The sequence below is a fragment of the Aerosakkonema sp. BLCC-F183 genome (assembly GCF_041929145.1).
GTDB lineage: Bacteria > Cyanobacteriota > Cyanobacteriia > Cyanobacteriales > Aerosakkonemataceae > Aerosakkonema.
The window spans coordinates 1-55,614 of record NZ_JBHFNU010000085.1 but is presented as its reverse complement, the minus strand read 5'-3'; the positions used below and the strand labels follow the sequence as shown (position 1 = coordinate 55,614).

Genomic DNA, 55,614 nt, shown 5'->3' with positions numbered 1-55,614 from the left:
CCACCGATTCACCAGCAAGTGACCGATCGTTAAGCTGAGGGAATGCTCCTAAACTTTCTCGATTATCGTTGGAATTTTTTTCGGAATTGATTGACGGTATTTGCTGCTTTACAGCACTATCTGGGCTAACAAGCTTTTTCCTGTAGCAATCCAAATCTCTTGTTATATCATCAGTTTTTTCCCGCTCATTCGCGGATTGTTCGCCAACCGAATTTGACGTAATTAAACCGTTACTCATCCCCACACAACAAGCATCTTTTAAGTAAACTGAACTCTGAGTGTTTTGTCCGTCCCATCTCTTAGCGCGATCGCTTTAGAACTTTTTGGTTTGGTTTTTCCTCAGACCTTTTACATTATCTTCTATTCTGAATAATGTCAACTAACTAGGGGCAGATTTTACGTTTTCTTAATCTTTATTTTAAATAAAAAAAAGCAAATTTTAAGCACGAACAAGTTACTGCAAAAACTTTATTTTGCAGTAACTTTTCCAAAAAAATATTAGATGATTTTCTCCAACTATAAATTACATAAAGGTTGTTTATTCCTCCGAAAATTTGACACGAACATAGCCTCAAGAGGGTGAGGCGATCGACTGCGATCGGTTAGGGTACCGCAGCCGAGAAACTAAACGAAACTATCTCGCGCTACAGCTATTGCTTTTTCATCATCGCCTCCTCGCGCAACACGGTTTTCAAAATCTTTCCCGTTGCATTCTTAGGCAAAGAATCTACCAACTCGATCTTGTGGGGAACCTTATAATTAGCCATTCGTTCCCGACAAAAAGCCATCAATTCAGCTTCCGTAATCGATTCTCCCGCAAGTAACCGCACGTTCGCATAAATAACCTCCCCTTTTATTCCATCAGCAACACCATAAACTGCCGCTTCCGCCACAGCCGGATGCTGATAGAAAATCCTTTCCACCTCGCTGGGATAAACCTTAAAACCGGACACATTAATCATGTCTTTCAAACGGTCAACCAGATAGAAATCGCCATCCTCATCCATCCGACCGATATCACCCGTATAAAGCCAACCATTTTTAATGACTTTGGCGGTTTCTTCAGGGCGATTCCAATAACCCAACATCACGTTTGGCCCGCGAATGATAATTTCGCCCAATTCGCCAACGGGAACTTCTTCGCCTTTCTCATCTACCACCTTCATTTCCACATTGTCGATCGGCATTCCAATCGACCCAGTTTTATACTTCCAAGGATGGTTATAACTAGCGCATGGTGAAGTTTCTGTTAACCCGTAACCTTGATAAATCGGACGTCCGAATTTCTCTTCCCAACGCCGCACGATTTCCACAGGTAAATTTGCCGCCGCACTGAAATAATAACGAACAGAATGCCAATTGAATTCATCCAAATTCTCTTCCAAAAGCTTGGCAAAAACAGTGGGAACACCGAAAAACATGGTCGCTCCTTCTTGCGCGATCGCCTGCACGACTCGCTCCAGTTTGAAGCGCCTTTGCAAGATAATAGTTGCGCCGGCATTTAATCCGCTATTCAAAATTGCATTCTGTCCAAAACAGTGGAATAAAGGCAAATAAAGCAACAACTTGTCATTTGGTGTAATTCCGCAACTGTAACGCTGGGAGTGCATATTCGACACTACATTACCGTGCGAAAGTACTGCACCCTTGGGAAATCCAGTCGTTCCAGAAGTGTAAACAATTGTCGCTGGGTCTTTCGGTTCCATCTCTACACATTGAAAGATGGGGGAAGAAATTGCCATTAGTTCTTCTAGTTTTAAACCAGTTGCATTGGGACTGTCGGTCAGCAACACTCGCCGCAAATCAACTAAATCGCGATCGGGTACATTTTCCCGCAACTTTTCAGTTGTAATAATCGCCTTCGACCCCGAATCATTAAGGATATACCAGATTTCATCTCGCTTCAGCATTACATTAATGGAAACCAACACAGCCCCCAGTTTTTGAATGCCGAAATAAGCAAAGATAAATTCCGGAATATTGGGCAAATACAAAGCTACGCGATCGCCTTTTTTGATACCCAAATTTTGCAATCCATTCGCGACTCGATTTGCCCTTTCATCGAGTTCTTCGTAACTGAAACATTGACCTTCAAAAATCAGAGCGGTTTTTCGAGGAAAAATGCGCCTCCCCCGCTCAATGTTTTGAGCGATATTCATAGTTTTAGTTAGTAGTCAGTAGTCAGTAGTCAGCGGTCATTAGTCATTAATAGCTAATCCGTGCAAAATCTCCTTGACAGCTTCGACAATTACCCCGCCAGCTTGAATATCAGCGGTAATTGCTGCCAAATGTTCGTCTAAAAATTGGTCGCGATCGTTCCAAATATAAGGTTGTTTCGCAGAAGGCGGTTTTCCAACTACTTGTCGCACCGCTTCGTACAAAGGTTTAGTGCGTTTCGACAAACACTTTAGTCCATCGTAATGACCCGCCACTTTGAAAGTTCGCAAGTCTACCGCTTGCACCCCAAACATCAAAGCAACCGCCATATATTGCTGAGCGAGTTCTATCGAATTACGGGTTAAATTCGCTGCCGCGAAGCCTTGAGAATTGATATTTTGGTTGAATTGTTCTGCATGAGTGGGAAAGCGATCGGCGATGGAATTACCGTAAAATGTCAACATCGGCATAATGGAATTTCCCGTAATTTGCACCGCCTTCAATCCCATGTTGACCGAACCGTCGGTATTCCCCACTAAAGAAGGAGATAAGCCATTATTAAACTCCGGTGCAGCTAACAGCGCAACTTGCACATCCAAATGCTTTGCTAACAATCCTAAAAGATAGCGCAACCGATCCATTCCCACGCTAATATACTGCCCCAAAAAGTTCCCGCCGTGATAGCTAGCTTGATGATTCACATCAATAACGGGATTATCGGTAACCGAGTTGATTTCTACTTCAATTTGGCGCTCGATTTCTTTCATCCCATCGACGATCGGCCCCATATACTGCGGCAAACACCGCAACGAATAACGGTCTTGAATTAAACTTTCTCCATTAAAATGATTCGCGCCGTTTAATTCATTGAAACTCAAATGCGACCCGGCTAGCAACTTCACCATTTCCGCCGCCGTCCACACTTGTCCGAAATGCGGTTTGAGTCGGTGGATGAAGGGATGAAATGATTGATTTGTCCCGCCTAATCCTTGTATCATTAAGGCATGAGAACCCATTGCCAAAGCGAGTAAAACTTTAGCATCGTAGGTGCAAAGAGCTGCAATTCCAGTCATCACAGAAGTGCCATTCATCATGGCTAAACCTTCTTTGGGTAACAAATCGATCGGAGGCATTCCCAACCTTTCTAAGGCTTCTAAGCATGACATTTCTACGCCTTTAAAGTCCACTGTAAATCGTTTGTCTAAGCCAATAATCGAACCTGTGATGTAGGCTAGAGGTGTCAAATCGCCAGAAGCGCCGATCGAACCGAGTTCGGGGACGTGGGGAGTAACGTTGTTGTTTAAAAAGGTTTTCATCCGTTCGATTAATTTTAACCGAATTCCCGATGCACCTTGCAAGTGGGAGTTCATTCTTAAGAGCATGGCAGCTCTTATTTCGGGAATTGGCAGTTTTTTTCCGGCTCCGGCTTTATGATACCAAACTAAGTTATTTTGCAATTCGGAGGCATCGTCTGGTGCAATTTCTGTATTGGCCATGCCACCAAATTTTGTGGTTACTCCGTAAATCGGTTTGCCGGAATCGACAGCTTGACTTATATAATCGCAAGCAGCCTTAATCCGTTTGAGAATATGGCTGTTGGTTGTCAATTTTACCTGCGCTGCGGACCTCGCTACCTTCACAACTTCTTCGATAGTTAGAAGCCTATCTCCTATCCCCACTTCCGGATTTTTTTTCACTTTGGATAGTTGTAGCAAAGGCAATGTTTGTGCAGTCGGTGCAGTTAAGTTTTCGAGCATTGTTACCAAAATCTCCTGTTGAATATTTAGTTATTTGTCAAAATCAGTCATGATGGAGCGAGCCAGCTAAAGCCAGACATAATTATGTCTGTATACTGCAAATATTTGGCAGGCAACTATTCACCAGTTGCTTGGCAAACATTTCGATAGCTGGAATTTAATTTCGGGTTACATTTTTGTGCAGAATATCTGCATAATTAATCAGGGCAAGGATTTTTTTGATGCCGTTTCCCTAATTCTGCCAAGATTTTTTTCGTTTTGATGCGTAACGCTAAATAATGCGAGCGAAACAAAATTAGCTTGATGAGTGCTTTTGCAAATAATTTAAATATTTCCGATCTGGGCTCGCTATATTTTTAGCCCAACGTTCGGTGATTAAAATCAGTTTCGTGAATTTTTTCATCATCTTTACAAGAATTCCCTGAATCGAGGTAGCTCACTCAAACAAAATACAGTTTTTTCCTCACATCACAAAAACTGAAAGCGAGCGCATCCTCTATTTAATACTTTTTTGTGCTGGCTTTGAGATTTTTATGATTTTTGGGCAAACCAATGGCTTTTTTTGTCAGATTTTTACTATATAACGTTTCTTTTTGAATAGCAAGCTACTTTTTTGTTAGTTTTATGATTTTTTTATTAAATTCCCTCTGGAATAATTTTGAATTAAAAACTTACTTTTTTAAAAAAATAACAATATCAACCAGCATTTTTGCTGGCTTGTGTGATTAAAAACAATTGCTTTGTTCGGCAAAGTTATCTATTAGGAAATCCCCTAACTTTTATGATGTCATTTACTTTTTCCTCCCCATATAAAACTGCATCGGAGCGCAAAAGGCTGCTTCCGATCGTTATGCGAGGAGATGCGATCGAAATCACAGCACCTCACTTTTTTACCGTGTTATCTTGCTTACACCCTCTAAAAGTGCTGCTTTCGTTTACACGGCCCAGCTTTGTATAGCTTTTAATTAGCCTACGAGTTAATTATCATAACAGTAAATACAGTTATCGGTTAAGAGCTATACAAAACTTCATAATAATTTCGTGACGAGGTAACAAATATTGCTGAAACCGTTGCACAAGCGCAGCTACTGCTGCCGATCGCCATACGAGGCGATGCGATCGAAATCACACTTACCCTATTTTTTGTTGTGTTATCTTGCTTACGCTGTCTAAAAATGCTGCTTTAGCCTATACGGTTTAGCTTCGCTCGGCTGTTGATTAGCCTAAAAGTTAATCAAGATAACAGTCAATACATTTATCGCTTAAGAGCTATACAAAACTTAAAATGATTTCAGAAATTTTTCGAGAAACCTTAGAACATTACGGGATCACTGGCAAGCAAATCTCCCAGATATCTGGGGTAAGTGAAAATCACATCTCCGAGTTCCGTCGCGGCAAGAGCAAAACTGGTGTTTCTACGGATGTGCTGTGGAAATTACTGGAGGCAATGGAGGAAATTAGGCCAGGGTCTTGTACGTACTTCTGTTCCCAGTTAGCAAAAGCTGGGGGAACTCAAGGAAGTATTATATCAGAGCTTCCGAAACAGTTGGAGTCGCTGTTAGAGATGCAAAATTTCGTCGATGGGCTATCGGACGATCGACTAGCGCTACTCTTGATGGTAGTTGCTGGGCGGATTAAGAATGGGGTGCCTCGCTCCAGCGAACATAGTAGGAATAAACCTTAACGGTATCAGTCGGGGAACTGGGGAGTGTTGGGGCGCGATCGCACAGACCATCGCAAAATTAAAAGAGTTTAAAATAAAGGTGCGATCCCCTCTTGACCGACTTCCCTTTTTTGGTGTATTATTTTTATAATGGAAATATATTCAAATTTTAATATAAATCGATAGTTCTTCCTCATCAAGATTATAGTATCATAAAAAAATAAAGTCTGTCAAGAGCACCTTTCCCTAAAAAGAAAAAAAAGGAGAAGATTAGTTATCTTCGGTTGGTTGGGAAACAACAATAGGCTGGGCAAATTGCCGGAACGCAATCAGGCTAACTCCCCAACCAATGCCACCCAACATCAGAAATAGGGTACTCAAGGGCAACATTTGCACGAGGGATTGTACGCCTGCGCCTCCCAGCGTCATACCACCGTCGAATCCAGCCAAGAAGATACTGTACACGCGACCCCGCACCGCAGTCGGAGCTGCCAAAGAAACGATCGCAGATAGCACCGGGAACAACGAACCAAAACCCAATCCATATACAAGCGACCAAACAATCAGGAGATTTGGTGCGATCGATAATCCAATTAAAGCAGTACCCGAACAAAAAATCGCCATGCTGACAACCCACTGCTGCGAGACCCGATTCCCCCATCGTCCCAAACCAAATCTAACCAGCACAGCAACTAAAGCATTCAGACTATAAAACAAAGCCGAGTTGGAAACAAATAAAGGCAAAAAAGTAACAACCCCACCGTGTAAAAAAGAGCCGATCGAAAACAACAGCGTCGCATCCCGCACCGGAAACCGCACAATTACGTTCCAAGGAAAAGAATTTTCAGTTTGCTTTTCGATCGATTGCTTCGATCGCGATATCTTCAGCCACGGCAAAGGTAAACTCAGAGCAAAACTTACAACGATCGATCCTGCCAACAGAAACACAACCGCAATAAAACCAGCTTGAGCAAACACCAATGACCCCAGCAATGGCCCCAAAGAATAGCCGATCGTATTACACATTGCCAAATACCCCAACATCGCGGTGCGACGCAAAGCAGGTACTAAATCGATCAACATCGTTTGAGATGCTGTCGCGAATGCCGCCTGACTGATGCCATGCAAGACGCGCACGCCCATCAACCAAAAGGGATTAGGCGACCAAAGATACAGCGGTAAGATCGCCAGCATAATTCCTAAGCCCATCAACAACACGGGTTTTCGTCCCCAGCGATCGATTAACCAACCGATCGGCGGTCGAAAAAACAACAGCCCTGCTGCCAATGCACTCACAACAAATCCCACTGGCGCATTGTGCCAGCGTTGCGTCACGTATAGCGGTAGAACTGGAAACAGTGCCGTAACTTGGGTGAAGTACACCAGCATTCCCGCACAGATGCAGAACAGCCACAGGCGGTGCGATCGATTGGAATTGTTTGAGAATGAGTCAGAAATAGGATTACTTGAAGGTTGCATGATGAAGTGAGAGATGGATGCAGAGTAAAGATGGCTGTTTTACCATACCCATATTGAGCCCATTTCCCTCACTTTATGAACACTTCCAACGCAGCCGATCTGATTCGCTTACGGTATGGCACAGATACATTCAATCTAGATAGCCTCTGGAATGAAACGTTGACAACTATGCTATCCCACCGTTCAATTCGTGCCTATTTACCTGACTTATTACCGCCACAAACTTTAGAACTTTTAATCGCTGCCGCCCAGTCTGCTGCTACATCCTCCAATCTGCAAACCTGGAGTGTAGTAGCAGTGGAAGATCCTGCCAGAAAAGAAATTTTGGCTCAATTGGCAGGAAATCAAGCTCATATTCGCCAATGTCCGTTATTTTTAGTTTGGTTGGCAGATTTGGCACGACTGCATCATCTTGCTATACAACGAGGATTACCTGCTCAAGGTTTAGATTATTTAGAAATGTTTGTGACAGCAACAATTGATGCAGCATTGGCAGCGCAAAACGCGACGATCGCAGCCGAATCATTAGGTTTGGGTACAGTTTATATTGGTGGAATGCGAAATCATCCCGAAAAAGTTGCCGAAACCCTCCAATTACCGCCGCATTTGTTTGCCGTTTTCGGTTTGTGTGTCGGTTATCCCGATCCGGAGAAACCTGCGGCAGTGAAACCTCGTTTACCCCAAGCTGCCGTTCTCCATCGCGAAACATATCATCTCAGTCAACAGGAACAGGCGATCTCAGAGTATAACGAGATTATCCAAAAATTTTACGAATTTCAGCAAATGAACGTAGCAGGAGATTGGGTTGAGCATTCATTAAAACGAGTGGCAACAGCACAAGCATTAAATGGACGCGATCGATTGAAACAAATCTTGCAAAATCTTGGATTTCCACTGCTTTAATTAGCGGTAATATAAACTCATCTAATCGTAGGGTGGGTTAGGCACCGACGATAATTTCAACACTTTCAACCAATTTAATTCCCGTGCTTTAACCCACCAATTGCACTCAACTCTAACATTAGCGAACATTTTTCCTCATCCATCCGAAAGAGCGATAAAAATTATTCATCCGTAACTTTTCCGCGCAATGTCTTGATTTGCGATCGCTTAGTTTTGCTATCCAAACGTTTCCGTTGAGAACTGCGAGTAGGTTTGCTCTTTTTCCGAGGTTTGGGAACTGCGATCGCACTTTTAATCAAATCTTGCAATCGTTGCAAAGCTTCTGACCGATTCTGCTCTTGAGTGCGATGTTCTTGCGCCTTAATCACAATCACACCTTCTTTGGTAAGGCGCTGGTCGTTGAGTTTCAACAGTCGTTCTTTGTAGCGATCGGGTAATGAAGAAGCGATAATATCAAAGCGCAGATGAATCGCCGTCGCCACCTTATTCACATTTTGTCCGCCGGCTCCCTGAGAGCGAACCGCACTCATCTCGATTTCATCTTCTGGAATGGCGACTGTGTTGGAAATTTGCAACATTATTCAAACTAAATTGAAACAAGAGCGAATACATCCATACTAAACGTTAAAATTGAGGATAGCGCGTTGCGATCGAACTATGGCAAAACAGGAAGAACCACTCACGGGAGAAGCACTCATTAAAGAAGTCTGTCGGCGAATTCGGGTAGCTCGCAGTTATTGGGATGCTCACAATAATGCTGCCTGTCGGGGAGAACGAGAGCGAGCATTAGCCCTTTACAACACGCTGACCAAAGAACAAAAAGACGAAATTCCGCAACAGTTGCGAGTATGGTTGCGCTACCGCAGTGAAAAATACTTTGGCGCACACCGAACGCCGCCCAAGTCGAAAAGAAAGTCGAAATAGTATTTTCCTGGCATGGACTTTATCGGGTTACTCGATTAACCTATACGCTAGAAGCACTGCCAGGGATTATTGCCATATCAAAGATTGGTTGAGGATCTGATAGTTTAGGAGAATATATTGCTCGATAAATTACTATGTTCAATTTGTTGAAAAAATGTCTTGAATTAATTTTAATTATTAACTCATAACCCTCAGATCTGCACTCTTCGTCAATCCCATATTCGCTGACATCAAAAAGCAAAATTTGACACTAAATAGAGTGCGTCAGAGCGATAAAATGAATGATTATCGCAAAAATTCTGCCTTCCGATCCATTCTACAGACTCAAAATTTTAGAAAGGAGAAACTCAGGTGACTGTTGCCCAACTTAATGTCGGCAGGGGTCGCCCGTTATACCCGATAGGGTTAACGGGTGGGGAATGACGACCAGTATAAAACTGAGCGGGAGCGAATCCTTATTCTGGAGTAGCCTGCTGCTCAACATATTTTTTGAGTTGTTCAACCGTTACCCCTCCGCAACTAGCAACAAAATAAGAGCCAGTCCAGAACACTGGCTTTCGGTAGACTTGACTGAGGTAATCACCGAATTCTTTGCGGATTAAACGACTAGAAACGGTTTTAAGGTTGGCAATAAACTTGCTTAGTTCTACTTGAGGATGATAGCGCACCAGTAAGTGTACATGGTCATCCTCTCCGTTGAACTCTAGCAGCGTTGTCTCCCACTTTGAGCAAGCTTCATCAAAGATGGTAGCTAGTCGCTCATGGATAACTTTATCGATCACTTTCTTGCGGTACTTGGTCACGAATACGATGTGAGCGGTAAGCGAGTATACAGACCTAAAACCTTTGTCATAAGCACTTGTCATAGTTGGCGATAAACTATATAATGATAATTATGATTCTAACTTACTGCTACCGAATTGTGCCCAGTAACGAACAAGAGGCAACCATGCTCTATACATTAGAGCTGCTTCGCCGTCACTGGAATTATTGTTTGGGACAAAGGTTAGATTGGCTGCGACGAACCCGTTGTCAGATTGACCGCTGTAGTATTGTTTCTGAGCCAATAGGCGAAATACCTACAACGGTTAACTATTACACCCAGCAATCAGACCTGAAACAAACCAAGGTGCTGTTTCCTGACTATAAAAACATTTGGTCAGAATCACAACAGGTTAACCTGCAACGGTTAAACAAAGCTTGGGAACGCTGGCTATTTCCCGATAAATCGGGCAAGCGAGGTGGCAGGCCAAAGTTCAAAAAAGTTGGTGAGTTGCGGTCATTTGTTTACCCACGAGTAAATTGTCCAAAAGCAGGAGCGCACCTGAATAATGGTGTATTGAAGCTGTCAAAAATAGGAGAGATGCCAGTCATCTTGCATCGTCCTATTCCTGATGGATTTACCCTAAAAACTTGCACCATTGTTCACAAAGCTGATGGGTGGTACTGTTCTATTTCTGTACAGGATGAAACCGTGCCTGAACCCATGCCATTAGATGAGGTGAAAACGGCTGTTGGTATTGATGTAGGACTCAAGGAATTTCTGACTACCTCTGAAGGTGAGACAGTTCCCATTCAACAAACCTACCGCAAAACCCAGTCGCACTTGGCTCGTCAACAACGTAAGTTAGCAAGGTCAAAGAAGGGGTCAAACCGCTCTAACAAGCAGAAAAACAAGATAGCCAGAATTCATCAACGTATTGGTCGAATCAGGGAAAATTTTCACTACAATACCGCTCACAATCTGGTCAAAAAGTATGACTTGATTGCGGTGGAAGATTTAAACATCAAAGGGCTTGCTCGTACAAGGTTGAGTAAATCAATTTTGGATGCAGCATGGGGGAGGTTCATTACCATACTGGACGCAGTGGCAGTCAGATGCGGTGTTCGAGTGGTAAAGGTAAGTCCTTATGGAACATCTCAAAACTGCTCAAACTGTGGAGCGAAAGTACCGAAAACTCTCTCTCTGCGCCTGCATGAATGTCATAGATGCGGACTGGGAATGGATAGAGACGAGAATGCCGCTCGGAATATATTAGACCGAGCGTTAAACGAGGTGGGGCTCATCTTGTCTGCGCGTGGAGGCTTAGGGGATACCCAGCCCGCGAAGCGCGAAGCTTTTTCAGGCTGGGATGGTATACAGCTATCTCTATTCTGAATTAGAAGCTCCCGTTATAGCGCAAGCTCGGGCGGGAGAGAACGTCACGTTAGAACTAAAAAAGGCAAAAAAAAGACCGATGCTCAGAATTTATGGTTTTTACATTGGTTAATGGCCGCCTGCTTTCTCGTGCTATTTGCTACGGGCGCTTACATGACCGATTTGCCAGAAGAAGTAACGTATGGGGAGTCTTTATACGGATTCCACAAGACGCTTGGGGTAGTGGTGATGAGTATACTGCTGGCCAGAATTTTTGTACTGCTGCGCGTTATTCAACACAAGTATAGGCGGCGTCAGCCGAATTTGACGGGGGAATGGCTGAAAACGTTCGCTTTTCATACAGTTCTGTACATTTTTATGCTGTTCGTTCCCCTGAGCGGCTATTTTTGTTCCAACTCTCATGGCTACGATGTAGTTATATTCGGCACTGGTATTGCTTTGCCAGACTTATTTCCAGAAAACAAAGCACTGGCGGACTTTAGCACCAGCCTGCATTTTTGGCTGTCTTACACATTTTTGGCGACGATCGCAGTCCATGCGATCGACCAATGGAAATATTTGCGAGCCCAAACGCGACGTTTGTACAAAGCGTTGATAAGTCAAAAGTCAAAAAAGGGGCTAGGGCGTCGGGATTAGGGGCTAGGGAAGAAGGAAGAGGAAAAAGGGAAAAGGGAAGAAGGAAGAAAAGGAATTTTGACTTTTGACTTTTGACTTTTGACTTTTAGCTCCCCCGCTCCCTCTTAACAAATCGGTCGATTTCCGGGCTTTACCGCATGGATATACTCGCTGCCGGAAGTCGGCCATCCCCGCTTGTAAACAGCTTCCTCCGGTTTTCCCCATCCCAGCTGCAAGATAATTTCTAGGAAATCGGACTTTTCAAAGTTGCACAAACCGGCCCATTCGGTGCGCTGAGAAATTCTGCCCACATCCGCAGGAGAGATCGATCGAAAATCTTTGCCGTTATTGACACTCAAGTATAAATCCATTCCCGCTGTGACCTCATACCAGAATGCTAATATTGAAGGCTTAGCAACTTTAAGCGTTTCGATATCGCTCTTGAGAGCAATCAACTGGGCATCTACTTCGGGCATTTGCAGAGTTTTCCCGTTCACCGTGACTTGTCGCCAGACAATACCGGAAACCTCATGTTCCCTTTGATAGCGGTGAATTGTCTCTTTAAAATCTTGATAAGCGGCAAACTTTTGCGCTCCCTCGGATTTGAGAAACTTATCAATTAAAGGATTACCAGAAGCTTTCGCAGTTAAGTTAAGGCGCTGACCCATGAGGCAGGCTTGGCGCTCTTGGGCCAAAATTTCGATTAGTTCCTTGGTGGTGTAGATGTTGTTGGACATGGAAACACCATCTGGGACGGTTAGGTGGATATTATGTTCTAGGATTTTTTTGCATTTTGTTTAATATGGCACAGGTGAAGATGAATTGTAGGTTGGGTAGAGTGCCAGCGAAACCCAACAAATATTCTTACTTCCTTCCGCTCGTAAAGTTATCGATCGCAAGTTACTGTTGTTCTTTTCTCCCCCACTCCCCCGCTCCATAAGCTCCCCCCTAATGCAACACATATTCTTTGAGCGGGAAAGGACTGAGGTGGTTGGGTTTCGTCACCTCAACCCAACCTACAGCTTATTCGGCGAGTTCCGTACTGAACTCATTCACCAATCGCGGTTTCAATTCTACAGATTGCGATCGAGGTTGCAAGTCAAACAGCTCGCGGAAAACATCGTCTACCCGCTCAAACGGTACTTGTCCCTTCTCGTTAAGAACTTCCTTACCCGATCGATCCAGTAAGACAACTTGAGGTACAAAACCTTTGTAGTAATACCCAGGTTCCGTAGGTTCGTAGGTAGATTTGGCGGGGATACTATCCACGCTAACGGGGATAAAATCTGCCGCCCGACCGTAAAATGCTTGCAGTCGGGAAACCACAACAGCATATTGCTTGCAATCCTTGCTGTCATCTACATAGAACACCAACAAAGTCGGCTTATCTCCCTGCAACGATTGTGCCAAAGTCACTTTTGGCGGCACTAAGGAACCATTCCCGCCATAAAGGACAAACACATTGCCGTCAAAGTTATCGTCGTTGATACCCGCTAAAGCAGGTGGCGTCCCGATAAGTAACACACAACTCAGCACTGCTACCAGCGTCAGCAGCCAGCTGGCAAAAAGCCTTCGCCAGTAATTCAGAAAAACCGATCTCACTCTACGTACCTGCTCTGAAAAACTTACCTAAACCTTTAATCTAGTACAGCAAAGCAGAAATAACCCAGCAGTTTCATTCTTTCTCCTCTGCCCCCCTGCCCCCCTGCCCCCCTGCCCCCCTGCTCCCCTGCCCCCCTGCCCCCCTGCCCCCCTGCCCCCCTGCCCCCCTGCTCCCCTGCACCTCTGCCCCCCTGCTCCCCTGCTGATTTATCAAGGTGAGTGTCAATTCAGCGCATCCGCACTTCTCGCTTCACGTCAATCAGTACCTTACCATTACGGATCAGGCGATATTCTCCTCGCCAAACACCCGGCGATAACGGTTGATTGGCGGATGCCTTTTTGCCAACATAGCTCAACCAAGCTCGACTGGGCTGAGCGAGGTCTTGTTTGCGGACGGCGAAAGGTTTACCGTCGGGTGCGGTGAGTTGGAATTCTTGTCGATCGCCTTGAAGCACTCCATAAGCTTGCACCCAAAAAACAAGCGCCGGACTGTTGTGAGAAAGTTCTGTTTCCGAAAAGCGTCCTTCCCAGATAGCGTTCATAGTCGGTGCTTCGGTGGCAAAACCCGATCGCACCAGACCTGTGGGAACGTAACCCAGAGGCTGTTCCCATAAAGGTTTGCGATCGACTCGACAACCGGGCCCAGCATTGGCACCGACAAAGGGGTCTACAACTTTATTTTGGTAGCGAACGGTCAAATGAACGTGAGGGAAGGAAGCTAAACCGGATTCTCCTACCATACCCAACACCGTACCTGCGGCAACTGCGGTATCGGGTTTGACAACAACGCTGCCGTTGCGGAGGTGACAGTACTGTGTCTGCCAACCGTTACCGTGGTCGATGACAACGCCGTTACCGCATTCTCTACCTTCAACGTTAGCTTTATCGGTTTCATCGGCGACTCTGCGATCGGGCACTCCATCCCTAACTCGGAGGACTTTACCTGCGGCGGCTGCTTTGACGGCTACGCCTGCTGCCATCGCTCGTTCGTCTGGAATAGCAAAGTCTGTACCAGTATGATCGTTGTAAGTTTGGCGACCGCAGCCAAAATCGACTGCTGCTGGGCTGGGGTCGCGGTCTACGTAGTGCATGATAAAGCAGTTTTGACCGAGCGTGCAGTCGATCGGCAGCGTCAGTTTGAAGGCAGTGGCGGCGTCAGAGGTGTTTTCTTTCCCGAAGCACGCCGGAAGGAGTGCCAGGAAGAAAACAAGTAGTGCGGTGGCGAAAAAAGATTTTTTCATGGCAGGAATAGTTAAAAAGGCGAATGGCATTTCAGCTGCTGCGACTGAAGTAAATTGCCGCGAGGATAATCAAACCCAGAAGTGCTAAGGGCACCCACAGATCGATCGGATCTGACATATTAGTTCCTTTTTTGTTGGCAATAACATCTAAAAATTAATATTCTTGATTATATATCTTTAAAATGTAAAGTGAAGCTTATAGGAGCGCCAACGATGACAGCAAGCGACGCGGTAATCTGGCTAAAAGAACGAACAGCTCTAAGCGTGCTGTCGGATGAGGTATTGGAAGATCTCGCGCCACTTTTGACGGAAAAAGTCGTACCGAATCAAACTCGCCTGGTGCTGGAAGACACGCCACCGGAAGGTCTTTATATTCTCAAACAAGGACGGCTGGAAGGCGATCGCATCAATCAAACCGGTTCGGTTTGGGGTATCAGTTTACTCCCAGGTGCGATCGTTCACGCACAAGAGCTACTATTTGGGCAGTTGGCGCAAAGAACTGTCAAAGCGCTGAGCGAATGTCAGGTATGGTTTATTCCTGCTGACAAATTTCGGGAATTAGTCGCCAAATACCCGGAAATTACCCAGACTTTTTCCCAGCAACTGGCGATGGAATTAGCCCAGATATCTTCTCAGTTAACTTATGAGCAAGAACGCCAAACTATTTTACGTCCCTACTTAGTAACTAAGGCGAAACGAGGAATTGTAGGTAAAAGTCGTTACGCTGTGCGTTTGCGACAGCAAATTAAACAAGCAACTGAAGATCGCCGTTCGGTGTTAATTTTTGGAGAACCGGGACTGGAAAAAGATAACATTGCCGCTCTTATCCATTTTAGTTCGTTGCAGCGGCGACAACCGATGATTAAAATTGATTGCAGTAAGTTGCAAGCAAACGGTGTAGAACTTTTTGGTCGTGCTGGTGGCAAATCTGGATTAATTGAATGGTTAGGAGAAGGAACTTTACTTCTCAATAATATTCAAGAACTGCCCCCAGAATTGATGCCAAAAATAGCTGAATTGGTAAAAACAGGTACTTATAGTCAAGCAACAAGCAAAACATCTGAATCGTCGCTAAAATTTAAATGTCAAGCACGCATTTTGATGATTTCCGAGAAAACCTTACCTGCGATCGATCGCCTCGTCGGTCATGCAGTCAAAGTTCCGCCGCTGCGAGTGCGAAAAGCGGATATTGCCGACCAAGTAGAATACTACTTTAGATTGTTTTGTAAAGCTAAAGGTATAGCCAAACCTGAGATAACATCAGAAGCTTTGCGATGGTTGCAAGCCTACGATTTTCCCGGCAATCTCAGAGAATTGCAAAGTTTGGTGGAAAGAGCGATCGTCCAATCTCCTGGTGCTAAAGAGCTAACCGAAGCTGTTTTTTGGTCAGCCCAAACTAAGAAAAAACAATTTCGCTTCAATCTCCTAAATGCCTATCCAAGTTTGCGGCGATTTTTACGCAGTCCCTGGTGGCCGGATAGAATTAATTATGGCTTCACATTAAGCTTTTTTGCAATTGTTATAGGGCTCTTATTTTTTGGCCCTCAGCATCGCCATCAAAATGTGGCTTTAAATTTATTTTGGGCTTGGTGGTGGCCATTAGTTTTGATTGGTTTTCCCTTTGTAGGACGCCTGTGGTGTGCTGTTTGTCCCTTCATGATATATGGAGAAGTTACACAGAAACTTTCCCTATGGCTTTGGCCGCGTCAGCTAAAGCGCTGGCCGCGACAGTCAGCCGAAAAGTGGGGAGGATGGTTTTTGTTTGGCTTATTTGTGTTAATTTATCTGTGGGAAGAACTTTGGCATTTAGAAGATACGGCTTACCTTTCTGCTTGTTTGCTGCTGTTAATTACTGCCGGAGCGATGATTTTTTCTGCTATTTTTGAGCGGCGATTTTGGTGCAGGTATCTGTGTCCGATCGGTGGAATGAATGGCTTATTTGCCAAATTATCGATGACCGAATTAAGAGCGCAGCAAGGAACTTGTTCGGCAGAATGCACCACTTATCAATGTTACAAAGGTGGGCCTCAAAAAGGCGAGGGCTTGGAGACTGATGGCTGTCCTTTATATTCTCATCCAACCCATTTGGAAGATAACAAAGATTGTGTACTTTGTATGACTTGTCTCAAAGCTTGTCCGCATCGATCGGTAGAGTTAAATTTACGTCCGCCAGGGATTGAGTTATGGACTACTCATGTGCCTCATACCTATGAAGTAGCGCTGCTAATGTTGTTGTTGGGGGGTATATATCTTCATCGTCTACCGGAATTGCAATCTTGGTTGGGATTGAATTTCAATTTAGATTTGTTTTGGCCTCATTTGGGATTTTCTCTGGCAGCTTTGATTGTACCTGGATTAGTTACGTTGTTGGCATATGGCTCGATCCAGTTATTTAATCGTTCCCTGAAACCTCGCTCGTTTGTGGAGTTTGCTTACGGTTATTTACCGTTGGTTTTGGGGGGGAACTTGGCGCACTATTTGCAGATGGGATTGGGCGAAGCTGGACGAATTCTTCCATTAACTTTGGCTACTTTTGGGTTCAGCGGTGAAGGTTTACCCGTGTTGGTAGCGCATCCAGCCACGATCGCATTTTTGCAAGGAACAACCCTGATTTTTTCTGTGCTTTTGTCAATAGTCTTAACGCAAAAAATTGCTCGTCAACCGCTGCGATTTTTGCTGCCGCAACATTTGGCAACGATAGTTTTGGCAGCAAGTCTGTGGGCCATTACGATCGCAAGCTAGTTACTGCTTGACTTGAATAACGTTTATCGTATCGCCAGATAAAGTTTCTTTAGCTGATATGAGGTTGAGACATTCTAATTTTTTTTGCTTGGCGAGACTCCCATAGTTACGCAAGTCGGCAAAGCGCCAGCCATCGATCACTTTGTCGAAATGTGCAACAGCTGCTGTGCAATCAGCGTTTCGGTATGCTTCGTATCCGATGGTGTAGTTGTTAGCGTCTATCAAAAATCGACCGACTGTATATCCAGAAGCAGCAACGTAAAGAAGAAGTGCCACAAGCTCAATTGGAAGTTTGAAAAGGTGTTTGGCGTTTCGGGATGAGTGTGTGGAAAACATAGCTAATCCTCAAGTATCAGGAGTGTCAATCTGGCTTGGATATAACTAAGCCTTGAATTTTGACCTGATATCGGGTGTGCCTGACCCAATGGCATTTATGCAGCCTGACATCATAAGTTATATATACAAACTGACGAGCTGTGATTCCGGATGGCGATCGCAAATACAACCCTTTTCTGACTGAGTTTAAATCAATCAAAATAGGTTATCGAAACAATATAATTTACTTATGATTTGGCTGGTTTGGGGCAGTTGGGTCATTGTTGGCTGGGGAAATCATCAAACACACTTACTACAGGGGCAAAATCAAACTCACACTATGCAGCTATTCACCATAGGTCACTCAAATCTCAGTATTGAAGCTTTTATTTCGTTGCTGCAACAGCATGGAATTACGGCGGTGGCGGATGTGCGATCGCATCCCTACAGCCGTCGCCTACCCCATTTCAATCAATCCGCCTTAAAAGCATCATTACAAAACATTGGTATTCGCTACGTTTTTCTGGGTCGAGAACTAGGTGCAAGACCGGAAGATTTAAGCTGTTACGATGCTACTGGCAAAGCACTTTACGCAAGAATTGCTGCCACTAACCTATTTGCCGAAGGAATTCAACGCCTAATTAAAGGTGCAGAAACATACAAAATTGCGATGATGTGTGCGGAAAAAGATCCGCTTACTTGTCATCGCACTATTTTAGTTTGTCGGCAACTACGAAAATTGGATGTGCAGATAAATCATATTTTATCAGATGGCAGTTTGGAAACGCAAGAGGAATTAGAAAAAAGGCTCTTAAAGAAATTTAATAAAGATAGCGATCGGCCCATCCAATTAAGCCTATTCGATCCGTCACCTTTAAAAGATGAAGTCGATCTAGAAGAAGCTTATAATCGACAAGGTAACGAAATTGCATATGTCAAAGAAGATTAGAGAAAATTAGATCCCCGACTTCTTCAAGAAGTCGGGGATCTAGAGAAGATTATATCTCCGACTTCTTCAAGAAGTCGGAGATATAGACAGCAAGTTTTACTTATTCTAGAGGTATTCAACCATGAATAAAGACATTAACTTATATACGATCGGCTTTACCCAAAAAAGCGCCGAACAATTTTTCGAGACATTGCTGAAAGCAGGAGTAAAGCGAGTCATAGACACTCGGTTAAATAACGTTTCCCAATTAGCAGGATTTGCCAAACGCAAAGACTTAGAATATTTTCTCCGTAAAGTTGGCAATATCGAATACGTTCACATTTTAGACTTAGCACCCACTCAAGATATCTTAGATGATTATAAAAAGAAGAAAGGTGATTGGGAAACTTACGAGAAAAAATTTGTCGATTTAATCGCCAAACGCAAAATAGAGGAGAAAGTTTCACCCGATATTTTAGATGGAGGATGTCTGCTATGTAGCGAAGCAAAACCACATCACTGTCATCGCCGTTTAGTTGCCGAATATTTAAATAATAAGTGGGGAAACGTGAAAATATGCCATCTATGACACGGATAATTTGCCTTGCGAATTCCTGGAAGCGAGGCGAAAGGTGCATCGCCGGAATTACCCCAATGAAAGGACAGTGGATTCGTGCTGTTTCCGATTTACCAGATGGTAAAGTTACCAAGGAAATGCGACTGATTGGGGGAACAGAACCGGCATTATTAGATATTTTAGAAATTCCCTTAGCCAAAACTGGGCCTGATTATGGTTTTGAAAGCGAAAACCTTTCCATATTGCCGGGAAAATGGATGCGTTCCGGACAAGTTCCCGCAGCTTACCTCCGACAATATTGTAGCAAAGAAGAATATATTCTGCACAACGATTTGAGATATGTGGAAGTGCCTTATTTGCAATCGTTACCACTATCTCAGCGTCGCACCTTGGAACTGGTAAAAGCAGTAAAAATATCAGTTAATCCTCTTGGCGTGAAATATGAAGGCAGTCAAAAATGGTCTGGTACAATTGTCACTGCAAATAATCAAACATTGACAACAACTATCACCGATCCGGTATTTGTAAGGAAATTAGATTTAGGATATCGTCCCAAAAATCATTGTTTGGTAACAGTTAGTTTGAGTATGCCTTGGCGACCTCCCGACTGGGAAGGTGGCGATCCTTGCTGGAAATTGATTGCTGGTGTAATCGAGTTACCCGATTCTGGTAAAAAGAAAGTAGAAGTGAAAAGCGATGAATATAACGATCTGCCGTTTTGAATTTACGATGGTATAATGAGCATAAGTAGTCGCAACAAAGGAAGTGAAATTATGGCATCAGAAATTTATTCTTTGAGTGCCACCCAAACAAATGATTTACCCAGTTTATCACTGCCGGAATCATTTTATAAAGAGCATCCACAATGGATTAATGCCAGCGTTAAAATTGAGGTATTATCTGATAAAACTCTCCTGGTGAAGTTAGTACCTGAAGATGAGGATGATGAACAAGAGGAAGACCCCAAAATGTTGAAACTATTCCTAGATGCGCTGATGGCAGATGCGATAAAAGATCCATCTATTCTTGTGCCTTATACAGAGGAGATGAAAGCGGAAGCAGATGCACTTTTAGAAGGAGTCATAGTAGAAGAATGAGTTATCTTATTTTCAACGGGTGGAAGATCCGTTTCCACCCTTTATTCCGACAGCAATGGAATGATTTATTGAGCGATGCTACGAAGCTAAAAAACCGATTATCATCGACAGAATATCGCTCTCATCCAAGGGTCAAGTTATTTGCGGCAGTGAAGCTGGGAATTGAAGAAAAAATTCCCTCAGATCCTTTTTCTCTTCGTTTTTCCCTCAAGGATGACCTGCGGGGATACAGTCGTCTGAAAGGGATGGGTCTACCAAACAGGTATCGCCTGTTTTTTAGAGCATCCCAACTGGAAGATCAGAAAGAGGCAGATAGAATTAATCAGACGCTCGATGATGTAATTATTGTGGCATTTACCCCCTAGTCATCCTTGTGAATGTAGTTCCGATTGTTAGGATGCCAAGTTCCGATGTTTACAGTTGCAGGCAGCCCTGGGTGAAGTTCCAACAGGTAGATATGGAAGAGTTTAATAGGGAGGACTTCATTGACGATGAACACACCGTAATCATCCATCGGGTAATTGTCTAGGAAGAGTCTGACTAGAGGCTTCTGCATCACTTGTGCGTATAAACCTATCCAATCTTCATCTTCTGGCTCCACCAATGGGCAATAGCCACGGCTTCCATCCTCTTGTACATAAGCTCCTCGACCATAGTTGGAGTGCCATATCTTAAAATTTTCAGCCCCCTGCTTTCCTGTTTTCCCATCAAAACTCTTTACGTCGTAAGCGACTATTGTCAATTCATCAGAAGCTTTTTTCTGTTTTCTTTTAGTCATTTATTCACCTCTTTAGCAAGATAAAACATAATATATTATACCAAAAAAATCTGTAAAAAATTTTGATTTGTTCTTCACTGATTCTCAGTTCCATTTTATTTTTACCAACTATTGTAAAACTTGAACATGATTAAATTGCTTATTAATATCATAGCACTAAATTAAGCTAATGACACGATATACCGTTAAATAGTAAAATAATAGGGATAAATTTTTTTCTTATAAACCTAAAAAGGAAACATTGAAAGATGAACAATTTTACCTTTGACTACCCATCAAAACAAATAGGCCATTCTCTCATTTTACAAGCGGACTGTTTCGAGTGGCTAAATCGAATGCCAGAAAATAGCATTCATGCAGTTGTGACAGATCCGCCTTATGGCGTAAAAGAATACGATTTTGAGCAAATTGCCAAAAGGGAAAACGGAAATGGTGGAGTTTGGAGAATTCCACCTTCGTTTGATGGACATCAGCGATCGCCTTTGCCAAGATTTACCGCACTCACTCAAAAAGAAAGAGAAAAATTGAAATGCTTTTTCATCGAGTGGGCTAAATTAGTAGTGCGCGTAATCTTTCCTGGTGGTCATGTTTTTATTGCCAGTAATGCCTTTCTTTCTCAGTTAGTTTTTTCTGCTTTAGTTGAAGGTGGTTTAGAATTTCGCGGTGAATTAATTCGGCTGGTGAGAACGCTTCGCGGTGGCGATCGGCCCAAAAATGCCGAACAAGAATTTCCCAATGTATCATCAATGCCGCGTGGATGTTACGAACCTTGGGGTATTTTCCGCAAACCGATACCTTCAGGTATGAAAGTTAGTGATTGCTTGCGAAAATTCCAAACTGGAGGATTAAGAAGAAACCCCGATGGCAACCCATTCAATGATGTAATTTTCAGCGAACGAACACCTCAACAAGAACGGGAAATTGCCAATCATCCAAGTATCAAACCCCAGTCTTTTATGCGCCAAATAGTTTATGCTTCTCTTCCTCTTGGTGAAGGAATTATTGTTGACCCTTTTATGGGATCGGGTTCTACTGTAGCAGCAGCAGAAGCGGTGGGTGTTTCCTGTATTGGTATTGAGAGATATCCCGAATATTACGAGATGAGTTGCCTTGCTATTCCCAAACTGGCAGCATTGGATATTTCCAACCAAAAGAATGATTTAAAAAAGCCAATTGAAGAGATAGAACATCAGCAATTGACACTATGGTAAACTAGGGTCTTGATAAATCCAATTCGCGCTCATTTTCTGGTATCCAGAATTGTTAATACTAGCAGTAATAGTGCGACGACTATTTCCCGATCGCCCAGAAAAAGACCAATCATTTTTGGTCAGCATCGCCCCACAAACTTTCACAAAACGAAAAGGCTTTGGTTGAATATTCTTAACAGTATCACTAGGACGGTTGCTATCAAACACAAATACCATCAACCAAATTGCTTCGGGGTTATGACCTTGCCATCCTCTCAAATAACGAGAAGCCTTAACTTCTATACCTTCGCTAGCATATTGAACAGCATTATTAGGAAACATCCCTGTTGGAATTAGATCGGGATGTCCGTTATGATATTGATTTTTGGCAATAGTAGTACAATATTTAGGGATACTTGTAATCATAAACTCGCCCACTAAACTGCTAAAGTTAGCTGGCATTAGCATAGTCTCAAAGCGTTCTAATCCTCTTCCATATAGCTGTTGATTGATGAAACCTAAAAAATCTATAAAATCATTCATCGCCAGCCGAATATGTTCGGTGGTACAACTATAAGGTATATTCGCATTAGGATTAAATCCGTTAGGATCGACGGGGTGAGGTTGGCAGGCGATCGCATTCAAATTTACGCTCATTCATCCCTCCCTATTCTGCAATATTTCCCTAATCCTTTCCCGAAACAAACGGACAGCCGATCGCTGTCCAATACTAATACTTTGCTCGATAAATCCTGGCACTTCTGCAATAGGCAAAAATGGAAAAGCTAAACTTTTATCCGTTTGCTCGTATTTCCCTTCTACCAGTTGATAAACTTGCAGACTTTGATTACGATATCTCCACAATTCTGGCACTCCCAGAGAAGCATAAATTGTGAATTTATTCAATGAAGAACTTGTATAGTCTGATTCTATTGCTAAATCTGGTGGTGGATCGGTTTGCAAATCTATTATTTTGCTTCTGACTAGCGATTCATTTTGAATATAAAAGCAAGTATCTGGTTCGATCGCACGGCGTAAATCCTCCCGTTCGAGGAGTAATGCACCCAGTTCCATAGTTTCTATTTCTAGCTCATCTGCTATAGCTGTAACAAAATAAGCTAGCACTATCTTTGGTTGTTCGTGTTCTTGTAATGGCATCCTGATTTCTAACACTCCTTCATCATAAGCAATTCTCCACGCTCTACCGTCACCGACATCTGCCATCAATGCTTTATAAGTTTCCCATTTAATGCCATTCATCACAATACTGTTGCCAGGGGAAACTTTTTGTTTGGCAATTGTTGGCGTATTAACTGTTTGAACATTCATTTTTTATTCCTCTTGTTGGGAAACTTACTTAGAAACCCGGTTTCTCCAAGAAACCGGGTTTCTTTTCTAGACGGTTTCTCAAACCAAAATCGAGTTGCTAAATTTCCATTATACCTTATTTTTAGCAGCAGCAATAAAGTATTCAGGAATCCAAAAATTATCGATCGGCATCAAAATTGCCATAGGTATAAAGATATCAAATTCTTTTCCGCCTAAATTGGCAGGTGGGAGAAAACCAAAAAGTTGGCCATAGCCTAAAACATCAGCAACGATGTCATAGAAATCATCTTGAAATTCATCGATTCGGAGACAGCGTATTCCTCCTTCATTTTCGTAATATTCTTCTTCGCAAGGGGTGAATTGTGAAGGTTTAATCCACTCCAAGAGATAATCCAAACGCTCGAACTCATCAATGGGAACGATCGCTGCTACCTCTTCTCCTGCTTGCAGCAAAACAATGCGCGATCGATTTAACATCACTTGCGCGATCGCATCCATTAAATCATCCTTCACTTCCTCAATTGTTAAACGAATAAATCCCTCATCCTCACCCACAGAATTTTTAAGCATCTTCGATATCCAGTAGTGCAGAATAGATTAAGTAATTCCAAGACTAACGCAAATACCTATCTCAAAAACCGCCTCTATGACTCATCCCTTCCTCCAACGCCTGCACAGTCCCGATCGCCCCGTCATCGTCTTCGATGGTGCGATGGGAACTAACTTGCAAAAGCAAAATCTCACTGCCGCTGACTTCGGTGGCCCAGAATATGAAGGTTGCAACGAATACCTCGTCCATACTAAACCCGAAGCAGTCGCGATCGTACATCGCGACTTTCTCGCTGCTGGTGCAGATGTGATCGAGACTGATACCTTTGGCGGCACTTCTGTGGTGTTGGCAGAGTATGATTTGGCGGATAAAGCGTATTACCTCAACAAAACTGCGGCGGAACTCGCCAAGCGCGTCGCCAATGAATTTTCCACGCCAGAGAAACCTCGCTTTGTGGCAGGTTCGATCGGCCCCGGTACAAAACTACCTACCCTGGGACATATCGATTTTGACACGCTCAAAACTGCATTTACCGAACAAGCAGAAGGACTTTTCGATGGCGGCGTTGATTTGTTCATCGTGGAAACTTGTCAGGATGTGCTGCAAATCAAGGCGGCGCTGAATGCGATCGAAGATCTTTTCCAGAAAAAAGAACAGCGCATCCCCCTGATGGTTTCGGTAACAATGGAAACTACGGGTACAATGCTCGTCGGTTCCGATATCAGTGCAGTGCTGACCATTTTGCAACCTTATGCGATCGACATTCTCGGTCTGAACTGCGCCACCGGGCCAGATAGAATGGCCGAACACATCAAATATCTGTGCGAAAATTCCCCCTTCGTCGTTTCCTGCGTCCCCAACGCTGGTTTACCCGAAAACATCGGCGGTCACGCACATTACAAACTCACCCCGATGGAATTACGGATGGCGCTAACCAAATTCGTCGAAGATTGGGGCGTGCAAGTCATCGGCGGTTGTTGCGGTACTCGCCCCGACCATATTCAAGCATTAGCAGAAATCGGCCAAACTCTCAAACCGAAAGAACGCCATCCCAACTACGAACCATCGGCAGCATCGATTTATACCGCACAGCCCTACGAGCAAGATAACTCATTCTTGATTGTAGGCGAACGCCTCAACGCCAGCGGTTCTAAAAAGTGTCGCGACTTGCTAAACGCCGAAGATTGGGATGGATTGGTATCTTTGGCCAAAGCCCAAGTGCGGGAAGGGGCGCACGTTCTCGACGTAAACGTGGATTACGTGGGACGCGATGGCGTGCGAGACATGAGGGAATTGGCATCAAGGCTAGTAACAAATGTTACCTTACCCCTGATGCTCGACTCCACCGAATGGGAAAAAATGGAAGCGGGGCTGAAAGTTGTCGGGGGTAAGTGTATACTTAACTCGACTAACTATGAAGATGGCGAACCGCGTTTCTTAAAAGTTTTGGAGTTAGCGAAAAAATATGGTGCTGGTGTAGTAATCGGTACAATTGATGAAGATGGAATGGCAAGAACGGCAGAGAAAAAATTTCAAATTGCCCAACGCGCCTATCGCCAAGCTGTAGAATATGGTATCCCACCCGAAGAAATCTTTTTCGATACTTTAGCATTGCCAATTTCAACTGGTATTGAAGAAGATCGGGCTAACGGAAAAGCTACAATTGAATCTATCCGTCGCATCCGGCAAGAATTACCGGGATGTCATATTCTGCTGGGCGTTTCTAACGTTTCCTTCGGTTTGAATCCGGCGGCGAGAGTTGTGCTGAATTCCATGTTTTTGCATGAAGCAATGGCAGTGGGAATGGATGCAGCAATTGTCAGCGCCAGCAAGATTTTGCCCTTAGCGAAAATTGAACCGGAACATCAAGAAGTTTGTCGAAAATTAATTTATGACGAAAGGCAATTTGATGGGGATGTGTGCGTTTACGATCCTTTGGCAGAGTTAACTAGGCTATTTGAAGGGAAGACGACAAAACGCGATCGCACTGAAGACAATAACCTCCCGGTAGAAGAACGCCTCAAGCAACATATCATCGACGGCGAACGCATCGGCTTGGAAGAACAACTGAAAAAAGCACTAGAAAAATATCGTCCTCTCGATATTATCAACACCTTCTTGCTAGATGGGATGAAAGTAGTAGGCGAGTTGTTTGGATCGGGACAAATGCAATTACCTTTCGTATTGCAATCAGCCGAAACGATGAAAGCAGCCGTCGCCTACTTGGAACCTTTCATGGAAAAGCAAGAAGCGGGTAATAATGCCAAGGGAACATTCATAATTGCCACCGTCAAAGGTGATGTTCACGATATTGGTAAAAACCTGGTGGATATCATTCTTTCTAATAACGGCTACAAAGTTATTAACCTTGGAATTAAACAGCCAGTTGATAACATCATTGAAGCTTACCAACAGCATAAAGCAGATTGCATTGCGATGAGTGGATTGCTGGTAAAATCAACTGCATTTATGAAGGAAAATTTGGAGGTATTTAACGAACGGGGAATTACTGTACCAGTAATTTTAGGTGGTGCGGCGCTGACTCCCAAATTTGTCCATGATGATTGTCAGAATACCTATAAAGGTAAAGTGATTTATGGCAAAGATGCGTTTGCGGATTTGCATTTTATGGATAAATTGATGCCTGCTAAAGCTGCTGGAAATTGGGATGATTTGCAGGGATTTTTGGATGAAACCGCAGATGCACGCAGATTAACGCAGATTAAAGAGAAATCTGTGAGTGAGTCTAATGGTGATGTTGCAGTCAAGGAACCGCAAGAGATTGATACCAGGCGTTCTGAGGCTGTGGAAGTGGATATTGAACGTCCTACTCCTCCTTTCTGGGGAACGCAAGTTTTGATGCCGGAAGATATCTCTTTAGAGGAGATTTTCTGGTATTTGGATTTGCAAGCTTTGATTGCTGGGCAATGGCAATTCCGCAAACCAAAAGAACAATCAAGGGAAGAGTACGATCGGTTTTTAGCTGAGAAAGTTTATCCTGTTTTAGAACAGTGGAAGCACCGAGTTATTGAGGAAAAATTATTGCATCCTCAAGTAGTTTACGGTTATTTCCCTTGCCAGTCTGAAGGAAACTCGCTGCATATTTACGATGCAGAAGAATGGAAGAACGGGCAGAAAAAGCAAGTTGCTACCTTCAACTTCCCCCGTCAAAAGTCATTGCGCCGTTTGTGTATTGCTGATTTCTTTGCACCTGTGGAATCTGGGCAAATTGATGTGTTTCCGATGCAGGCGGTAACGGTGGGGAATATTGCGACGGAGTTTGCCCAGAAATTGTTTGCAGATAATCAATATACCGATTATTTGTATTTTCATGGTTTAGCGGTGCAAACTGCGGAAGCTGTGGCGGAATGGCTACACGCCCGTATTCGTCGCGAGTTGGGTTTTGGTAGCGAAGAACCGAATAATATTCGCGATATGCTTGCACAACGTTATCGCGGTTCTCGATATAGTTTTGGATATCCGGCTTGTCCGAATATTCAGGATCAGTATAAACAGTTGGAATTGTTGGGGGCAGATCGCATCAATCTTTATATGGATGAAAGCGAACAAATTTACCCCGAACAATCTACTACTGCGATTATCACTTATCACCCAGTCGCGAAATACTTCACCGCTTAATTAGTAGTAGGGTGGGCATTGCCCACCTTACTTTGGGTGCGAATTGGCAGCTATAATTGAAATGCAGACAACGAAATGAGGATAATATGGCAGAACTAAAGATTATTTGCGAGTATCCAGACTCGTTAAAGCAATTCATAGAGGAAGCACTGTCAAAAAGAATTGCATCGCTTAAAGATGGCATTCGACGCACGGAAGAACGGATTAAGGAATTTGAAAGTAAATATCAAATGCCTACAGAAGAGTTTCTGCTTCGGTATGAAAATGATGAAATTCAGGAGACTTTAGAAATAGATGAGTGGATTGGCGAATCTTTGATGTTGAAAGGGCTACAAGAAGATTTAACTACATTGAGAGGAATTGAATTTGTTAATTGAGGACTATTTTCAGGAAATCCGCAATATTATTGACACTTGTTCCGTAGTGCGATCGAGCAACGTCAATTACGAAACGCGAAGCAATTATAGAGGCTTCATTCGTGGTGAACTCAACTTTTCAGATGGTTCTGTTCTTTACCTGCCTGAGTTTGTGGATGTTAAAACAATGCTCGATCGGGAAATGTACTCATATCATTATGAAGATGCCTCGAAAAATTTGATTTTTCGCTATGACAATACGAGGCATCACAAAAAACTGAATCTCCCAAATTATCCGCATCATAAACATGATGGAAGCGAAGAGAATGTAATTTCCTCAAACGCGCCTATGCTGGCAGATGTATTGAATGAGATTGTGGTATTGTTGAGATAGTGTGGCATTTTTCATGGTTTATTAACCGTCCTGTATAATGAAAACACCGATAACGATCGAGAGGATAATATGGCAGAGCTTAAGATTATTTGCGAGTATCCAGACTCGTTAAAGCAATTCATAGAAGAAGCACTATCAAAAAGAATTGCATCGCTTAAAGATGGCATTCAACGCACGGAAGAACGCCTTCAAGAATTTGAAAGTAAATATCAAATGTCTACAGAAGAGTTTTTGCGACGCTTTGAAAATGATGAACTTCAACATCGATTAGATATGGAATTTGATGAGTGGGTTGGAGAATCTCGAATGCTGAAAATGCTAGACGACAAAGTAAATAAATTAAGGGTGGTTGAGTTTGTTAATTGAAAACTATTTCCAGCAACTTAGGGAGGTAATTGAATCCTGTACATTAGTGCAGTCGTTCAACCTCATACCTGAAACAAGAGGCGAGTCAGAAGGGTTTATTCGTGGCGTAATCAACTTCACAGATGGTTCAATACTTTATTTGCGTGAGTTTGTGAATGTTGAAACGACTATCAGCCGCGAAATGTATTCATATCAGTACATGGATGCCTCAAAAAATCTGATTTTTCGCTATGACAACGTGGAACATCACAAAAAATTGAATCTTCTAAATTATCCGCATCATAAACATGATGGCAACGAGGAGAATGTAATTTCCTCAAACGCGCCTATTTTGGCAGATGTATTGAATGAGATTGAGAGTTTGTTGGGATAGGGCGATCGCACCTCACCCCACTAAGATAAACATTCCCCAACCTACGCTAATTTCTATGCCGTTGCTGCCTTTTTCTCCAATTCATCTTTTGATCGATTTGTCTCAGACTGAGATATTTCTGAGTCAGCAATATCATCCTCGAAAACTTCCGGGCAGTATTTTTTCAGATTCGCTAAAAACTGCTCGGTAGTTATCTCTGCAAAATGGTTGTAAAGAATATCAGCACACTTTTTCGGATCTAGCATTATTTAATTCTTCCTTCCGTTTCTATAAAAGTCGATTCTTCTTTTGATTCATCTGTCTCAGACTGAGCTATTTCTGATTCAGCAACATCATCGAAAACTTCCGGGCAGTATTTTTTCAGATTCGCTAAAAACTGCTCAGGTGTAACCTCTGCAAAATGCTTGCTCAGAATTTCACCAAACTCTTTCGGATCTAGCATGATTGAATTTTATGTACAATTTGCGATATTATTCTTTCCCATTGGTTTCTGGACTTTGTACTTGTATATCTTGGAATATTGTAGAATCCGAAGTAGTAGGAGTTACTATCCTGAGATTAATATCAAGTATCAATTGATTTTTTTCTAGAGTTATATTGGCCTGTTTAACCAAAAGCTTCAACGATACCCCATCATTTAACTGATATTCAGAAGCTACCTGATTTTTATACCCGGCTTCTTCCAACCAGTGTGTAATATTTCTCCAGTTATCTATCTTTTCTTCGGTATTTTTGCCAAGAAGATTTTTAACGTAATTGTATATTGTTTTACTAAGATCTACTCCAACTCCCTTAATATCTTTATCCAGTTTTTCAGCAATCTCTGCCGGACTATAGCCGCAAAGTAAACCGCGTAGACGTAGTTCTTCAACAGGTGTTAAAGGTTTTCCTTTGGCAGAACTAAGGTCTTTATACAGCCTTTCTAAATTCCAGTGAATAGCTGCTTCTGAAAACGGATCGCGTGTAGGTGCCATAAAGTGAGTGTCCTAGAAAAGTTCCTAACTTAATCCTATCTTATTCCTAGCGTTAGCTGGATGGCAACCCTAGTTTTTCTAGCTTAAGATAGAGTAAAGTTTACTTTTTCTAGTTTAGGTTAGAGCAAATTTAACCCACTAAAGGAGAAAGACATGAGTCATGGTAGTGACCCCGTAATTACCGTAGCTACGATTGCCGTCGGTAGTGCAGCTGTTTGGACAGGAACTTACGCCGGAGCGCGAAACAAAGGTAAGACACACGAGCAAGCTTGTCATAGAGCAAATGAGAAACTCACAGAGGTTATTCATCATATAGGACACGAGAAAGCGCAAGAGGCTCGCTTAGGAGCTATGCGTAATCTATACACATAGCTTTCCTTAGTACCGTACCTATCCAAAAACTTACCAAAATGCTTATTGCAACTGAAAGTTACTCATGTTTTTGGATAGGTTTTTCCAACTAAATAAACACGAGCTTTTCCTCTTGTAAGTTTTGTCAATTCCTTTATTTCACACCTGTTCGGTAGAAAATTATGAAACCTAAAGCTGTTATACCTTTGATAGTGTTAGCACTGATTGTGCTTTTCATTATTGTTTTTATTAGAAGCTTCTTGGGAGCATAAGTTTATATCAGAGATTGGATAATAGATGAAGCGATCGCACTCCCCATCACCACAAAAAATGCGTTGGCTTAGCCTGCGCGTAGCGCGTATCGCACCTCCTATCAGAATTCTTCCAAATTAATTAGTGTTTTTATCAAAATTTTTGGATTATAATAGGATGTATGTATATTTAATTATAAAATAATCCCAAAAAATCCTTACTTATCTAGCCATTTTGAACTATGATCGATTCTCTCAATGTAGCTCGCTACTTCATTATAAAAGCTTACGAGGACAAATCAGATTGATGTATTTAGTCAATCCGACTGCTTGTGTAATTAAACTTGTATGGATTTATAGTCACGAACAGTTTGCCAAACGTCCTGCTGACAAAGATTTAAAGAATGTGAGCAAAGAAATATTAGATATTTAGCTATTTACATAAAGGTATGTAGTTGCGCTTTATCGCTCTTATTACACGTGTAATAAGTTCGCTAAAGCTCAGCTACGTACCAAAAATTGGATCGCACCTCCTCCTCACAACCCCTACAACTCAATCCCTCTTTCCCTCAACAACGCCTCCAAAGCTTGATAACGCTGCCTTTCCGCCTCTAACTGTCTCTCTGCTTCATCAGCACGTTGTTTTTCCTGTTCTGCACGTTGCTTTTCCTGTTCCGCACGCTGTTTTTCCTGTTCCTTCAATTGCGCTAGTTCCACAAAGGTTAGAAACTTTTCTCCTGAAGGCGTAAAAATTTCCAAATTATCAGGTGTCATTTCAAATCTTACTCCCAAACGCGGACTCACCCAACCGTTTGTTTCGTCAATTAATTCTAACTGATTTTCAGAACGCAACCAACCAATTAATTCAACATCATCTGGCTCATAAACATAATATTCTTCCACGCCATAGCGTTCATAGAATTTCAATTTATGCGCCATTGCTTTCAGACGATTACCAGGCGATAATATTTCAAACACCACTTGCGGCGCAATATTATCTTCTTCCCATTGTTTGTAAGAACCTCGATCGCCTTTTGGTCTGCCAAACACAACCATTGCATCTGGTGCTTGCCGAGTTTTGTTATCTCCTTCCACCGGATACCAAAGCAAATCACCTGCGACAAACACATTCGGGTCATCAGCAAACAATAATTCTAAATTTTCTTTAATTACCACGATCCAGCGAAATTGTTTGGTGTTGTCTGCCATTGCTTGACCGTCGCTTTCGGGGTAGATAATAGTTGGTGTGGTATCAGTTGGCAATTGTTGTACCATTCTGTTATACCTGAGTTGGTTTGAGGTTGTTGTCTTATTGTATCCTTGGCTTCTTTAGAATCTCAATTAAAAGCAAACGTTAAAACTATGAAACTTGAAAGTGATGCTTTTTCCGCCAATGGCACGATTCCAGCCAAATATACTTGCGATCGCCAAGATTTTTCGCCACCCCTGAAGTGGGATGCACCACCGACGGGAACGCAAAGTCTGGCTTTAATTGTCGATGACCCCGATGCACCGATGGGAATTTTTGTGCATTGGGTTCTTTACGATTTACCTCCTGAAATCACAAGCTTACCGGAAGCAGTTCCCAACGACGCAACGCTGGCAAGTGGGGGCACTCACGGTAAAAATGATTTTGGTAAATTGGGTTATGGTGGCCCTTGTCCGCCTAGCGGCACGCACCGTTACTTTTTCAAATTATACGCTTTAGACCGATATTTAGAATTGGCGTCGGGTGCGACTAAAGAACAATTGGAAGCTGCAATGAACGGTCATATTCTCGCAGCAGCAGAACTAATCGGACGATATTCGCGACAGCGTTAATTTTTTCTATTGCGAAATCACAAAAAAGCACCTTTTTTAAGGTGCTAAAAAGAACTACGATCGCTTCACATTTTTATTGATAAGTACGATTGTAATTGCGGGCTCCAATAGATGCACCGATCATCGACGCTACCAAACCCAATAAAGAACCGAACACAAACGACCAACCCACTCTAGCCGCATTGCCAGCAATATCGCGTGCTTGCTGTGCGCTTACGTTTGGAGCCCGATTCGGTACGTTGATTCCCCCTTGTTGAGCTTGGTTAATTACTTCTCCCGCATTGGATGCCGCAATTCCAAAAGTACCTACTACACCATTTGCTAACAGCCAAGAGCCAATAATTAAAGCAGTTGCCCAGAGAATAGCACCATTGAGAAGAGCTGTATTGCGGTTCATCGGGCCGCTGGCACGCGATGTCACCCAACCGCCAACAAATAAGCCTATTAACAAACTGATAATTGACCAAATTCCTACACCAAGACCAACATCATCTGCGTTGGATCTGGGTGCGCCAGAGCTGGCAAGGCTGCTCAAACCGATCGCAGCTCCCAAAGCACTCAAAATTAATTGAGTAGTTAACGCAACTAAAAGACCGGAAATAATCGGGCCCCACCTAACGCGATCGTGATACTCAACGATGCGATTTCCTACTACAGGATCTACTACATCTGCCGGTCGATTACCGTATGCCATATTTTATTTCCTCCTTTATTCCCCTCATCCCTTCCAGCTGAGTTATCTTAGTGCTAATCACCCTTGAGCTTAATTTAGAGTCAAATTTATGTTTGATATCTCTACCACTGGAAGGAATCGCCGGGTCTATCAAAAGATGGAGATATAATAAAAACCTGAAATTTTTGAAGATCGGGAGTAATAAATACTTAATTATTTAAGTATATCCGTAAAAATTTAAACTTTTTCAAGTGTAGATGAATCAATATTTATTTATCGATAAAAGTATTTGTTAATTAGCTGAAGGCGATCGGCTGTTAAAACTTAATTCCTCTCAGCTAACCTTAGATGAATCGCCAAAAAGACTACTTCCTTATAGTTCTACGAACGCAGTTTTACGGCGGTGCCGATCGCAGTGATCAGCAGCAAGACACCGCTTTGGTCAACGTTAATTGTGCCAGTGTCTACTTCAATACCGACGATCGCATTAGCTCCCAGACGCTGAGCTCGTTTTTCCAGTTCGGCTATAGCTTCCCGCTGTCCTTGCTCGAACACCCTCTCGTAGCTACCTGTACGTCCACCGATGACATCGCGAATACTAGCGAAGAAATCGCGCAGTACGTTAGTGCCATATACTACTTCAGCAGTCACAATACCTAAATAAGCCTGAATTTCGGCTCCCTGCACGACATCAGTTGTTGTGACAATCATTTTTTCTTGTCTTGGTTATAAAATTACACATTTAAGGTTATTATAATCAGCCAGTTCCCATATGGAATTCATCCCGATCCAATATCAAACCAATAGTAGCACTCTCGTAATGGCAGAAACACAAGGAAAATCTACCGTGCAAAAGCAAATTCTGTTCTTAACCAGTCTCCTGCTATTGGGAGGGATTGCGGTAAGTACACCGCCAATTGCCCAAGCTGATGAAGACTACGATAACGCTCCTACCTATCAGCTTCCTGAAAACGACGAGCTGAAAAGACTCCTAGACGATGCGCGATCGTTAGTAGAAGATGGAAGATTTGGGCGTGCTTTAGCAATTTATCAACAAGCAGCCAGCTTAGATAGCAAAAATGCCCGTATTTATTCTGCGATGGGATATTTACAAGCACGTCAAGGCAATTACCAGGAAGCAGCTAATGCCTATAGACAGGCTGTAGCACTCGAAGGCAACAATGCAGAATTTCATTACGCTCTCGGATACGCCCTTGCCAGCGCCGGAGACAACCAGGGAGCCGCTGCTGCCTATCGACGGGTCACGCAACTCAATCGCAATCACGTCAAAGCTTACCTGGGATTGGGAGTGGTTCTGATGCGCCAGGGAGACTATCAGGGCGCGATGCGAACTTACGAACAAGCTATCCGTCTCGATCCTAAAAGTGTAGAAATTCGGGCTTCGATGGCTACGATTCTGTTGCAACAGAAGCGCTATCAAGACGCTATTAATGTGCTACAGCGGGCTGTTACCCTAGAGCCGAACAACAGCAATTTGCAGTTTAATTTAGCTACCGCGTACCTAGCACAAGGCAACCAAAATGGCGCACTGACTGCTTTGGAACGAGCAGCTAAACTGGAACCGCGCAATGCACAGATTCATCTGCAAATTGGCAGGATTCGACGCTCTCAAAAAAATCTGGAAGCCGCTTTAGCAGCTTATCAGCGGGCTGCGGATCTAGATTCCAAATTAGCAGAAGCACACGCTGCCATCGGGGATATTTTGCTGGAGCAGGAGCAACTCCAGCAAGCAGTTGCCGCTTATCGTCGTTTCTCTAAAGTAGCTCCAGAAGAACCAACCGCACAGTTTAATTTAGGTGTAGCCTTCAGTAGATGGGGGAAAAAAGAAGAAGCGATCGAAGCTTTTAACCAAGCCATCAACCTCTATCGCCGTCAAAATAACGATCGCGGAGTACAGAAGGCAGAAGCTGCTGTGCGGGGACTGCAACAGCAGTAGGGTGGGCAATGCTCACCCTACGGTTACACCATAGATCTCTGATTCGGGCTGATCTGCATCCAAAATGCACATCAGCTTTTGAATTGCGATCGCACAAATGTGTGAGGCAATACCGTATTAATATTGATTAACATCAATAGTAGGCGTAGCTATCTCAGTTAATTCACTGAACTGACTTCAGGGCGCTCGAGCCGACAACACCAATTTATCAGTATTTGCACTTACTCGTTCGCTCGACAATCTACCCATTTTCACAAAATTCCTGTTTTCTCGTTAGGCTCGCGGAAATACGTACTTAAGCAGTTTTGCTTGCCTATTTATTACCAGAGGAGTAAATAGTTATGCGTATCGAACGTCAATACCAAGAAACGTTACCTTTTGCTTGGAAGGAAGATGGACGTGGAGAAAGCGATCGAAACTGGTTGCAAGACATTGTAGAAACTACCCCACCCTTTTCTGACCGATGGACAAAGGCGAGAATAGTACAATTAGCTCATCAGTTAGACTCTGAGGAAAAGATAGCTAATAGTTTGCGAACAGAATGCGATTTAGAGCAATATCTTTGCTTTGAAAAAACTGTGGATGAAGAATATGTAATTAATACTCTCAATGACTGGAAAAATCAAAAATTTAGGCAATCAGTCGGGCGTAATTTTGAAATTTTTATCTGCCAAGAAAATTCCAATGCTTTTTTAGTTGTGAGTCGAATAACTGCTGATGATGTTAAGTCTAATATTCCCCCATTGGAGCGATTTCGTCCTTTATTTAATGTCGATGAATTAGCTGTTATCATCAAAGATAATGACATCAAACGTTTAACCTTGCGAACTCACGGCTATGGCACTTCATCAGAGGGATTTTATGATGGCTTTTACCGAGAAGTTAACAACTTAAAAAATGTCGCAGCGAACAAACATATCTATATTGGATATAATTGGCCTAGCGAAGCACCTCTGGCTATTTTTGGCACTTGGTTTGATTGGCTGAAAAAAGTTAGTAAAACTTCCGATATTTATTTTAAGTTTGCTCTAGTGCTGAGCGTTAGCTCTATCATTATTGGCAGCTTAAGCAATGGATTATTGCAAACTTTAAAATGGTTATTTAGCTGGCAATTTTTCAGTTTACAGCCCCAATGGATTGGGTTAATTAGCTTTGTTTTTGTGTTTTGGTCATTGGCTTTCTACCTGTTGCGAGAAGTAGCTTACCAAGGCGATCGCACAAGAGCTATTTACTATGGTATACCCGATTTGGCAGAATTTTTTTCGCGTCTGGATCGGGGCCTTTACAAGTTAACTAAATCAGCGGTTTTGCAACCGCTTCAAATTAATATCATCGGTCATAGCATGGGTGGCTTTGTAGTTCTGAACGCAATCAGCCTCTTACGCTATCATTTCCGCTACGATGAAGAAAAACCCAACAAGTTTGGCGAACATTTCCAATTAGATAAGTTAATTTTGGCTTCCCCGGATGTGCCGCTGGAATTGCTGCGTCAAGGACGAAATAATTATCTTCGCACTGCGTTTAATTGCAGCGAGCAAATTTATTTAATGTCGAGCGATCGCGATATCGTATTGCGTTACCTTTCCACAGTTGGCAATTGGTTTAGCGAACCGAGTATTCCCATGTCTGGTTTGCGGTTGGGAAATGTTTACTTACCCAAACAGGGAGAAGATAAACCGGAACCTTGTATCCGTATCCTATTCAATTCCCAAAAACTTAAACAACCTAAAGCCGATTTGGAATTATTTGACAAGTTGAATTACTTGGATTGTTCGGAAATGAAAGTGGCAGATAATCGAGGCGGCGTTAATTTCATGAAGTTGCCTCTCAATAGTTACAACGGACTGGCGATCGATCTTGGCAATATTATTTTCGGCAATCTGGCTGGCGTTGACTTGCACGGTGGCTACTTCCAAAAGCACACGCCATCTTTTGCAATTCTGAATTTACTGCTGGCAACCGATTTGAATAAAAAGGGAATCGAGGCAGAAATTGAGAAAATCATTGAAAATTCCTCGATTCGCTTTTTAGCAAGTCAAGATTAAATTCAAAATCGACCTTTCTCTCTTTCCTCTTCTGCCATATATCCTATTTCCCCAACCGCTGACGCAAAATAAATTCGGCGATCGCTAAATCTACTGGCGTCGTCACCTTCAGATTCGTTTCCTCGCCTTCCACAATTAACACCGATAAATCGCACTTTTCAAACAAAGCGGCGTCATCTGTGACTTCCCATCCCAGTTGACGCCCTTTTTCGTGACATTCCTTCAACAACTGCACATCAAATCCTTGCGGAGTTTGGGCTGCCCACAAGTTGCGGCGATCGGGCGTATCTTTGATAAACTTAGCATCATCGACAATTTTGATCGTATCCTTCACCGGCACCGCCGCAATCAAACCTTGATGCTGTAAAAGCGCCGACGCACATCGATCTAGCAAATCAGGTGTCGCCAAACACCTCGCGCCATCGTGAATCAATACTCGATCGGCATCTGGCGGTAGCGCCTGCAAACCGTTGTAAACTGACTCTTGGCGCGTTGTACCCCCCTGAATGAACTGTATTGGCTTACTTAGAGACAGTTCTGCCACAATAGCTTTCAAATCTGGCAGATCCTCTGGTTGACACACGATACCAATCCAGTCGATACTAGATGATTCGACCGCCAAAAGCGTCCACGCAATTAAAGGTTTGCTTAAAAGGGTCAAGAGAAGTTTATTGCGATCGCTTCCCATACGACGCCCCATACCCGCTGCCGGAATCAATAAATGCACACCACCCTCACTTTGTTCCAAGAATTGTTGCCATTTTTTGCTTTTTTATAATAGACTAATTATAATCCGGCTAGTTACTAATTATCCTAAAATTTCAAACTCCTTTAAACTGCAAAAAATCCTATGACAAAACGCGATATACTCCTCAGTATTTTAGCTAGCCTTATTAAAAAATCCACCAAAGATGAAGAATTATTAGCACATAGCGTAACGAAAAATTTGTATTCAAAAGTCTTACCTCCATTCGGAGGTGAGATGGGATTTGAAATTCGTTCGTTTTTGGGAAGAGTAGAGCCTTGGTTACGCAATGGCTGGAAAATCATTGCCAAAAGACCTGAGTTTTACCCAAAAGACACTGCCATATACGATCGCGAGTACCTGCAAAAAGAGAGCGAAATAATCAAAAAATACAACGCAGTAAGGGTTAGCAATAGCTATTATATTAGGCAATCTGACGTTAAATAAGCCAAAGTGCTTGGTGTCTGTATCTGGTAAACCATTGCTGTATCATTTGTTCGATCGCTTCCCGCAGACAAACTTTATTACGATCGGCGATCGTCTATACGAAGTTCTGGAAAAATATTTAGACACGATCGTACCCAGCGTACCTGTAAAATTGATTCGCGCCAAGGAAAAAGGTACATTGGGTGGAGTCAAAGAAGCTTTGACTTTGTTACCGGACGACGATGTTCCATTCCTGCTAATTTGGAGCGATTTGCTATTTGAAAAAATTCCCGATATAGAAATTACCGATCGAAATGTCATCGGGTTGAGTCGCTCTTTTAAATGTCGATGGTCATACAGCGACACAAATGTTTGTCAAGAAGAACCATCATCAGAGCGAGGAATTGCCGGTTTTTTTATGTTCCAGAATAGGCGCTGTCTGGGTGACATCCCAGCGAGTGGAGAATGCGTCCGTTGGTTGGCAAAACAGCGTATGCAATTTGATGTTGTTTTTCTGGATGATGTTTATGAAATAGGAACGCTAGATGCGCTGAGTAAATATCAGCGCACTTGCAAGGCGATGACGAATTGCTGCCCGGAGTAGTGGAATTCTGGACGCAAATTTCCGATCTCGATAAAGTCGTGCTAGTGACAGCCCGCCATGAAAATCTGCGCGATCGCACCCTGGCAGTATTCAACGATCGCGGTCTGCGCTACGATGTCGCTATTTTCGGCCTGCCCGTAGGCGAACGCATTTGTATAAACGATAACAAGCTTTCCGGATTGGTAATGAGCTATGCAGTGAATTTGAGCCGAGACGAAGGTTTGGGGAAAGTCAGCGTCACCATCGACAAAAACCGATAATTTTCCACATCTACCATTTGCTTTCCATAGGACGCCTCATGATAGATGCGCGAATTAATAAATGCACAAACCTTTGTAAATTATTAGCTAATTTTGCACTATGAGTATATTCCACTAAAATGAGGAGCGGATCAGCCTATACGTAACGATTATGCGAGTAGTAGCCCTAGTTCCTGGCGGGATTGGCGACCAGATTCTGTTTTTTCCGACCCTGGACGACCTCAAGCGTAACTATCCGGAAGCCGACATTGACGTGGTTGTGGAACCTCGGTCTAGGAGCGCGTACCGGGTATGCAGGTCAGTTAGCGAAACGATTCCCTACGACTTCAAAGATCGCAACAGTTTAGCAGATTGGGGCAACATACTGGGTACGATTCGCGATCGCGAGTACGATGTAGCCCTTTGCTTGGAAAAAAGTTGGCAAGTAAGTCTATTGCTTTGGATGACGGGAATTCCCAAGCGAGTTGGCTACAGCGCCCTCGGTACAACTTTTCTCACCGACTCCGTTCCCCTCAAAACCGAGCAGTACGCTGCTTGGATGTACCACGACCTGCTGCAAGGATTGGGTATTAGTACGCCTTGTCCCGACTTAACGATCAACTTACCAAAACAAGACATTCAGTGGGCAGAAGCCGAACAAAAACGTTTGGGAATCAACGAAAGCGGCTACATCCTCATCGACGCAGGTGCCAGCCAAATGTCACAAGACAAGGGTATTGACAACATTTACCCAGTCAGAAACTGGCAGCAGATTATTCAAGAATGCCAGCAACGTCAACCGGATATGCCGATCGTCCTAATTCAAGGAGCGGAAGATATCCAGCTTGTCAGCCAGCTGTTGCAATCTTCCTCTCATCTCAAGGTAACCGCACCGGGGGATATCGGCAAATTGGCCGCAACGATCGCCGGTGCGAATTTGATGCTGTGTACCGATAGTACCGCCATGCACTTGGCTGTTGCAGTTCAAACTTATACCATTGCTTTGTTTGGCTCCACAGACCCGAAAAAATTGCTGCCCCAGAGCGATCGCGTTCTCGGCATCAAATCCCCCACAGGTAAAATGGCAGATATCTCGCCAAAAGAAGTTCTACAAAAAGTTTGGGGTGGGTGAAATCTACACCAACCTCAACATTTGTTGACAAATTGTGCGCTGGCTGAGCAATTTTAGATTTTAGATTGGGATTAGCGATCTCCCGATCGTCTCAAGTCCAAAACCAAACACCGAGAAAATCTTGAATCCCAAATCCCAAATCCCAAATCTAAAATCTGCTAAACCAGCCGTATTTCTAGATCGAGATGGCGTCCTCAATATTGAGGCAGGTTACATTCACAACGTAGAAGACCTGCATCTCATACCAGGTGTGGCTGAAGCCGTGCGTCGCTTAAACGATCGACAAATATTTTGTTGTTTGGTTTCTAACCAGTCTGGCCCAGCACGGGGCTATTACCCGATCGATCATGTAGAAGCATTGCACCGCCGCCTTTGCCAGCTGTTAGCAACTGAAGCTGGGGCAAAATTAGATGCCCTCTATTACTGCCCCTATCTCAGTCCGCCGGAAGGAGGAACGAATCGAGAATTTACCCGGTGGAGTAGCTGGCGCAAACCGAATACCGGTATGCTGGTGGCAGCTGCTTGGGAACATGACCTAGATTTAAACCAGAGTTTCGTCGTCGGCGATAAGGCAACCGATGTGGATATGGCTCACAATACTGGTTGTTGCGGGATTTTGGTGCAAACGGGATTTGGGGAAAGCGTCTTGGGCGGTAAGTACCAGCACCACACCAAACCGGATTATGTGGCGACAGACTTGGCAAGGGCGGTTGATTGGATTTTGCAGCAGATGGGTAACTTAGAAGTAGTGCGATCGTCAAAGCTAGAAAATGAACACCACCCTAAACAACCCTAAAGCCAAAATCGGGCCACAAGGCACTTGGACTATCACTGCCGCCAGAAGCTCTAATGACACACCTTATTCCGGCACTGTGCAAATCCTTCCTATGGGTAAGATTTACAGCATATCCTGGTTGACTACGTTGGGTGATTACTCAGGGTTGGCGTTTTTTGAGGACGATCGTCTTTTTGCTGCTTGTGGCCCAGATAACACCTACGGCGTTTCGCTTTACAAAATTAATGGCGACGGTACCCTAGATTGCAGGTGGATTACCCCTTCTAACAAAGGTGCGATCGACACGGAAAAAGCTGTCGGCGGCACACCTAACGAATTGGAAGGTTCTTACCAAGTCAGGGGAACTATTTCCAATCTGGGCGATTATGAAGGCACCCTGAATATTAGTAAGTTGAGCGATACTTATCAAATTTTGTGGTCAATGGGAGTTGAATATCAGGGTGTTGGCTTGCGCGTGCGTGATTGGTTGGTTGTTGGCTGGGGAGAGGGCAATGTGTACTGTCTTGATTACAAAATTCAGGGCGACTTAGCCCAAGGTCGTTGGGCCTATCTGGGTAAATCAACTTTGGGTGTGGAAACTCTACAAAGAATTTGTTGAGTTTTTTTTCTGCTTCCCTCGTTTGCGCCTGCTAATTCAGCAAGTCGAATAAGCCATCATCCAGTTCGTAGCCGAACATCTGAGCCATTGACTTTAAACGCGATCGACTTTCCACCCCATGATTTTTCATCCAATCCGTTAAGACAAATAACTTTGCCATCACGAAGATTTCTAAGGCTTCTGGATTGTACTGGATGCCATCTTTGCGATTGAACTGGTGCGGCACAAGCATTGCCGCGTAACGGGCTAGTTCGCCAGCTTTCCAATCCAGTAAAAACGGCAACCAGGGATAGCGAGCGTCCAGTCTGACAAACCACAGCCGCACTTCCGGAATTTCCGAGATCTCTCGCGGATCTGTTTCTTCGCGAGTGTAGTTAATCTCAAAGCGTAACTGCTGTTCGCTAGATGCGATCGCCCCTTCTTGCAGCAAATTTTCAATAACTCTTTGGGCAGGGGAGAGATCCAAGTTGTTGAGATGGTCGGAGTTGACAGCGATCGCAATAGTCATTGAACAATCTTTTTATTTAAGCTAAAGTGGTAATGAGTTTATTTTAATGGAGAAAAGGTTGCAAACACCAAATTTGCCAAGCCTGCAAACTTCTCCGGGGCGGTGGCCAGGAATATGTTACTGTGACGTTTGGCGATCGCGCTGGATGCCAGCAGATGCACTAAACCTAGTTCCTACCTATCCCGAATGCCCTAACCCCGAAGATAGTACCGAAGTTAAAATCTAAACATATTAGAAACTTAGCAATAGAAATCAAGAGACTTAACTATGGAAAATCAAGTGATTCGGCGAGAATCGGAGCAAGCTTCCACTCAGATTGCTACTAAGCCAATCCGTTCTTTAGAAGATGCCCTAGAAAAATGTCAAACAATGGGAATGCGCTTGAGCCGTCAGCGTCGATTTATATTAGAATTACTTTGGCAAGCGCAAGAACACTTATCTGCCCGCGAAATTTATAACCGCCTCAATTTGCTGGGTAAAAATATCGGTCATACCTCTGTTTATCAAAACTTGGAAGCTCTATCGGCACAAGGAATTATCGAGTGCGTTGAGCGCTCGGACGGTCGTCTGTACGGCAATATCAGCGATTCCCACAGCCACGTCAATTGCATGGATACAAACCAAATTTTGGATGTATACGTAGAACTTCCTGAAGATTTGCTCAAGCAAATTGAACAACAAACGGGAGTGAAAATTACCGATTACAGCATTAATTTTTACGGTTATCGCATAGGGGATGCCAAATCAAACCAGCAATAGTTATTCGCTAATGGCTAATGCCTAATAATGCCGAATGGTGATTTTTTCAGGAGGAATTAATCATTAGGCATTAGTGATTTATGGGGAATCGGCTGCCTAAAGCATAGCCGGAGTAGTTCATAGAAACATAGTCTCATCATTATTACTATCCATACCGCTTTGGTTGCTGTCGTCAGTTGCGCCTTCGCTACGCTCGATCAGAAGTAGAGTCGAGTCAGCATCATCAGTTTGATTGACTATGATGTTTTTCGCAATCGTTGGTGTTTGCCTGGTGCTGCTTTCCAGAGAAGCGAGAGCTTGCTGACAAGCTGTATACTCTTGTAAAGAAAATAGGGCACCACTTTTTTCCGCCAAATCTTTAGCAGCTTCATCCAACTGAGCTTCAAACAGACAAGCATTAGTGAGACTGACTAACTGGAGATTTGCGCCCAAGAGATTGGCACCTGTCAAATTAGCTCCTTCCAGCTTAGCGGCAGAAAGATTAGCACCGGAAAGATTAGCATCGGTAAGATTTGTCCAAGATAAGTTAGTTTCCTGAAGATTTGCGCCAGCAAAATTGACACCCGCTAAATCAGCGCCAAAGAAATTTGTCTTCCAGAAGTTAGCCCCTGGCAGCACAGCATCATTTAAACAAGTTTTAGATAAATTCAAGGAGATCAAACTGCCTCTCGATCGCTCCCAGAAAGTATCTGGCGATAAAACCGCTGTGCGACCGATTAAAGTAAGCAGTCGATCGGCATCGAATTCCTCTGGAACTTGTGCTTCCCCACAAGGAGAAAAAGGAATTTGTGCTTCTCGGTGACAAGCACACAGCAACTGAAAAAGATTGAGTCCCACAGCTGCATCAATTTGCAGGACATTGAGGGAATTGCCCAAAGATTGTAAACCAGAGCGTGCTGTGTGAGCCAACCCTTCATCTAACCATCGCCCTCGACAGTAAGCATTCCAGAAACTATTAAGCCGTTCCAACAAAACTGCAAAAGAAAACGATGTGCGATCGCGAGCTTCTTCTCGCCGCAGGCGCTCAACGATCAGTTCTTCTATTTCAGCCGAAACTATGCCGTAACCCAATAAACTATAAATATGTTGGGCGACGCGAGAAGGCGAGTCGATCGCAAAGATAACTTCCCCGTAAGCATCCGCCACTCTGCGAGCCAAAGATTTCAACTTTTCGGCTAAAGCTTCGGCGCAAAAGTATTCTCCCAACTTGGGATGAAAAAAAGAAAGTTTGGCGGAATGGGAAAGCGAGGCAGAAAAATTGCTCACCACATGACCTGCTTTGCTGCGATCCCATCTGCGAAAGTAAAAAGCAGGTAAGCCGGAAATAGCAGCACCCTCCGAAAATTCGCTCGCCAAACGGGTAGAAACGGCGCTTTCCGTGCAGCAGTTGCGACCGCTTTGCAGTAAGCTCAGAGCCGCGACCTGCATTTGTTGGCGAACTTGTTGGACAGACCGACCCTCCAGCAAAGATGCGATCGCTTCTGGAGTGCGACCGCTATTGGGCAAACCTTCTCGAACGGAAATCGACAGGCTATCGCTAGCTGAGATACCGTCCCATGTTTCACCCAACAGCCACCGGCAAAGTCGATCGTAAATTTCAAACCTGATTTGAGAACCCCGCAAGGGAAAGATCCTTTCATCCAGTCGTCCGCAGCGATACAAAATTCCCAAGATCAGAAGCGTTAGGGGTTGATGGACGAGAACCGTCAAATCCTTAACTTCCGGTAATTGGCGAAAAACCCCACTTTGCTTGAGGAAGTTAAAGTAAGATTGCGCGATCGATTTCGGTTGGAGTTTAGACCAATTCTTGAACCACTGTTTGAGTTGCTCCTGATCTAAAGGTTGGATTGCCATTACCCGGAATGAAGCTGGCAGACTGTAACCTAAGTGACTGAATAACTCGGAACGGCAAGTTATGACAATTTTGTGGCGCGGGCGTCCGGATGCCCCAGCATATCGCAGCTGAAAGTTTAGCACGCGATCGAGAAACGCAGAAAATTGTCGCTCAACACCAGGGGCGCGGGGCAATTCCTCCAGCCCGTCCAGAATTAACAAACAAGGAGGGTGTAAAGGTGACAGCCAACCATCGGCACAAGTAAATTTTGCCCCCTCCAAGGCACTATCCAGCGTTTCTTCCAGAGTTTTGCCCAAAGTCGCGTCTCGCAGCCGAATAAATACAGGCATCCAGGAAGGGTAACTTTCTTGGGCTATTTTCGTTGCCCAGATTTGGCAGAAACTGGTTTTGCCAGCTCCGGTGTCACCCGTGATGACGGCGACGCTTTCTGGAGATGACAGTTGATGGGTTGCCCATTCCATTAAATCGACTGGTGTGGTCGGGGCGGAAACGGGGAATTGGGCTGGGGAGGAGGGGAAAGTCGGAGTTCGCCATTCTACCCTTCTTCTGGTTTCTCCTTCTTCAATTGGTAATACCTTGAGAGGGACATATAAATCTTTAAGGGCAAACAATTCTCCCAATATCGGTTCGCTAAGGGCTTGCATGAGATTGGCCCGATAGTTTTCCCGGTTGAGATCGATAAGGTTAGGCGTAGCCGCAGACAGCGCCTGTTCCCAAGCTGACGCGGGAGGGGAGTTTTCGGCATCTAGCGCTACAGTATCGTCATCGCTAAGAATTTGATTGGCCAAGCTGTTGTTGCTCAAGTTACCCAGGCGAACAAATCTCTGCAATTGAGCTAACGGCAGGGCATTTTCGGCTACTACGGCTAACAAATAGCCTGGGAGGGCATGAACCAAACGCTGTACGATCGATTTGGCGGCAATTTCATCAACGCCGTTGCTGACAAACCAAGCGCTCGTCAAATTGTTCATCTGCCCGACCAGCAAAGATTCGCCGATGGAAGAAAGCGCCTGTTCAGCTTGGGTGTCGGAAAGTCTGCCCGGTCGTAGGGTTTTCAGCAGTGCTTGCAGCTGGGGGTCGGCTAGGGCGATCGATCTACTCGGATCTGCCGTGTCGTAAGTTGGTATATTAGCCCGCTCTATCCAAGCTCTTTTGAGTGCGAATTCTTGCTGTAAAACTTTTTGGAAAGACTTGACATAGGCAATTTGAAAAGCTATCCAGGTTCCTTCGTTGCGTTTGAGCGGTTTCTTGCGGCTCAAAATTCGCAGCAGTTCCACACTCAGATGGGAAACTGGCTGGATGTACTGCCATAGAACATCTAACGGCAGTTCCAAAAGTTCTGCTAACGGACTGATATCAAAAGGCGTCAGGCTCTTGACTTCCATGTCCCGAACAATGCGGAAGGCAACGCCTGCGGTTTGGGCTCCTGCTATCTGTAGCTGAGCAATTATAATATTGTGTTCCGTCAGCCACTGCCTAATGCTTAAGCTCATCTCACCTCTACAGCTACTCTGAAACGGCTCCCTATGGTCATTATCAGCCAAGTTTTTGGGTGGGAACGATCGGGATCTGGCTGTTTTATGTGGTGACTGGTCGCTAACATATGTTAAAACGCATGAAAAAAGACGATTTGCCAAGAGGCGATTGTTTGTTTGTTAACTTAATACCTAACATCTACCACTTATTAGTTACCAATTTAGGAAGATTGCTTACAACATTAGTCGCCAATACCCTGCCATTTGTTAACAATTGAACCACCATGAGCGATCTGGCGAAACCAGTTTTGAACTTTAGCCCAAAAGGGCCACTCCATATCCTGCTAATTGACGATGACCCCATCTTCCGTGCCGGTTTGCTGGTTGTCCTGGGTCAGTTTCCCGACCTGCAAGCTATCGCCGAAGCGCAGTCAGCACCGGATGCTTTGCAGATTCTCCAAAACGATCGGCCCTCCGTCGATTTGGTAATTTTAGATTTAGGCTTGGGTCGTCTACCTGGGGCGGAAATCTCCGGGTTAGAACTTTGTCAGCAGCTAAAAACCGTTTACCCCGAATTGCCGATTTTGGTACTGAGTTCATTTTTAGAGCCTGTCTTGCTGGCAGCAGCACGGCAGTTGGGTGTCGAGGGTTATTGCCCCAAAGGTTGTCCTGTTTCGCAATTGGTAGATACTATTCGTCAGGTGGCGGCTGGTGAAGCCTCTTGGCCTCCGGAAATTATGGAAGCTTCTGTCCCAAGTACAGCAAATCCTCAATTGGAATCTCAAACAGGTTTGCTGCCAACTCTGTTGAGTAATATTCGCTTGTCTGGACTGCGGCAAATAGAAGCTGCCCTAGCTGAAGTGACCGAGGAATTGCAAAATGGTAGATTGTCTGTGTTAGACCGAGCTATCCTGGCCGGAAGGCAGCGCGAACTCAGGGCATCCCGCTGGTTGGTAAATAAGCTCTTAGGACAATCTGTGGCGATCGCATCTATGACGCCGATCGACATTGCGCGGGTAACCAGAGAAGCAGAGGAGCAGAGAGACAGAAGGGCGGAGGAGTTCTTTGACTCCCATCTCATTCCTCATTCCTCAAAACGCTCTCATTCTCTGACAAACAGGCGATCGCAGCTGTTTGAGAATACTTACGCCTCCATCCAATATAGCTTGCAAAACCTTACTAACGTTCCTTTGGAAATCGATATTTTCCGAGAGCAAAAAAAGCGGGAATTGCTTGTTTTGGTTTTGCAAAAGTTAGATGATTTATTAGAGGATCTGCGCTTTTCCCAAGTTCAGCCGAGTCAACTACCCGAACTGCGATCGGCTATCCTAAAAGATTTTTGGCAGAATGCAACCGCAGATTTCTTTGGTAAATACTACACCCTGCGCGTGCAAGGCCGGGATTTAGAACTTGTTAATATTATATGGCAAGATTCTGAAATTGTCCAGACGGAAATTTTGAATAAAATACCGTTGGTTGTCGATTTATTTTCTCATCTGATCTTTGACACGCCTTTGATAATTGATAATGCTTCTTACTCTGTGGGAACGCCGGAAGCAATGGCGAGGGCAGAATTACTGTTGCAAAATTTAATTATACAAGTTAGCAACGCCATTGTCCAGCCACTGTTGAATCATTTTGCCGATGTAGAGGCAATTAAGCAGAATTTTTATGACCGAAAACTCATTTCAACCCGAGAAATCGAACGCTTTCGGAACGATTTGTCTTGGAAATATAATTTAGAAAAGTATATTGGCGCTCCCGCAGCTATTTTTGAAAGCAGATATAATTTATTTGTTTTTAACGGTATCGGGATTAAGAAAGTTTCTATTTATGCTTCCCGTGTGGCAGAACTGAGACAACTTTCCCGCATACAATTGGCGGTGACATTGGCGTTAGAAACAAGAGATGCGATCGCACCTCGTCTGCGTGGAGTTGTTGCCTTTGTCGGTAGCGGCGTTGTTTACGTGCTGACTCAGGTAATAGGACGAGGTATCGGCTTAATTGGGCGCGGAATTCTGGAAGGGATCGGTAATTCTTTGCAAGAAAGTCGGGTAGGAAAAAATAGCGATCGCAAGTAGGGTGGGCAATGCCCACCTTACCTTAATGTCGGCAGAAGGCTCCCGTTATAACCGAGGGGGATATATCGAATCGAAGATGAGTACCCCCAATGGCTCGATGAACTGCGAACTAAGGATTCTTGGGAATCCCCCAATATATTCGGTACTCCGAATTAGTGGGGGAGTATGTCAATTCTCAAACTGAATTGGGATCTTCGCCCAACTCTCGTAAGCGGGCGGCTAAACGTTCGGCACGTTGACGTTCGGCTTCGGCTTGCTGCTGGGCAGCATCGGCACGTTCGCGTTCGGCTTCAGCTTGTTGCTGGGCAGCTTCAGCTTGTTGCTGGGCAGCTTCGGCTTGTTGCTGGGCAGCTTCCTCCGGTAATAGGACGAGATTGCCTTCCGAATCGTAAAAACGCAGCCAGATGGCAGTCTCTCGGTCTATTGTTCCCTGCCAAGTTCCTAACCAAAAGTTTAGCGTTTCGCACCACAGCCAACCTTGGTCATTTGCGATCGATCGCTCATAACGCAGGTTAGTATCTAAACGCCAACCTTGCAACGATTCGGGGTCGAACGGGTCATAAACGAAATAATCTCGCGTTCTAAATATCCGTTCGTAAATATCTTTTTTACGTCCTGTGTCAACTTCAGCAGTTGAAGATGACATCAGTTCCACGATGACATCTGGGTAACGACCTTCTTCTTCCCAGACTACCCAGCCTTGGCGTTCTCGCGTACCGTCAACATCGAGTACGGCAAAGAAATCTGGCCCGCGAAAGTCGCGGTTACGCGCTTGTGTGCTGCTGTAATAAATAAACATATTGCCGCCTGTGTAGAAGTCGTTGCGATCGCGCCATGCTTGTTGGAGCGATCGAATCAACACATTCATGGCAATACGGTGGCGGTTGCTCTCCAAGGGTTCACCATCATCAAATATTAAATCAGTGGGCGGCATGGGAGGTTCCCAAGTATCAACCACTGATGTTTCCGGCACTATTTCTTGCGTCGCCTCAACTGACATAGCACTATCCTAATTTTGGTGAGTGCGTCAATATATTTATATTAGCAAAATATCCGATTTTGAAACATCAATATTTTTATTTTTTAGTTTATGATATTGTGTTATAGCGACGGTAATAATATTAATTGATATATGGTGACATCTGGCTAAATTATCATATGAGACAATTACAAGGGTTTTGAATTTGCAGCGACAATTGTTAGAACTTATGGACGATGTGACTGCGACAGAGTTCGCAATTTTTGAGCGGTTTGGTGAAGCCCAGGAGACAATAGACTATTTTGCTCAACTCCAGAATGCCAGAGAGCGAGCAGATTCCTATGAGTCGCGTCTGCATACCACATTAAGGCAAATTTATCCCGCTCAACCTTTGGCAAGTCGTGCTAGTCTGGAATTACTTGCCCGATATATAGAAGAAGCTGAGGCTATTGCAGATGCTATAGCAGCTAGTGTTGCTGAAATTAGGAGGGATTTTAATTTACTATGAGCAATGAACCTAGAATGCCCGATGCAGAAACAAGAGCGCGTCATATTGCCAAGCTGCGCGAATTGGTGAAACGTATGGATGCTAATATTCTAGATTTAGATGAACTGAATGCTAAATTGGCGATGGATTTGGTCGAACAGCGGCGTAGATTTTTTCGGGCGCGTGAAGAAAGCGGAATAGCAGCACAGAAAAAAGTATCTGAATGATAATTTCAAATTACTCCTTTCTGAAGAAGAGAATATCTATAATACCGCCGAAGCAATTGTGGGCAATGTCTACCGTTACATTATCAAGACTTATGCAATGTTGGATTTTAAGCAGGCTGTAGGGGTAATTCATGAATTACCCCTACAGCTATAATTTGCCAAGCAATGCAAGCATAAGTCTTAACTATGCCGCTGTTAGTAACGCCCTATCTAACGCACTTCGGAAATTAGTTTGATGCAATACCCTCCTGGCAACCAGGGCTTTTTAGCAGCTTCTCGACTTTTCTCTTTATCCACGTAAACGTTCCAATTAGCAATGACTGGAGAACCACCTCGGTTGCTAGCTTCTAACTGCACCACGAAACTGCCACCGTTTCCATATATGGAACTACTGAGAATCCTGTAAGCTCTTGGAGCGTAAAATGTAGACACGAAATCACTGCTGCTGGAACACCAATAAGCTACTCCAGAACTGCCTCGTTTCGTAATATCATCAAAATATGCTTGCACTACATTGCGTGCCGTTGGTCGTGCAGGAGCAGGACGGTTAGTAGGAGTAGGACGGCTGTTAGGACGGGTTTGAGCTAAAGAAATTTGCGGATTTGTCAGCGCTATTAAACTTATCAATGTTGCTGCAAGTTTAGCCTTGATTTTGTTGGGGGGGGGGTAAACATAAAGCTATGAGATCGAAAACATCAAGGTAGAATAGAAGAATTGCACTCCTTCTAAAAGAAATTAAAACTCTATAATATGGCATTCGTCCATAGTATATTTACGAGGTTCAATAATTTTTGAGCTACATCGCATTAACAGACCCCACTTATATCGTTATAGATAAAAGAAACAATTTGTTACGTATACATGAATATGGTTGTGTAGGGGCACGGCATAATTAACCTTATTCCTCTACGCAAAATATATCAGACGCTTGCCCCTACATATTTGTTTCAAAGGAGGACTTGGTTCTTTCGGGTCAAAAATGCTGTAGTAGTAGCACAGCTATATCACTTACTATTTCCCAACAGCAACAGGTTCGTTAACACCCAAACGTTTAAACATCGCTTCTCGCGCCTGCATTGCCAAGTCATCCTCTAAGGCTGATAAAGAGACAGAAGTTTGATATTTTTGTTGCAAAGCTGTTTGAATTAACCAATCTGCCAAAAACGGATTCTTCGGTAAAACTGGGCCATGCGAATAGGTTGCGATCGCATTTCGATAAAATGCACCTTCCATCCCATCTTCACCATTATTACCGTAACCGCTTATCACTTTTCCCAGCGCTTCTACTTTTCCTAAATAAGTTCTACCCCCATGATTTTCAAATCCAATTATCACCGCAGGTTTACCTAACATCGCTTCTAATTCTTTCGCCAAACGCGATGCAGTTATCTCAAAAACCACATTGCCAATACACCGCCGCGCATCTATTCCCGGATGTTTGCTGACAAAATCAAATAATCCCAAACCTTCTATTCTTTGACCGAGTGCCGGTTCGTAATAATGACCCAACAGTTGCGGTGCGCCGCAGGTAAACACGCCGGGGATACCAGCTTCTATTATCTCCCGTACCGCTTCGGCTTTCTTCCCTTGCAAATCCCGCATGACGATTTCTTGCTGTCTGTCTTGTGCGCCGCCACCAACTAATAAATCGATTTTGCGAAAGTCTGCTGCGGTTGATTGCAAGTCGAGAGGTAACACTTCTACATTGTAGCCTCGCCATTGAGCGCGTTGCTGCAAGCAGATGACGTTACCGCGATCGCCATAGGTACTCATCAGTGTAGGATATAACCAGCCGATCGTTAATTGTTTATCGTTCATTGTTGATTGTTGATTGTTGATTGTTGATTATTTCTTCCCCACTCTCCCACTCCCCCACTCCCCCACTCTCCCACTCCCCCACTCTCCCACTCCCCATTAGGGACAAGTTGTCAAGGGATTGCCACATTGGTCGATGCGTGCTATCCATCCTTGCAGTTGCTGATAGCTAACATAAGCCCATTCTCCATTACAACTTAATAGTTTTACTTCCCGATTAGATGGTATTCTACCTAAAACGCGGCTGCGATTATTGTTACTGGCATAAACGGGAACGCTTCTGGCTTCATAACCGCGAGTAGTCGTACCTAACAAGGAAGCATAAACCCATCCTTTGCCTTGAAATAATGTTGTGCCGCTGTCGCTTTCGGCTTTATTGATTTCCATCCAATTGCCTTGGGAAGCAGTAATATCAACAAACACGCCTGGAGTATTGGTAGGCAATTTTTTAACTACTCGTGCAGAGGAATTGGGGGCCGATCGCACATTCAATCCTTGCGGATCTGTATCGATCGTATAAGCATAAACCTGACAATTCCGGCGCGAGTTAACTACTTGCTTTTCTTGATGGTTATCGTGGTTGAAAAGTTTGGCAAAATCTGTGTTGTTGGCAGGAATTTCCGCTACTTGCTTGTTTGTCATATCTATAGATACGATGTGGGGATTTTGCCACCCGAAAATACTCCCCAACAGCATATGGAAAAACAGAGAACTTTTCATTCACAAACCTCACAATATTTTACGTCCGGTCAGCAAGCCCCGCACTTCTAACATAGCCGAATAAGTTGGTAGAATATGTAAAGTTTCACCTGATGGCGTGAGAGCAAGTGCGGTGTCGATCGCATCTTGCAAATCTTCCTTAACTATCAACTTGCAGCCATTGTTTTCATCCTTCTGACTGTAACGCAAACGCAGCGCCATATCATAAACGCGATCGCCACTCACGACGATCGTACCACCGGACGCTACGATTTTTTCTGTGTCCACATCCCAAATCCAAGATACATCCGTACCGTCAGGCGTTCTGTCATTCAAGACCATCAACGTTGTAGACGCACCACCACCACGTTTGATATCATTAACCGTGCGGATAGTTTCGTTCATCCCCACGGGATTTTTCGATAATAAAATACGCACCCGCTTGCCATTAACATCTAATTCCTCTGCGCGCCCAAAAGCGGCTTGGAAATTTTTGATTGTATCGCGAATTGTGCCATCGTCTATACCAAGTTGTTGGGCAACTAAAGTAGCTGCCAACGTGTTATATTTATTGTAAACTCCAATTAAAATTTGCGGCCATTCTCTGCTATCAATATCCAGTTTACTCTTAGCAAAACCGCATTTCGGGCAGCTAAAATCGCCTTGGTGCGACAGGTAAACGCCGCGATAATCTAGCGAATGACCGCAACTGGGACAGTAAATCGAATCAACCGCGTGCGGAATTTCATCAAGATAGTATTCCGGTTCGTTTAAGCCAAAAAATAACACGCGCTGGGGCAATTGCTGACCTAAATGAGAAAGAGTCGGATCGTCAGCATTTGCGACAATTATAGTTTCTGGAGATAAAGGTGCGATCGCTTTCTGCCACCGCCGACTGATCGTGTCTACTTCCCCATAGCGATCGAGTTGATCTCGAAACAAATTCAAACATAAAATTATGCGCGGCTGACAAGCACGCACAACCAACGGCAAAATATTTTCATCTATTTCTAGAATTGCGTAATCAGCCGCAAGTTTACCTGCCAAATTGGTATTTTCCAGTAACGCCGTAATCAACCCATTGACCAAATTAGCACCGGTAGCATTGTGCGCCACCCGCCATCCCTGACGTTCCAACATCGTTCGCAACAGCAACGATGTGGTAGTTTTGCCATTCGTACCCGCGATGAAAATAACGCCTTGCTTGACTTGACTGCACAGCATCGGCAATATTTGAGGCTGAATGCGACTGGCGATCGATCCGGGTAAAACGCTCGCCGCACCCAATCGCAGCAGCTTCACTCCCGCCGTAATTGCGCGTGCAGCTGACACCGCCAAGCTTAGTCGCAGTTGATTTACCGAAAAATTGGGTTTAAAGCCTCCCCCTTCTAGGGGGACTTTTCTTGATTCTTCATCCATGATAGAATTATTTATGCTCAAAACAACAACGTAAAATGCTGGTATTTGAGGCAAAACTTGAGGGACAAAAGCAACAGTACGAACAGCTTGATGAAGCTATTCGTACTGCCAGATTCGTTCGCAATTCTTGCATCAGATACTGGATGGATAATCAGAAGATTGGACGATACGAACTGAGTGCTTATTGCAAGGTTCTCGCCAAAGAGTTCCCTTGGGCAAACAAGCTCAACTCTATGGCTCGTCAAGCTTCTGCCGAACGAGCTTGGTCTGCTATCGCTCGGTTCTACGACAACTGTAAAAAGAAAGTAGCGAAGAAGGGATACCCACGATTCAAGAAACATCAAACGCATGGTTCTGTTGAATACAAAACCTGTGGCTGGAAGCTGTCTGAGGACAGAAGGTTTATCACTTTCACTGATGGCTTTGAAGCTGGAAGTTTCAAGATGTGGGGAACCCGCGACCTGCATTTTTATCAGTTGAAGCAGATTAAACGAGTTCGGGTTGTTCGTAGGGCTGACGGGTACTACGTCCAATTTTGCATCGACCAAGAACGAATTGAGAAGAGGGAACCCACGGGAAAGACTATTGGACTGGACGTTGGGCTTAATCACTTTTACACCGATTCCAACGGTCAAACTGTTGAAAATCCCCGTCATCTGAGAAAGTCTGAGAAGGCGCTTAAACGACTTCAACGCAAACTTTCTCACACTGAAAAAGGCTCTAAGAACAGAGCCAAAGCGAGAAATCGCTTGAGTAGAAAACACCTCAAGGTAAGTAGGCAGCGTAAAGACTTTGCCGTGAAGTTGGCAAGGTGCGTAGTCCAGTCTCAAGACTTGGTGGCTTATGAGGACTTGCAGGTGCGTAATATGGTGAAAAATAGCAAGCTGTCCAAATCTATCTCTGATGCAGCCTGGTCTAACTTCCGCACTTGGTTGGAGTACTTCGGTAAGGTTTTTGGAGTGGTCACAGTCGCTGTCCCACCTCACTACACAAGCCAGAACTGCTCTAACTGCGGGAAAGTTGTCAAAAAGTCGCTCTCGGAACGTACTCATAGATGTCCTCATTGCGGGCACGTACAGGATAGGGATTGGAACGCCGCTATCAACATACTTGAGTTAGGACTTCGTACCGTGGGGCACACGGGAACGTTAAACGTCTCTGGAGACATCGACCTCTGCAAGGAGTGAGGAAACTCCTCAATGTAAGCCGAGTCGTGGAAAGAGAAAGCCCAAGCAGTGATGTTTGGAATCCCCGTGCGTTCACGCCGGGGAGGATGTCAAATCCACAAAGCCGCAAAATCCGCCAGGGTTTGCTTGAGGTCAATTTCGAGGGGTTGTCCCCACAGCCTTGACCGCAATTCAAATCCAAGACTGCCGGCAATTATACCGTACCTGGCTTTGTTTGGAGCGAGTGGGGGAGTGGGGGAGTGGGGGAGCGGGGGAGTGGGGGAGCGGGGGAGCGGGGGAGCGGGGGAGCAGGGGGGCAGGGGGGCAGGGGGGCAGGGGGGCAGGGGGGCAGGAAGAAATTCTTAATGAGTGACTTTTGACTTTTGACTTTTGACTTTT

At 44.0% G+C, this 55,614-nt stretch carries 61 protein-coding genes (1 of these 61 only partly in view); 33 read left to right on the top strand and 28 right to left on the bottom strand.

The features are described 5' to 3' along the window. From ACE1CD_RS24815 to hutH, 3 genes are all read right to left on the bottom strand, one after another. Window positions 1–238, bottom strand: partial view of a thiamine pyrophosphate-dependent enzyme gene (locus tag ACE1CD_RS24815; protein WP_374826570.1) — the 5' end (the start) only. 1,670 nt of this gene lie to the left of the window's left edge; 238 of the gene's 1,908 nt are visible here — the first part of the coding sequence; it begins with the start codon at window positions 236–238; its stop codon lies beyond the left edge, outside the window. Between the two features lie 412 nt (window positions 239–650). Beyond that, entirely contained in the window at window positions 651–2,159 is a 1,509-nt protein-coding gene (locus ACE1CD_RS24810) for a class I adenylate-forming enzyme family protein (protein WP_374826568.1), read from the bottom strand. Between the two features lie 39 nt (window positions 2,160–2,198). After that, complete coding sequence (gene hutH, locus ACE1CD_RS24805; protein ID WP_374826567.1) at window positions 2,199–3,914, bottom strand: histidine ammonia-lyase; 1,716 nt, start codon at window positions 3,912–3,914, stop codon at window positions 2,199–2,201. A gap of 1,285 nt (window positions 3,915–5,199) precedes the next feature. On the opposite strand from hutH, the gene ACE1CD_RS24800 reads away from it, so the two are divergent. Further along, window positions 5,200–5,598 (top strand): helix-turn-helix domain-containing protein, encoded by a 399-nt coding sequence (locus ACE1CD_RS24800; RefSeq protein WP_374826565.1) that lies wholly within the window; start codon window positions 5,200–5,202, stop codon window positions 5,596–5,598. 249 nt (window positions 5,599–5,847) lie between these two features. On the opposite strand, the gene ACE1CD_RS24795 is transcribed toward ACE1CD_RS24800, so the two are convergent. Then, the gene (locus ACE1CD_RS24795; RefSeq protein WP_374826563.1) at window positions 5,848–7,056 is read right to left on the bottom strand and encodes an MFS transporter; all 1,209 of its coding nucleotides are present in this window, start codon (window positions 7,054–7,056) and stop codon (window positions 5,848–5,850) included. 75 nt (window positions 7,057–7,131) lie between these two features. Between ACE1CD_RS24795 and ACE1CD_RS24790 the strand changes: the two genes are divergently transcribed. Continuing rightward, window positions 7,132–7,959 carry an NADPH-dependent oxidoreductase gene (locus ACE1CD_RS24790; protein WP_374826562.1) on the top strand — a complete coding sequence of 276 codons (828 nt, stop codon included), beginning with the start codon at window positions 7,132–7,134 and terminating at the stop codon, window positions 7,957–7,959. A gap of 161 nt (window positions 7,960–8,120) precedes the next feature. Here ACE1CD_RS24790 and arfB read toward each other — a convergent pair whose 3' ends face one another. Further along, a complete protein-coding gene (gene arfB / locus ACE1CD_RS24785; RefSeq protein ID WP_374795788.1) occupies window positions 8,121–8,537 on the bottom strand; it encodes an alternative ribosome rescue aminoacyl-tRNA hydrolase ArfB in 417 nt (138 codons plus the stop codon). Window positions 8,538–8,616: 79 nt separating this feature from the next. Between arfB and ACE1CD_RS24780 the strand changes: the two genes are divergently transcribed. Next, entirely contained in the window at window positions 8,617–8,883 is a 267-nt protein-coding gene (locus ACE1CD_RS24780) for a Precorrin-3B methylase (RefSeq protein ID WP_374795789.1), read from the top strand. Between the two features lie 455 nt (window positions 8,884–9,338). Here the strand turns inward: ACE1CD_RS24780 and tnpA are convergent, their stop codons facing one another. Beyond that, window positions 9,339–9,749: an IS200/IS605 family transposase gene (gene tnpA, locus ACE1CD_RS24775; RefSeq protein WP_374826560.1), complete on the bottom strand. Its 411-nt coding sequence runs from the start codon at window positions 9,747–9,749 to the stop codon at window positions 9,339–9,341. A 29-nt stretch (window positions 9,750–9,778) separates the two neighbouring features. Here tnpA and ACE1CD_RS24770 point away from each other — a divergent pair, with 29 nt between their 5' ends. Both ACE1CD_RS24770 and ACE1CD_RS24765 read left to right on the top strand, forming a co-directional pair. Continuing rightward, the gene (locus tag ACE1CD_RS24770) at window positions 9,779–11,041 is read left to right on the top strand and encodes an RNA-guided endonuclease InsQ/TnpB family protein (protein ID WP_374826558.1); all 1,263 of its coding nucleotides are present in this window, start codon (window positions 9,779–9,781) and stop codon (window positions 11,039–11,041) included. Continuing rightward, on the top strand, window positions 11,042–11,677 hold the full coding sequence (locus ACE1CD_RS24765; protein WP_374826598.1) for a cytochrome b: 636 nt from the start codon (window positions 11,042–11,044) through the stop codon (window positions 11,675–11,677). A gap of 104 nt (window positions 11,678–11,781) precedes the next feature. Here the strand turns inward: ACE1CD_RS24765 and ACE1CD_RS24760 are convergent, their stop codons facing one another. The 3 genes from ACE1CD_RS24760 to ACE1CD_RS24750 form a co-directional block, all read right to left on the bottom strand. Then, window positions 11,782–12,393, bottom strand: coding sequence for a hypothetical protein (locus tag ACE1CD_RS24760; RefSeq protein ID WP_374826556.1), 612 nt, complete (start codon window positions 12,391–12,393; stop codon window positions 11,782–11,784). A gap of 286 nt (window positions 12,394–12,679) precedes the next feature. Next, on the bottom strand, window positions 12,680–13,258 hold the full coding sequence (locus tag ACE1CD_RS24755) for a thylakoid membrane photosystem I accumulation factor (RefSeq protein ID WP_374795792.1): 579 nt from the start codon (window positions 13,256–13,258) through the stop codon (window positions 12,680–12,682). Window positions 13,259–13,485: 227 nt separating this feature from the next. After that, window positions 13,486–14,529: a M23 family metallopeptidase gene (locus ACE1CD_RS24750; RefSeq protein WP_374826554.1), complete on the bottom strand. Its 1,044-nt coding sequence runs from the start codon at window positions 14,527–14,529 to the stop codon at window positions 13,486–13,488. A gap of 183 nt (window positions 14,530–14,712) precedes the next feature. Between ACE1CD_RS24750 and ACE1CD_RS24745 the strand changes: the two genes are divergently transcribed. Beyond that, window positions 14,713–17,241 carry a sigma 54-interacting transcriptional regulator gene (locus ACE1CD_RS24745; protein WP_374826552.1) on the top strand — a complete coding sequence of 843 codons (2,529 nt, stop codon included), beginning with the start codon at window positions 14,713–14,715 and terminating at the stop codon, window positions 17,239–17,241. Here ACE1CD_RS24745 and ACE1CD_RS24740 read toward each other — a convergent pair whose 3' ends face one another. Next, window positions 17,242–17,577: a hypothetical protein gene (locus tag ACE1CD_RS24740; RefSeq protein ID WP_374826551.1), complete on the bottom strand. Its 336-nt coding sequence runs from the start codon at window positions 17,575–17,577 to the stop codon at window positions 17,242–17,244. It lies immediately after the preceding gene. A gap of 319 nt (window positions 17,578–17,896) precedes the next feature. Here ACE1CD_RS24740 and ACE1CD_RS24735 point away from each other — a divergent pair, with 319 nt between their 5' ends. The 5 genes from ACE1CD_RS24735 to ACE1CD_RS24715 all read left to right on the top strand — a co-directional run bounded on the left by ACE1CD_RS24735 (window position 17,897) and on the right by ACE1CD_RS24715 (window position 20,523). Then, window positions 17,897–18,505, top strand: coding sequence for a DUF488 family protein (locus tag ACE1CD_RS24735; protein WP_374826596.1), 609 nt, complete (start codon window positions 17,897–17,899; stop codon window positions 18,503–18,505). A 121-nt stretch (window positions 18,506–18,626) separates the two neighbouring features. After that, window positions 18,627–19,073 carry a DUF488 family protein gene (locus tag ACE1CD_RS24730; RefSeq protein WP_374826550.1) on the top strand — a complete coding sequence of 149 codons (447 nt, stop codon included), beginning with the start codon at window positions 18,627–18,629 and terminating at the stop codon, window positions 19,071–19,073. After that, window positions 19,061–19,783 (top strand): hypothetical protein, encoded by a 723-nt coding sequence (locus ACE1CD_RS24725; RefSeq protein ID WP_374795797.1) that lies wholly within the window; start codon window positions 19,061–19,063, stop codon window positions 19,781–19,783. The genes ACE1CD_RS24730 and ACE1CD_RS24725 overlap by 13 nt, the downstream gene beginning before the upstream one ends. Window positions 19,784–19,834: 51 nt before the next feature. Further along, a complete protein-coding gene (locus ACE1CD_RS24720) occupies window positions 19,835–20,158 on the top strand; it encodes a hypothetical protein (RefSeq protein ID WP_374826549.1) in 324 nt (107 codons plus the stop codon). Further along, window positions 20,155–20,523, top strand: a complete 369-nt coding sequence (locus ACE1CD_RS24715; RefSeq protein WP_374826548.1) for a type II toxin-antitoxin system YhaV family toxin — start codon at window positions 20,155–20,157, stop codon at window positions 20,521–20,523. The genes ACE1CD_RS24720 and ACE1CD_RS24715 overlap by 4 nt, the downstream gene beginning before the upstream one ends. On the opposite strand, the gene ACE1CD_RS24710 is transcribed toward ACE1CD_RS24715, so the two are convergent. Next, a complete protein-coding gene (locus tag ACE1CD_RS24710) occupies window positions 20,520–20,936 on the bottom strand; it encodes a hypothetical protein (protein WP_374826547.1) in 417 nt (138 codons plus the stop codon). The genes ACE1CD_RS24715 and ACE1CD_RS24710 overlap by 4 nt on opposite strands. 248 nt (window positions 20,937–21,184) lie before the next feature. Between ACE1CD_RS24710 and ACE1CD_RS24705 the strand changes: the two genes are divergently transcribed. Beyond that, window positions 21,185–22,147 carry a DNA-methyltransferase gene (locus ACE1CD_RS24705; protein WP_374826546.1) on the top strand — a complete coding sequence of 321 codons (963 nt, stop codon included), beginning with the start codon at window positions 21,185–21,187 and terminating at the stop codon, window positions 22,145–22,147. On the opposite strand, the gene ACE1CD_RS24700 is transcribed toward ACE1CD_RS24705, so the two are convergent. The 3 genes from ACE1CD_RS24700 to ACE1CD_RS24690 all read right to left on the bottom strand — a co-directional run bounded on the left by ACE1CD_RS24700 (window position 22,139) and on the right by ACE1CD_RS24690 (window position 24,025). Next, window positions 22,139–22,783, bottom strand: a complete 645-nt coding sequence (locus ACE1CD_RS24700; protein ID WP_374826545.1) for a hypothetical protein — start codon at window positions 22,781–22,783, stop codon at window positions 22,139–22,141. The genes ACE1CD_RS24705 and ACE1CD_RS24700 overlap by 9 nt on opposite strands. Further along, complete coding sequence (locus ACE1CD_RS24695) at window positions 22,784–23,455, bottom strand: Uma2 family endonuclease (RefSeq protein WP_374826544.1); 672 nt, start codon at window positions 23,453–23,455, stop codon at window positions 22,784–22,786. It abuts the gene before it with no gap. A gap of 108 nt (window positions 23,456–23,563) precedes the next feature. Next, window positions 23,564–24,025, bottom strand: a complete 462-nt coding sequence (locus tag ACE1CD_RS24690; protein WP_374826543.1) for a type II toxin-antitoxin system Phd/YefM family antitoxin — start codon at window positions 24,023–24,025, stop codon at window positions 23,564–23,566. 76 nt (window positions 24,026–24,101) lie between these two features. Between ACE1CD_RS24690 and metH the strand changes: the two genes are divergently transcribed. The 5 genes from metH (at window position 24,102) to ACE1CD_RS24665 (ending at window position 29,133) form a co-directional block, all read left to right on the top strand. Then, window positions 24,102–27,644 (top strand): methionine synthase, encoded by a 3,543-nt coding sequence (gene metH, locus ACE1CD_RS24685; protein WP_374826542.1) that lies wholly within the window; start codon window positions 24,102–24,104, stop codon window positions 27,642–27,644. Window positions 27,645–27,730: 86 nt separating this feature from the next. Then, complete coding sequence (locus ACE1CD_RS24680; RefSeq protein WP_374826541.1) at window positions 27,731–28,021, top strand: hypothetical protein; 291 nt, start codon at window positions 27,731–27,733, stop codon at window positions 28,019–28,021. Continuing rightward, window positions 28,011–28,394 (top strand): DUF6516 family protein, encoded by a 384-nt coding sequence (locus ACE1CD_RS24675; RefSeq protein WP_374826540.1) that lies wholly within the window; start codon window positions 28,011–28,013, stop codon window positions 28,392–28,394. The genes ACE1CD_RS24680 and ACE1CD_RS24675 overlap by 11 nt, the downstream gene beginning before the upstream one ends. A 69-nt stretch (window positions 28,395–28,463) precedes the next feature. Continuing rightward, window positions 28,464–28,760, top strand: coding sequence for a hypothetical protein (locus ACE1CD_RS24670; protein ID WP_374826539.1), 297 nt, complete (start codon window positions 28,464–28,466; stop codon window positions 28,758–28,760). After that, window positions 28,750–29,133 (top strand): DUF6516 family protein, encoded by a 384-nt coding sequence (locus tag ACE1CD_RS24665; protein WP_374826538.1) that lies wholly within the window; start codon window positions 28,750–28,752, stop codon window positions 29,131–29,133. Before ACE1CD_RS24670 ends, ACE1CD_RS24665 begins: the two co-directional genes overlap by 11 nt. A gap of 53 nt (window positions 29,134–29,186) precedes the next feature. On the opposite strand, the gene ACE1CD_RS24660 is transcribed toward ACE1CD_RS24665, so the two are convergent. Genes ACE1CD_RS24660 through ACE1CD_RS24650 form a run of 3 tightly spaced genes read right to left on the bottom strand, consistent with a single transcriptional unit; the run spans window position 29,187 to window position 30,107 of the window. Further along, the gene (locus ACE1CD_RS24660; RefSeq protein ID WP_374826537.1) at window positions 29,187–29,378 is read right to left on the bottom strand and encodes a hypothetical protein; all 192 of its coding nucleotides are present in this window, start codon (window positions 29,376–29,378) and stop codon (window positions 29,187–29,189) included. Further along, window positions 29,378–29,575 (bottom strand): hypothetical protein, encoded by a 198-nt coding sequence (locus ACE1CD_RS24655; protein WP_374826536.1) that lies wholly within the window; start codon window positions 29,573–29,575, stop codon window positions 29,378–29,380. The genes ACE1CD_RS24660 and ACE1CD_RS24655 overlap by 1 nt, the downstream gene beginning before the upstream one ends. A gap of 28 nt (window positions 29,576–29,603) precedes the next feature. After that, entirely contained in the window at window positions 29,604–30,107 is a 504-nt protein-coding gene (locus ACE1CD_RS24650) for a helix-turn-helix domain-containing protein (protein ID WP_374826535.1), read from the bottom strand. 153 nt (window positions 30,108–30,260) lie between these two features. On the opposite strand from ACE1CD_RS24650, the gene ACE1CD_RS24645 reads away from it, so the two are divergent. After that, the gene (locus ACE1CD_RS24645; RefSeq protein WP_374826534.1) at window positions 30,261–30,479 is read left to right on the top strand and encodes a hypothetical protein; all 219 of its coding nucleotides are present in this window, start codon (window positions 30,261–30,263) and stop codon (window positions 30,477–30,479) included. Window positions 30,480–31,255: 776 nt separating this feature from the next. Here ACE1CD_RS24645 and ACE1CD_RS24640 read toward each other — a convergent pair. Next, entirely contained in the window at window positions 31,256–31,984 is a 729-nt protein-coding gene (locus ACE1CD_RS24640) for a Uma2 family endonuclease (RefSeq protein ID WP_374826533.1), read from the bottom strand. 87 nt (window positions 31,985–32,071) lie between these two features. On the opposite strand from ACE1CD_RS24640, the gene ACE1CD_RS24635 reads away from it, so the two are divergent. Further along, entirely contained in the window at window positions 32,072–32,530 is a 459-nt protein-coding gene (locus ACE1CD_RS24635) for a YbhB/YbcL family Raf kinase inhibitor-like protein (protein WP_374826532.1), read from the top strand. Between the two features lie 73 nt (window positions 32,531–32,603). Here ACE1CD_RS24635 and ACE1CD_RS24630 read toward each other — a convergent pair whose 3' ends face one another. Next, a complete protein-coding gene (locus ACE1CD_RS24630; protein ID WP_374795817.1) occupies window positions 32,604–33,224 on the bottom strand; it encodes a hypothetical protein in 621 nt (206 codons plus the stop codon). A 360-nt stretch (window positions 33,225–33,584) separates the two neighbouring features. After that, window positions 33,585–33,914 carry a YbjQ family protein gene (locus ACE1CD_RS24625; RefSeq protein WP_190471646.1) on the bottom strand — a complete coding sequence of 110 codons (330 nt, stop codon included), beginning with the start codon at window positions 33,912–33,914 and terminating at the stop codon, window positions 33,585–33,587. Between the two features lie 109 nt (window positions 33,915–34,023). Between ACE1CD_RS24625 and ACE1CD_RS24620 the strand changes: the two genes are divergently transcribed. Both ACE1CD_RS24620 and ACE1CD_RS24615 read left to right on the top strand, forming a co-directional pair. Next, window positions 34,024–35,160 carry a tetratricopeptide repeat protein gene (locus tag ACE1CD_RS24620; protein ID WP_374795818.1) on the top strand — a complete coding sequence of 379 codons (1,137 nt, stop codon included), beginning with the start codon at window positions 34,024–34,026 and terminating at the stop codon, window positions 35,158–35,160. Between the two features lie 341 nt (window positions 35,161–35,501). After that, on the top strand, window positions 35,502–37,205 hold the full coding sequence (locus ACE1CD_RS24615) for an alpha/beta hydrolase (protein WP_374795819.1): 1,704 nt from the start codon (window positions 35,502–35,504) through the stop codon (window positions 37,203–37,205). Between the two features lie 43 nt (window positions 37,206–37,248). On the opposite strand, the gene ispD is transcribed toward ACE1CD_RS24615, so the two are convergent. Continuing rightward, window positions 37,249–37,932: a 2-C-methyl-D-erythritol 4-phosphate cytidylyltransferase gene (gene ispD / locus ACE1CD_RS24610; RefSeq protein ID WP_374796056.1), complete on the bottom strand. Its 684-nt coding sequence runs from the start codon at window positions 37,930–37,932 to the stop codon at window positions 37,249–37,251. A 123-nt stretch (window positions 37,933–38,055) separates the two neighbouring features. On the opposite strand from ispD, the gene ACE1CD_RS24605 reads away from it, so the two are divergent. The 6 genes from ACE1CD_RS24605 (at window position 38,056) to ACE1CD_RS24580 (ending at window position 41,745) form a co-directional block, all read left to right on the top strand. Then, complete coding sequence (locus tag ACE1CD_RS24605) at window positions 38,056–38,397, top strand: hypothetical protein (protein ID WP_374795820.1); 342 nt, start codon at window positions 38,056–38,058, stop codon at window positions 38,395–38,397. A 13-nt stretch (window positions 38,398–38,410) separates the two neighbouring features. Continuing rightward, entirely contained in the window at window positions 38,411–38,980 is a 570-nt protein-coding gene (locus ACE1CD_RS24600; RefSeq protein ID WP_374795821.1) for a hypothetical protein, read from the top strand. Next, on the top strand, window positions 38,965–39,240 hold the full coding sequence (locus tag ACE1CD_RS24595) for a hypothetical protein (RefSeq protein ID WP_374795822.1): 276 nt from the start codon (window positions 38,965–38,967) through the stop codon (window positions 39,238–39,240). Before ACE1CD_RS24600 ends, ACE1CD_RS24595 begins: the two co-directional genes overlap by 16 nt. 151 nt (window positions 39,241–39,391) lie before the next feature. Continuing rightward, window positions 39,392–40,351, top strand: coding sequence for a glycosyltransferase family 9 protein (locus ACE1CD_RS24590; RefSeq protein ID WP_374795823.1), 960 nt, complete (start codon window positions 39,392–39,394; stop codon window positions 40,349–40,351). Window positions 40,352–40,472: 121 nt separating this feature from the next. Further along, complete coding sequence (locus tag ACE1CD_RS24585) at window positions 40,473–41,147, top strand: D-glycero-alpha-D-manno-heptose-1,7-bisphosphate 7-phosphatase (protein ID WP_374795824.1); 675 nt, start codon at window positions 40,473–40,475, stop codon at window positions 41,145–41,147. Next, window positions 41,122–41,745, top strand: coding sequence for a hypothetical protein (locus ACE1CD_RS24580; RefSeq protein WP_374826531.1), 624 nt, complete (start codon window positions 41,122–41,124; stop codon window positions 41,743–41,745). The genes ACE1CD_RS24585 and ACE1CD_RS24580 overlap by 26 nt, the downstream gene beginning before the upstream one ends. A 31-nt stretch (window positions 41,746–41,776) precedes the next feature. Here the strand turns inward: ACE1CD_RS24580 and ACE1CD_RS24575 are convergent, their stop codons facing one another. After that, complete coding sequence (locus tag ACE1CD_RS24575; protein ID WP_374795826.1) at window positions 41,777–42,253, bottom strand: CRR6 family NdhI maturation factor; 477 nt, start codon at window positions 42,251–42,253, stop codon at window positions 41,777–41,779. A gap of 58 nt (window positions 42,254–42,311) precedes the next feature. On the opposite strand from ACE1CD_RS24575, the gene ACE1CD_RS24570 reads away from it, so the two are divergent. Beyond that, a complete protein-coding gene (locus ACE1CD_RS24570) occupies window positions 42,312–42,479 on the top strand; it encodes a hypothetical protein (RefSeq protein WP_374795827.1) in 168 nt (55 codons plus the stop codon). 41 nt (window positions 42,480–42,520) lie between these two features. After that, on the top strand, window positions 42,521–43,012 hold the full coding sequence (locus ACE1CD_RS24565) for a Fur family transcriptional regulator (RefSeq protein ID WP_374795828.1): 492 nt from the start codon (window positions 42,521–42,523) through the stop codon (window positions 43,010–43,012). A gap of 117 nt (window positions 43,013–43,129) precedes the next feature. On the opposite strand, the gene ACE1CD_RS24560 is transcribed toward ACE1CD_RS24565, so the two are convergent. Next, window positions 43,130–46,360: an NACHT domain-containing protein gene (locus tag ACE1CD_RS24560; protein WP_374826530.1), complete on the bottom strand. Its 3,231-nt coding sequence runs from the start codon at window positions 46,358–46,360 to the stop codon at window positions 43,130–43,132. Window positions 46,361–46,626: 266 nt separating this feature from the next. Here ACE1CD_RS24560 and ACE1CD_RS24555 point away from each other — a divergent pair, with 266 nt between their 5' ends. Next, entirely contained in the window at window positions 46,627–48,423 is a 1,797-nt protein-coding gene (locus tag ACE1CD_RS24555) for a DUF3685 domain-containing protein (RefSeq protein WP_374826529.1), read from the top strand. Window positions 48,424–48,598: 175 nt separating this feature from the next. Here the strand turns inward: ACE1CD_RS24555 and ACE1CD_RS24550 are convergent, their stop codons facing one another. Next, window positions 48,599–49,423 carry a Uma2 family endonuclease gene (locus ACE1CD_RS24550; protein ID WP_374826528.1) on the bottom strand — a complete coding sequence of 275 codons (825 nt, stop codon included), beginning with the start codon at window positions 49,421–49,423 and terminating at the stop codon, window positions 48,599–48,601. A gap of 208 nt (window positions 49,424–49,631) precedes the next feature. Between ACE1CD_RS24550 and ACE1CD_RS24545 the strand changes: the two genes are divergently transcribed. Both ACE1CD_RS24545 and ACE1CD_RS24540 read left to right on the top strand, forming a co-directional pair. After that, window positions 49,632–49,910, top strand: coding sequence for a hypothetical protein (locus tag ACE1CD_RS24545; protein ID WP_374826527.1), 279 nt, complete (start codon window positions 49,632–49,634; stop codon window positions 49,908–49,910). Beyond that, window positions 49,907–50,116 carry a hypothetical protein gene (locus tag ACE1CD_RS24540; protein WP_374826526.1) on the top strand — a complete coding sequence of 70 codons (210 nt, stop codon included), beginning with the start codon at window positions 49,907–49,909 and terminating at the stop codon, window positions 50,114–50,116. The genes ACE1CD_RS24545 and ACE1CD_RS24540 overlap by 4 nt, the downstream gene beginning before the upstream one ends. 210 nt (window positions 50,117–50,326) lie before the next feature. On the opposite strand, the gene ACE1CD_RS24535 is transcribed toward ACE1CD_RS24540, so the two are convergent. From ACE1CD_RS24535 to ACE1CD_RS24520, 4 genes are all read right to left on the bottom strand, one after another. Next, on the bottom strand, window positions 50,327–50,743 hold the full coding sequence (locus tag ACE1CD_RS24535) for a hypothetical protein (RefSeq protein WP_374826525.1): 417 nt from the start codon (window positions 50,741–50,743) through the stop codon (window positions 50,327–50,329). 384 nt (window positions 50,744–51,127) lie between these two features. After that, the gene (locus ACE1CD_RS24530; protein ID WP_374826524.1) at window positions 51,128–51,934 is read right to left on the bottom strand and encodes a type 1 glutamine amidotransferase; all 807 of its coding nucleotides are present in this window, start codon (window positions 51,932–51,934) and stop codon (window positions 51,128–51,130) included. A 96-nt stretch (window positions 51,935–52,030) separates the two neighbouring features. After that, the gene (locus ACE1CD_RS24525; RefSeq protein ID WP_374826523.1) at window positions 52,031–52,651 is read right to left on the bottom strand and encodes an SH3 domain-containing protein; all 621 of its coding nucleotides are present in this window, start codon (window positions 52,649–52,651) and stop codon (window positions 52,031–52,033) included. Between the two features lie 9 nt (window positions 52,652–52,660). Further along, window positions 52,661–54,049, bottom strand: a complete 1,389-nt coding sequence (locus ACE1CD_RS24520) for a MurT ligase domain-containing protein (RefSeq protein WP_374826522.1) — start codon at window positions 54,047–54,049, stop codon at window positions 52,661–52,663. A 35-nt stretch (window positions 54,050–54,084) separates the two neighbouring features. Here ACE1CD_RS24520 and ACE1CD_RS24515 point away from each other — a divergent pair, with 35 nt between their 5' ends. Continuing rightward, on the top strand, window positions 54,085–55,236 hold the full coding sequence (locus ACE1CD_RS24515) for an RNA-guided endonuclease InsQ/TnpB family protein (protein WP_374826521.1): 1,152 nt from the start codon (window positions 54,085–54,087) through the stop codon (window positions 55,234–55,236). Window positions 55,237–55,614 lie beyond the last annotated feature (378 nt).

What these genes read in the sequence shown, in the direction of transcription:
- ACE1CD_RS24810 (WP_374826568.1), bottom strand. Translation starts at nt 2,159, where the DNA reads ATGAATATCGCTCAAAACATTGAGCGGGGGAGGCGCATTTTTCCTCGA.
- hutH (WP_374826567.1), bottom strand. Translation starts at nt 3,914, where the DNA reads ATGCTCGAAAACTTAACTGCACCGACTGCACAAACATTGCCTTTGCTA.
- ACE1CD_RS24800 (WP_374826565.1), top strand. Translation starts at nt 5,200, where the DNA reads ATGATTTCAGAAATTTTTCGAGAAACCTTAGAACATTACGGGATCACT.
- ACE1CD_RS24795 (WP_374826563.1), bottom strand. Translation starts at nt 7,056, where the DNA reads ATGCAACCTTCAAGTAATCCTATTTCTGACTCATTCTCAAACAATTCC.
- ACE1CD_RS24790 (WP_374826562.1), top strand. Translation starts at nt 7,132, where the DNA reads ATGAACACTTCCAACGCAGCCGATCTGATTCGCTTACGGTATGGCACA.
- arfB (WP_374795788.1), bottom strand. Translation starts at nt 8,537, where the DNA reads ATGTTGCAAATTTCCAACACAGTCGCCATTCCAGAAGATGAAATCGAG.
- ACE1CD_RS24780 (WP_374795789.1), top strand. Translation starts at nt 8,617, where the DNA reads ATGGCAAAACAGGAAGAACCACTCACGGGAGAAGCACTCATTAAAGAA.
- tnpA (WP_374826560.1), bottom strand. Translation starts at nt 9,749, where the DNA reads ATGACAAGTGCTTATGACAAAGGTTTTAGGTCTGTATACTCGCTTACC.
- ACE1CD_RS24770 (WP_374826558.1), top strand. Translation starts at nt 9,779, where the DNA reads ATGATTCTAACTTACTGCTACCGAATTGTGCCCAGTAACGAACAAGAG.
- ACE1CD_RS24760 (WP_374826556.1), bottom strand. Translation starts at nt 12,393, where the DNA reads ATGTCCAACAACATCTACACCACCAAGGAACTAATCGAAATTTTGGCC.
- ACE1CD_RS24750 (WP_374826554.1), bottom strand. Translation starts at nt 14,529, where the DNA reads ATGCCATTCGCCTTTTTAACTATTCCTGCCATGAAAAAATCTTTTTTC.
- ACE1CD_RS24745 (WP_374826552.1), top strand. Translation starts at nt 14,713, where the DNA reads ATGACAGCAAGCGACGCGGTAATCTGGCTAAAAGAACGAACAGCTCTA.
- ACE1CD_RS24740 (WP_374826551.1), bottom strand. Translation starts at nt 17,577, where the DNA reads ATGTTTTCCACACACTCATCCCGAAACGCCAAACACCTTTTCAAACTT.
- ACE1CD_RS24735 (WP_374826596.1), top strand. Translation starts at nt 17,897, where the DNA reads ATGCAGCTATTCACCATAGGTCACTCAAATCTCAGTATTGAAGCTTTT.
- ACE1CD_RS24730 (WP_374826550.1), top strand. Translation starts at nt 18,627, where the DNA reads ATGAATAAAGACATTAACTTATATACGATCGGCTTTACCCAAAAAAGC.
- ACE1CD_RS24725 (WP_374795797.1), top strand. Translation starts at nt 19,061, where the DNA reads ATGCCATCTATGACACGGATAATTTGCCTTGCGAATTCCTGGAAGCGA.
- ACE1CD_RS24720 (WP_374826549.1), top strand. Translation starts at nt 19,835, where the DNA reads ATGGCATCAGAAATTTATTCTTTGAGTGCCACCCAAACAAATGATTTA.
- ACE1CD_RS24715 (WP_374826548.1), top strand. Translation starts at nt 20,155, where the DNA reads ATGAGTTATCTTATTTTCAACGGGTGGAAGATCCGTTTCCACCCTTTA.
- ACE1CD_RS24710 (WP_374826547.1), bottom strand. Translation starts at nt 20,936, where the DNA reads ATGACTAAAAGAAAACAGAAAAAAGCTTCTGATGAATTGACAATAGTC.
- ACE1CD_RS24705 (WP_374826546.1), top strand. Translation starts at nt 21,185, where the DNA reads ATGAACAATTTTACCTTTGACTACCCATCAAAACAAATAGGCCATTCT.
- ACE1CD_RS24700 (WP_374826545.1), bottom strand. Translation starts at nt 22,783, where the DNA reads ATGAGCGTAAATTTGAATGCGATCGCCTGCCAACCTCACCCCGTCGAT.
- ACE1CD_RS24695 (WP_374826544.1), bottom strand. Translation starts at nt 23,455, where the DNA reads ATGAATGTTCAAACAGTTAATACGCCAACAATTGCCAAACAAAAAGTT.
- ACE1CD_RS24690 (WP_374826543.1), bottom strand. Translation starts at nt 24,025, where the DNA reads ATGCTTAAAAATTCTGTGGGTGAGGATGAGGGATTTATTCGTTTAACA.
- metH (WP_374826542.1), top strand. Translation starts at nt 24,102, where the DNA reads ATGACTCATCCCTTCCTCCAACGCCTGCACAGTCCCGATCGCCCCGTC.
- ACE1CD_RS24680 (WP_374826541.1), top strand. Translation starts at nt 27,731, where the DNA reads ATGGCAGAACTAAAGATTATTTGCGAGTATCCAGACTCGTTAAAGCAA.
- ACE1CD_RS24670 (WP_374826539.1), top strand. Translation starts at nt 28,464, where the DNA reads ATGGCAGAGCTTAAGATTATTTGCGAGTATCCAGACTCGTTAAAGCAA.
- ACE1CD_RS24660 (WP_374826537.1), bottom strand. Translation starts at nt 29,378, where the DNA reads ATGCTAGATCCGAAAAAGTGTGCTGATATTCTTTACAACCATTTTGCA.
- ACE1CD_RS24655 (WP_374826536.1), bottom strand. Translation starts at nt 29,575, where the DNA reads ATGCTAGATCCGAAAGAGTTTGGTGAAATTCTGAGCAAGCATTTTGCA.
- ACE1CD_RS24650 (WP_374826535.1), bottom strand. Translation starts at nt 30,107, where the DNA reads ATGGCACCTACACGCGATCCGTTTTCAGAAGCAGCTATTCACTGGAAT.
- ACE1CD_RS24645 (WP_374826534.1), top strand. Translation starts at nt 30,261, where the DNA reads ATGAGTCATGGTAGTGACCCCGTAATTACCGTAGCTACGATTGCCGTC.
- ACE1CD_RS24640 (WP_374826533.1), bottom strand. Translation starts at nt 31,984, where the DNA reads ATGGTACAACAATTGCCAACTGATACCACACCAACTATTATCTACCCC.
- ACE1CD_RS24635 (WP_374826532.1), top strand. Translation starts at nt 32,072, where the DNA reads ATGAAACTTGAAAGTGATGCTTTTTCCGCCAATGGCACGATTCCAGCC.
- ACE1CD_RS24630 (WP_374795817.1), bottom strand. Translation starts at nt 33,224, where the DNA reads ATGGCATACGGTAATCGACCGGCAGATGTAGTAGATCCTGTAGTAGGA.
- ACE1CD_RS24625 (WP_190471646.1), bottom strand. Translation starts at nt 33,914, where the DNA reads ATGATTGTCACAACAACTGATGTCGTGCAGGGAGCCGAAATTCAGGCT.
- ACE1CD_RS24620 (WP_374795818.1), top strand. Translation starts at nt 34,024, where the DNA reads ATGGCAGAAACACAAGGAAAATCTACCGTGCAAAAGCAAATTCTGTTC.
- ACE1CD_RS24615 (WP_374795819.1), top strand. Translation starts at nt 35,502, where the DNA reads ATGCGTATCGAACGTCAATACCAAGAAACGTTACCTTTTGCTTGGAAG.
- ACE1CD_RS24605 (WP_374795820.1), top strand. Translation starts at nt 38,056, where the DNA reads ATGACAAAACGCGATATACTCCTCAGTATTTTAGCTAGCCTTATTAAA.
- ACE1CD_RS24590 (WP_374795823.1), top strand. Translation starts at nt 39,392, where the DNA reads ATGCGAGTAGTAGCCCTAGTTCCTGGCGGGATTGGCGACCAGATTCTG.
- ACE1CD_RS24580 (WP_374826531.1), top strand. Translation starts at nt 41,122, where the DNA reads ATGAACACCACCCTAAACAACCCTAAAGCCAAAATCGGGCCACAAGGC.
- ACE1CD_RS24575 (WP_374795826.1), bottom strand. Translation starts at nt 42,253, where the DNA reads ATGACTATTGCGATCGCTGTCAACTCCGACCATCTCAACAACTTGGAT.
- ACE1CD_RS24565 (WP_374795828.1), top strand. Translation starts at nt 42,521, where the DNA reads ATGGAAAATCAAGTGATTCGGCGAGAATCGGAGCAAGCTTCCACTCAG.
- ACE1CD_RS24560 (WP_374826530.1), bottom strand. Translation starts at nt 46,360, where the DNA reads ATGAGCTTAAGCATTAGGCAGTGGCTGACGGAACACAATATTATAATT.
- ACE1CD_RS24555 (WP_374826529.1), top strand. Translation starts at nt 46,627, where the DNA reads ATGAGCGATCTGGCGAAACCAGTTTTGAACTTTAGCCCAAAAGGGCCA.
- ACE1CD_RS24550 (WP_374826528.1), bottom strand. Translation starts at nt 49,423, where the DNA reads ATGTCAGTTGAGGCGACGCAAGAAATAGTGCCGGAAACATCAGTGGTT.
- ACE1CD_RS24545 (WP_374826527.1), top strand. Translation starts at nt 49,632, where the DNA reads ATGGACGATGTGACTGCGACAGAGTTCGCAATTTTTGAGCGGTTTGGT.
- ACE1CD_RS24540 (WP_374826526.1), top strand. Translation starts at nt 49,907, where the DNA reads ATGAGCAATGAACCTAGAATGCCCGATGCAGAAACAAGAGCGCGTCAT.
- ACE1CD_RS24530 (WP_374826524.1), bottom strand. Translation starts at nt 51,934, where the DNA reads ATGAACGATAAACAATTAACGATCGGCTGGTTATATCCTACACTGATG.
- ACE1CD_RS24525 (WP_374826523.1), bottom strand. Translation starts at nt 52,651, where the DNA reads ATGAAAAGTTCTCTGTTTTTCCATATGCTGTTGGGGAGTATTTTCGGG.
- ACE1CD_RS24520 (WP_374826522.1), bottom strand. Translation starts at nt 54,049, where the DNA reads ATGGATGAAGAATCAAGAAAAGTCCCCCTAGAAGGGGGAGGCTTTAAA.
- ACE1CD_RS24515 (WP_374826521.1), top strand. Translation starts at nt 54,085, where the DNA reads ATGCTGGTATTTGAGGCAAAACTTGAGGGACAAAAGCAACAGTACGAA.